The sequence below is a fragment of the Paraburkholderia polaris genome (genome assembly GCF_012927345.1).
GTDB classification, from domain to species: domain Bacteria; phylum Pseudomonadota; class Gammaproteobacteria; order Burkholderiales; family Burkholderiaceae; genus Paraburkholderia; species Paraburkholderia polaris.
Genome location: NZ_JABBGJ010000042.1, coordinates 57,672 through 98,118, shown reverse-complemented (window position 1 = coordinate 98,118; position 40,447 = coordinate 57,672). Strand labels below are relative to the sequence as shown.

Here is a 40,447-nt window from a genome sequence, read left to right as displayed (position 1 = left end):
ATGCAGGCGAGCCAGGTGTGGCGCTTCATTGCCGATCACCGGGTACCGTTCGACAACAACCAGGCCGAACGCGATATCCGCATGCCCAAGCTCAAACAGAAAATCTCAGGGTGTTTCCGTGCGGTATCAGGCATGGAAGCGTTCTGCACGATCCGCTCCTACCTTGCCAGTCTGCGCAAACAGAACCGTTCGCTGATCGATGCGCTGGCTTTGGGCTTCGCCGGATTCGTCGTTTCGCCGCTTCCGGCTGCTGAATAGTTACGCCGCCGCAAAGAAAGTAAGCAAAGAAAGCGGCTCAAGCCAATCCTGCTAAGCGGGTCCCCTGGCTTGGAGGGGGCAGTGGTGCATCTGGAATCTGTGTTCTCGCACATTCGGCGTGAGTGACAAGGGCGTCATACTTCCGGCGACGCTGCGCGCGCCGAAGCGTACTTCACAAACCCACCACCAGGTTTTGGCTCTCGCGTTTTGTCACGGAACCGTGGCCCGCGGTCGCATCAACTGTAGACAGCAGCACTTGACTCAACAGACAGTGTCAGTTCATTTCGTCATTCCCGACCTGATAGCTGCCTTTCCGGGGCGAGGAAAAGATCAAGCCCGGAGCCGCGAAGCGGTGCGCCAGAGGCGCAGGCATGAGGTTCGACTCGCCCCGGAGAATCATTCCCATAGGCGGGAGTGGACGATATCTCCGCTGACATTGGCTGACCGGTCGAGTACCAGCTAATACACATCAACTCTGCCACGGCCACGGCCACGGCCATTGCCATTGCCATTGCCGTTGCCGTTGCCGTTGCGACTGTGACTGTGACTGCGACTGCGACTGCGACTGCGACTGCGACACACCGACATTTCATTCAAGGTGTGGGTTCCCCATGAAGTACGGAGTTGCCTCGCCGAGGCGAAGCCGATCGCGCTGCAGATCTGAACTGGAGCTCTTGGTTTCCCATGCAGACCCATCCGCGACGCACGTAGTGCGGAGTGGGAGCTGATGAGCCCCTAGTCACTCCGGGTGGAGCTTGTGGGGGCCCGGATTCCACGGAGCCACTATCCGTTCCAGGCAACGGTGCCCACTTAGAATTAGCGGTTTGAGCCGCTTTCTCTTGCTTACTTCTCTTTGCGGCGGCAAAGAGAAGTAAGTGCCTGCCCCGCACAGGGGCGAACGCTAATAGACCACTAACAAATCAAGGAAAGGCCAACACCATAAAAGCACAGAAAAAAGCGCCACGCAGGCAACCAAACCAAGCAAAGCCCAACGCCGTAGGCATACAGAAAACAAAGCACCGCACAGACACAGACATCAAATAAACCCCATGCCGCCGCCAAAGGCAAAACCCCGCCCCTTATTTAACCCCCAAAATCCAACGAGCAAACCTCTCCGCGTCAGCGTCAGAAATCGCATTGGCCGGCATCTGTGCCCCGGTATTCCACTTCCCTGAGCTCCCTTCCAACATACTCTTCTTAAGCTTCGCGACCGCATCCGAATCTCCCCGATACCGCTCGGCGATAGCCCTGAACGGCGGCCCGACCTTGGTCGTATCCAGAGTATGACAAGCGCGACAAGTCTGCTCGCTAGCAGAAATGCCACCAGCGGTAGCAATGCCACCCCCCGGCGCCGCAGCAAAAGAACTCCCGCACAACCCCCCAGCCAGCGCAGCAAATAAAACGATCCCTCTCACAATTCCACCCCAATAAAAAACAAAAAACCCCACCGACAAAAACCGCCGGCGGGGCAAAGCGCTCAACAATCAAAAACAAACATGAAGAATGAAGAAATCCAATCGCGTTACCGCGGCGGCCACGGCTTGGCCGGAGCACCAATCACCGGCTTGCCCAACAGCGGCGTCGACAACGCATAAGCCCCATTCTCAGTAAAGGCCCAAATGATGTTGCGGTCGTACTCGGTATAAATCGCCAGCACGCCTTTGCCGAGGGTATAACTCGGCAGCTCGCTCTCGTCCGCCAGCGCCGGAACGAAATACCCAGCGATGGTCGGCTTCTCCGGATTGCGCACGTCGAAAATCTGCACGCCGGCGTTATAGAACGAATACGGAATCACGCCCTGACGCGAGCCCCCCGGCTGACCAATCGCGTTCGAACGCTTCGGACCGAAGTTGCCGCCGCGCTGGCAGAAACTCGTGAACGGCGCGCCTTCTGGCGCTGTCGGCTGTGGCAGCTTGCCCGCGACCTTCAGATGCGACGGATCGCGCGCGTCGACAACGAAAATGTCCTTGTACGGCTCATAGCAATCACGGTTCATCGGGTAGCCGCTTGTCAGCACGAAACCCGTGCGTTCGTACTGGCTGACGTCGGCGTTGTCGTACTCGGTGCCGGCAAAGCTCGGCGCGGTATTCACATTGCCGAGCACTTTCGGCTTCGCCGGGTTGGACAGGTCGAACGAATAAAGACCCAGGCCGCCCATTGCGCCGAAGCCGATCTTGCCGCCTTGTTCCAACGGCTTTGGCAAGAAGATCGGAATACGCGAGCCCATCCACGAGGTGCGGTTGCCGGCACGCGGATTGGTCAGATAAGCCTGTTCGTCGGCTTCATTGCCGAGTTTTTGCCCGGGCACCGAGATCTGCGAGACGAACTTCGGATTCGCGGGATCCGACATGTCCCAGACCTGATAACCCGGTGAATACAGGTAGTTCGGGTATTCAGTCAGAGCGTAGCTGTCGTCCGGTGCGGCCGACAGGATCATGTACTTGCCACCGTAATATTCGGGTGCGTCGAGCGATCCCGAACCCTGCTGCTGACCGATCGGCGCATCGGGATGCTTATAGTCAGTCGTACGCGTTGCGATCAGCTTCCATTGGCTCGGCAGGGGGCCGTCCATTTCGAAGACCTTGAAGCCCTTGAGCGAGTTGTAGTGGCGCTGTGCTTCGACCTTGTCAGGCTGCTCGCTCTTGTCGGTCATCAGGCCGTAGCGGCCGATTTCGAATGAGGCGACCAACACCGGCTTGCCAAGCTTCTTGCTCCACACGATGGTGGCGCCGCCGAGATAGTCTTGCACATTGTTCGGGTCGAACTTCTCGGTCGGTCCCTTCGGTCCCCACGTGCCACCCTGCGAAAAAACGACCTTGCCGTTGGCGGGATCGGTGACGTCCATGATCCGCAAATAGTCGCGGTCGTGGATATAGAGGTAACGGCGCCCGTCGAAGTCGGCAATATTGTTCCAGGCGTGGAAGGGCGAATCGACGAGGGGATAGAAGGCCAGAACCTTCACGTCCTTGGCATAGCTCTTTTTGTCCCACGTGGTCATTTCACCCGGGAAGTGCTGGCCCTGGTGCACTTCGGGGGTAGCCTTCGGCCACACGAACTGGCCGGTTGCCGGGTCCATGCCATAGTCGACACCCGGCTTGAGCGGGACAGGCCGGCGGTCGGGCGTGAGGCGCAGCCACTGGGCGAGGTAGGGATCCTTAACATTCGGCGTGCCGGGCGTAACCTGTGCAGCGGAGGCTGCACTGTCCGATGCGGCTGCAGCCGGCGCACCTTCCGTGGCAGCACAAGCCGCTGCGGACACGAAAGTCAACAGGACGCCTGTTGCGAGAGTGGATTTCAGATTGCGTTTGCGAAGCATTGGCTTCCTCCTTTTTATATTAGAACGCGTGACGAATCCCGAACTGGAAGCCGCTCGGATTCTGTCCACCGTTCGGATACTCCTGGAACGTGACCGGATAGGGGATCGGCACGTCGTGCTGATGCTGAACGTGCGCGAAGGTCGCATACAGGTCGGTCCGTTTCGATAAACCGTAGATGTAGCCGATCACTTCGCCGGTCGCGCTGGCAATGCTGGTGTTGTTGTCGTCGTGACGATGCACCACGCTGAGGTACAGGCGATTGCGTCCATCAATATTCCAGCGTGCGCCGACCTGCACGTCCCATCCCTGCGAATTGAACGCGACGTACGGCGGATACGCGTAGTAGCCGTTGTACGTGTGATAGATCAGCGTCGGCTCGAAACCGCCGAACCTGTAGACGGCAGAGAAATAGTTGTCGCGCGACGAGAGGATCTGTGACGGCTTGAAGATATTGCGCGTGTACTGCAACTCGCTCACAGCGCCGGCGAAAATCGGCCCCTGCCGATATTCGATACTGGTGCTCAGGAAACGCCCCGCGCGGGTGCTGTCGCCCACGCCGGTCGTCGCCATGATCCGGCCGGTGAAGCCGTAGAAAGTCGGCGTCTTGTACTGGATCGCGTTATCCACGCGATACGACGCGTAGAAGAACTCCATGTTGTTGACCATACTGAAGTCGGCAGCCCAGCTCGGATCGGCGTAGCCCGCAATCCAGTACGACGGCGTGAATTGCCGCCCCATCGTCACTTCGCCCCAGTTGCCTTTCAGGCCCACGAACGACTGGCGGAACTGCGTCGACTGCACGCCGGTATTCGCGGAGAACATCGGTTCGACGGTGAATACGGCCTTATTGCCGCCGCCCAGATCTTCGACGCCACTCAAGTTGAAGCGGGAGTTGTTCAGACCGCCGCTCGACATGCGAGTCATGTTTCCGCCGGAGCCGGAAGAAATCAGATGTTCGATGTTCAGGTCGACATATCCCGACAGCCAGACGCTCGACTGAGCGTGTGCCCCGGCGCATGCAAGCATGACGGCGCCTGACACGAGTGCTTTCCTTTTCATTCAATCTCCAAACAGATCGTTGTTCTTTTCGTGTGGTAGAGAGTGCTGTCGTCGCGCGCGACAGCCGCGGTTACGTCCTTTTTCTGTCGTGTATACACAAACCGTGAAAAATTATACCCACGGCAAAATTTGGATTCCGAGCTTTATTTTTTTATACAAAACAGCGGTTTAGTTATAGCGGGTTGACCCGGATGGCATCGCGCGTCAAAACAGATGCCGGATTCCGGCTGCATACGTCATCGCGGTGGCAGAGCCGGATAGCTTGTCGTAGACGCTCAGCAGGTACAGATCGGTGCGTTTGGACAGGAAGTAGTCGAGGCCCGCGGAGCCGGTATTGCGGCCAGTCACGGCGTTTTTCGACGCGCTGCGGCGCGTGTACGCCCATTCGCCGAGTGCGCTGAGTTGCGATGTCAGCGGTACCGAGAGGCCGGCTTCGTAGGTGTGCGCGCCAATGTCGGTCGAATCGGTACGCAGGCCTTGCAATGCGCCATACAGCTTGAAGAGCGAAAAATCATAGGCAGCGCCGACGATGTACGCGTTCTGTGTCGGCGACGCCACACCGGCGACTACGCGTGTGCGTTGTACGGTCGCGACAGCAGTGAGCGAACCGCCCGCATAGAGCGTCGAGAGTGCGGCGTTGTAAGTGCCGTCCGCGCCCGCGAAACCGCCCGGCGCATACACCGCGGTGGTGGTCAGTCCGTTCAGATTGGGGCTGGTGTACTGGATGCCGTTGTTCCAGACGGTATCGCCTGCAATGCTGCCGCCGTACGGCGCGGTGAAGGTCTGCATGACCAGTGGTGAGAATAGGATCGACGCCTGAAACGGATTGACCGCCTGCTCGGCGAGGTAGAGCAGATTGGTATGCCGGCCGAGCGTCACGCGTCCAAACGGCCCGGCGATACCGACGTACGAATTGCGTCCCCAGAACGGATCGGCGGCGGTGCGGCCGATGCCGCCGTTGGTGGGCTGAAAGAAGCTCTCGAGCACGGCGATCGCGCGATAGCCGGCGCCGAGTTCCTCATTGACACGGATACCCCAGTAAGGCGCCGTCAATCCCGGACTCTGTTCGGCGATGGCGGCGGGCGGCCCGTTGCTCCGTTTGGTGCTGGCGATATCGAGCCCGACGAGCCCATACAGCGTGACAGACGTTTGCGCTTTAACGGCGTGGGACGCGAGTCCCCATGCGGCGGCGCAACTGAGCGCGAGCGCGCCCAACGATCGAACGTTCATGGCGGATCCTCTTGTGCAGTTGGGAACAACGAGGGAACAGCAAGACATCAGTGGGACATCAGCAAGGCGGCAACGAGGGCGACAACGAGGCGACAACGAGGCGACAACGAGGCGGCAACGAGACAGCAACGAGACAGCAACGAGACAGCAATGAAGCGTCAGGTGGCGGCGCGAAGCTGCGCCGCCACGTTTCAGGCAGCGCGCACCGCGAATTCGATGGGTGTGTGCGCGAAGTGCTGGGCCAGACTGGCGAGCAATGCGTCTCGCTGCGCGATCATGGAAGCGGGCGAGCGGCCCGCGATGTGCGGGGTGATGAGCACGTCGGGATGATCGAGCAGGGCGGCCGGGACCTCGGGTTCGTCTTCGATCACGTCGAGTCCGGCGCCGGCGATCGCGGCGTGAGCGAGGGCGTCGATCAACGCCTGCGTGTCGAGCACGGATCCACGCGACACATTCACCACGTAGCCATTCGGCCCCAGCGCTTGCAGCACCTCGCGATTGACCAGATGCTTCGTGGCGGCGCCGCCGTTGCAGGCGATCACAAGAAAATCACTGTCGGCGGCCAGCTCGGTGAGATCCGCGTAGTAGCGGCCTGGCGCATCGGCATGCGGCTGCCGTCCGTGATAACCAAGCGTCATATCGAAACCCTGCGCGCGTGCCGCAATCAGCCTGCCGATGCGTCCCATCCCAAGCAGCCCCAGGCGTGCCCCCGTCAGCGTGGGCCGCTCGGCGCGTGAGGCGCGCCAACGGCCGGCGCGCACTGCCTCGGTAAGTGGCGCATAGCCGCGTGCGAGCGCGAGCAGCAGGCCGATGGCGTGATCGGCGACGGTCGCCGCATTCGCGCCGGGCGCATGGGTCACCACGATGCCGCGCCGGGTGGCGGCGGCCATGTCGACGTTCTCGTAGCCCGCACCGAACGCGCTGACGATCTCCAGCGCGGGCAGCGCGGCCATCTGCGCGCCGGACAAACCGGTCGAGCCGTTGGTCACCGCCGCGCGCACGTTCACTGGATCGACGCCGGCTGACAAGGCCTCGCCCCAACCATCGGGATGATAGTGAAGCGTGTAGCCGCGCCGCAGCGCATCGAGTGTCGCGTCGGGCAGCGCGATCAGCGCCAGCACATGCTTGCCGTCCGTGTTTGCGCTCAGGGCCGCGCTCATGATTGTGGATCGGCGGCTTGCGCGGCAGGCGCCACTTCCTTCACCGCGCCTTTCCAGCCGTTTTCGGTGATATCGAACACGGTGCCGTCGGGCATCCGGTACTTCACTTCGTAGAACACGTTCGGATCTTTTTCGTGGCGTCCCGTCAGATAGGTGCCGCCCGCCGCGACCACGCGCGCCGCGGTGTCTTCGACGCTGTCCACCCACATGCCGAAGTGGATCACGCCACGCACGTCCTTCAGGCCGGCGTAACCGGGGACGGTCTCGTCCTTGAAGTTGAGGAGCGCCACGTTCATCGTGCCGTCCGTCATATAGATGCCGCGCATCGCGTTGCCCGCGCGGCGCATGCCGAATGCCTGCTCGAAAAATTGCGCGGCGGCTTCGGGATCGTCGACCGAAAGCGCGATGTGGCGGAGCTTGTCCATGAGATGTCCTTGGGTTGTCCCGGGGGCTACCCGGGATTGAGCTGCAAGTGAATCGCCTGTCGGCGTAGAGAGGGTTGTCGTGACTGTGAATCAAGTGTGTCCGCAACTTCACCAGGTATACTACGGATACGAAATGTATACACAAAATCAAATTGATATACCAGAATGGTTCTCATACGCCGGTCGCCGCCGCTAGCGCCGACTCGCTGCACTGTATGAGGACCACCGATGCGCACCTTGCAGGAACCGTTGGGTAGTCTTTCCGCCACGCTCAGGCAGCGCTTTGCGCAGATCGGGCCGGTCTGGGGGCGCGATATCAATACGCATCGCGATCTGGTGATCGACGCGTATTCCCCTTTGGTAGCTGCCGCACGGGACGTAGGGGAGTCGTTCGAGGTGGCGCGCGATGTCGCGTACGGCAGCCATGAGCGGCAGCGTCTGGATGTGTTTGCTTCTGCGCAAACGAGGCAGAAGGGCGACGCCGATGTCGTGCTGTTCGTCCACGGCGGTGCGTTTTTACGCGGCACCAAGAGCTTCAACGGACTCATCTACGACAACGTGTCGCGCTGGTTCGCACGGCAGGGCTGCGTCGCGCTGAACGTCGAATACCGGCTCGCGCCTGAAGCGCCGTATCCCGCCGGCGCAGACGACGTCGCTGCTGCTTTGGCGTGGGCACTGAAACATGCCGCCGAATTCGGCGGCAATCCGCAGCGGATCTTTCTGGTTGGGCATTCGGCGGGCGGCGCGCATGTCGCCACGTATCTGTGCGATCCATTGTTTGCCGGATCGCGTGAAAGCGCTTCGGCCGTTGCCGGTGCGGTACTGATCAGCGCACGGCTCGCGGCCGACGTGCTTCCCGACAACCCGAACGCAGCAGGCGTGCGCGCCTATTTCGGCACGGACGAAACACGCTACGCCGCGCGTTCGCCGCTGACCCATGCGGCGCATTTCGACGCGCCGCTGATGGTGGTCGTCGCCGAATACGAAAACCCTTATCTGGACGTCTACGGCGCGGCTTTCTTCGAGCGCGTACTGCAAGCGCGTCAACGCGCCGGTGATGCTGCGCCGAAACGCGCACCGCGCTTCATGCAGATGCTGCGGCACAACCACACGTCCGTCGTCGCGCATTTCGATTCGGGCGAGACGCTGTTAGGCGACGCGATGCTCGACTTTTTCAGCGCGTGATCGTCCACGTCTATTTGTCCAGTCAATCAGGAGATCCGCATGTCCATCAGCTATCCGTCTGCTTTTGCAAAGCCGCGTGTATTCGCGCCGGTTGTTACGCCGTTCACCGGCGGGCTGGGTATCGATGCGCCGCGTTTCGTCGCGTTCTGCCAGTGGCTCGTCGGGCAGGGCGCCGGGCTCGCGCTGTTCGGCACGAATAGCGAAGCCAACTCGCTGAGTCTTGCCGAACGTCACGCGTTGCTGGATCAGGTGCTCGAAGCCGGCATTGACCCCGCACAGATGTTGCCGGGCACTGGCGCATGCGCATTGCCCGACGCGATCGCGTTGACGCGTCACGCCACCGAAGCGGGTTGCGCAGGCGCGTTGATGCTGCCGCCGTTCTTCTATAAAGGCGTTAGCGACGACGGTCTGTTCGCGTACTACTCCGACGTGATCCAGGCAGTCGGCTCAGATCAGTTGCGCGTACTGCTGTATCACATCCCGCAGTTCACCGGCGTGCCGATCACGCACACGCTGATCGAACGCCTGGTCGCGGCGTATCCGCAAACGGCGGTAGGCATCAAGGATAGTTCAGGCGACTGGGCTAACACCGCGGCGATGCTGGAGAAGTTTCCCGGTTTCGCGGTGTTTCCCGCTTCTGAGGCCTTGCTCGGCAAAGCGCTGCCGCTGGGCGCGGCCGGCTGCATTTCGGCGACGGCGAATATTCAGCCGCATGCCATTGCGAGTCTGCTGAACGCGGCGACGCTGGAAGAAAGGGCGGTGTGGGAGGGCAAGGTCGCGACGGTTCGCCTGGCTGTGCAAGCGCAACCGATGATCCCTGCTTTGAAAAGCATTGTCGCGCACTTCGCGAACGATCCCGAATGGGCTCACGTGCGCCCGCCGCTCACGCCGATGAATCCGGCGCAGTCCGGCGCGCTGTTGCAGCAGCTTCAGGCGTTGGATTTTTCGATGCCGTCGATGGCATCGCTTGCAGGGGTGACCGCGTGAGTATGCTGCGATCGCAGCGACACAGCGCGCGCAACGACTCAGGCGTTCTCGCGCTCGGTACGCTGGCGCTTGAGCCGGCCGAGCACGACGATCGACAGGCGTGCCGTGTGGTCGCGCATTGCGTTGTACGCACGTTCCGGTTCGGAGTTGAGGATCGCGGAGACGATCTCGCGATGCTCGTCGGTTGCTGCTTCGAAGCGCGACGGCGAAGCCGGCTGCGCGGCGCGAAAGCCCGCCAGACGCTGCCGCTGTACGGACATGATCGACGCCAGCGATTTGCTTTGCGCGCCCTTGCAGATCAGTTCGTGGAATTCGCGATTGAGCTGGAAGTACTCCGTTTCATCGCCGCGCGCGATCGCGGCGTTCATTTCGGTCTGGAGCTCTTCGAGCTGTTTCTTCTCGACGAGGCTCATACGCTGCGCGCTCAACCGGCAGCACAGGGCTTCGAGTTCGCACATCGCTTCGAGCATGTCAGCCAGTTCGTCGATGCTGAACTGAGCGACCACCACGCCCTTGCGCGGGGTCAGCTCGACCATGCCGCGCGCAGCGAGTTCGCGCAGTGCTTCGCGGATCGGTGTGCGCGAGGCGTTGAAGCGTTCGGCGAGCGCGGCTTCTTCGAGCTTCTGGCCCGGTTCAAGCGTGCCGTCGATGATCTCGTCGCACAGCAGTCGGTAGATCTTGGAGGAGAGCGTCGTCATCGTCATGGTGGTGGGTTGAGCGAAACCGTGAGCAAGCGGCCCCATTATGCGCCAGCGGCCCAACCGCCTCAATCGCCACCGCGCATATCTGGCCTTTGCAGGCCCATGCAGTGTACGCGCGAACGTGTTCACGCCCTGATTGGTGTATACGAGGATTTTAATAAAAATACACAGATTACTTAATGTATACGAATTACTAAATCCTCGACAGCAGCTAACTAACCCCCTACAAACACAAAAAGCGAGGCAATACGTGACCTGGTTTGGTATCGCAACTTATGAATTGAATGGCCGCACGGCCACCGGCCTGGCGGTCGGCGGCACGCTGTACGACGCACAAGCGGCGTTGAAGCAAACCGCTTCAGCGGCGCCGCTTGCCGATGTCGGCACGTTGATTGCCGGTTGGGAGGCCGGCGGCGCGGCCACGGTCGAACGGCTCGAAGCCGCGGCGCGCGCGATCGAGGCGGGCACGCTCGACGTCGCGCCGCTCGCCGGCCACACGCTGTGTGTGCCGTACCAGCCGCGGCGTATTTTCGCGGCGGCGTCGAACTACTACGAACACGCGCAGGAGATGGGCACCGAACTGGCGCCGCGTGAGGAAAGCACGCCGTACATGTTCATGAAGGCCGAAACGAGCGTAGTGCCGACCCTTGCCAACGTGGTGATTCCGCCGCACGCGGAGCGGGTCGACTGGGAAGTGGAACTGGCCGTGGTGATCGGCAGGACCGGCCGCCACATCGCCAAAGAAGACGCTTACGACTACATCGCCGGCTATACGATTCTCAACGACGTCAGCGCGCGCGACCTGAATCGCCGCACCGACTATCCGTTCAAACACGACTGGTTTCGCGGCAAGAGTTTCGATACCTTTGGTCCGCTCGGCCCCTGGTTCGTGCCGCGTGCGTGCATCGCCGAGCCGCAGAATCTGCGCATGCGTCTCGCGGTGAACGGCGAAATGATGCAGGACGGCAACACGTCCGGGATGATTTTCAACATCGCCGAGCAGATCGAATATTTATCGACGATCCTCACGCTGCAGCCGGGCGATCTGATCGCGACGGGCACACCGACCGGCGTCGGCATGGGGCGCGGCATTTATCTGAAGGCGGGCGACGTGATGGTCGCTTCGATCGACGGGATCGGCTCGATCGAGAATCCGCTGGTCGCCGGCTGAGCGGAAGCACGCTCGCCGCGCCATCCACTCATTCCACTCATAGACGGGAAACACGACATGTTGCAGCGGATACGGCGCGCGGTACGACGGCTGGTTCAGCCACTGAAGCAGCAGGCTGCGTTGAGCGCGGTTGCCTTGGCCGCCACGGCGCTTTTCACGAGCGCGCACGCGGCCGATACGGTGCGCGTCAATCTGGCGTGGCTGCCGCAGGGCAGCACCGGTGGCATCCTGCTGGCGCAGGCGAAGGGTTACTACCGTGACGCGGGTCTCGACGTCAGCGTGATGCGTGGCTACGGCGGGCAGCGCACCGTCAATGAAGTGGATGAGGGCCTGTTCGAGTTCGGTTACGGTGACCCTGTCAGCGTGATGCTGAACCGCGCGCATGGCGGCCATGCGATGATGGTCGGCGCGATCAATACGCGCTGGCCGGGGGCGATGTGCTATCTCGAGCGGCCCGGCTTCAAGGTGAACACACTGAAGGATTTGTCGGGGATGACGCTCGGCGGCGGTGGGGCCTCGCCGGTGCAGAACATTATGCCCGCATGGCTCAAGCAGAACGGCATGGCGCCCGATGCGATCAAGACCGTGCGCCTCGATCCGGCCGTGATCAATACCGCGCTGCTGCAAAAGCGCATCGACCTGTCCGAGTGCTGGGAAGGCGCGAGCCTGCCGGTGCAGGCTGCGTTGGCGAAGCGGGCCGGGCAGCAGCTCGGCAAAGTCTACTACCGGGACTTTGGTCTGGATATGATGGGCAACGGCATCGTGACCACCGATACATTCGTTGCTCAGCATCCCGACGTGGTCAAACGTTTTGTCACCGCGACATATCGTGGCTATGCGTTGATGCGCGAGCATCCGCAGGAAGCCGCCGATGCGATTGGTGGGCTCTATCCGGTGCTCGACAAGGCGATCCTGTTGCAGCAGATCGTCGAAACCAACGGCCTGATTACCGACGATCCCGCGCAACACAAGACCGGCTGGCTGCGTCCCGCTCGCATGGATGCGACCGCTGCGTTCGTGTCGCGTGCGTTCGGCACCGGTGCGAAGGTGAAGGCGGCCGATCTCTATACGAATAAGTTTGTCGAATAAACCCCGTTCGGGAGTGAGCGCATCGTTTAAACAATGCGTTCGTTCCAACCAGCCCGCGCGGGGCGTGGGCGCAACGCCACTACGTGGCATGGGACCAGAGTAAGTGCTTTGCATGGGACTAGAGTAAGCGCTGAAGCGCCAACTCTAGTCGACAGCTAAAGCGCTAACTCCGGTCGACAACTTTGTATGGGACCAGAGTAAGTGCTTTGCATGGGACTAGAGTAAGCGCTAAAGCGCCAACTCTAGTCGACAGCTAAAGCGCTAACTCTGGTCGACAACTTTGTATGGGACCAGAGTAAGCGCTAAAGCGCTAACTCTGGTCGACACAGGAGACAGGCAATGAACAGTTTGCGTCCGAAGCGGCTTGGACACATGGTGCTGATGGTGCGCGACATCAAGAAATCCGCGCAGTTTTATACCGACGTGCTAGGCCTCAAAGTATCGGACTGGATCGGCGACCAGATGGTGTTTCTGCGCGCCGGCAGCGATCACCACGATCTCGCGCTCGCGCAACTGCCGAAAGATTCCGCCGACTTCAACGATCTGCCGCGCTATTCGCGCCCCGGCCTCGAGCACTTTTCGTATCTGATCGACAGCTACGAGGAGATGGAACGCTCGGTGAAGGTATTGCAGGAGCATGGCGTCGAGATCGTGCGTGGCATTGGCCGGCACGGTCCGGGCAACAATCTGTTTCTGGTCTTCAAGGACCCGGATGGCAATAACGTCGAGGTGTACTGCGAGATGACACAGATCGGCGAACGCGACGCACACGAGCCGCAGGTGTGGGAGCGCACGATCGAATCGTTCGACCAGTACCGCTTCGAACGTTTTGTCGTGCCGCCGCCACCGCATCTGGTGGCACAAAAAACGGCGCAGGCAGCGGCGCAGAATACGGCGTCGAGCGCTCCGCAAGATTCAGCGAAAGCCGATTCATCCGATCAAGAATAATTCGGAACCCTCATGAAGCGATTGATCGAAACCGTCTCGTTCTGGATCGTGATTGGCTTGATCTGGGAATTCGGCGTGCGTTGGACGGGCACGCGCGAATATGTGTTGCCGGCGCTATCGCAGGTCTTTGCGGCCGGTTGGGAAATGCGCGGGCAGTTGCTGTCCGATACATTGGCGACCGCGTGGGAAGTGTTCGCCGGTTTCGCGCTGGCGCTGATCGGCGGTCTGGCGATCGGTTTGCTGGCGAGCATGTCGAGCATCGCGCGGCGCACGCTGTTTCCGCTCGTCACCGCGTTGCAAAGCATGCCGAAGATCGCGCTCGCGCCGTTGCTGATCGTGTGGTTCGGCTATGGCTTTGCCTCGAAGCTGGCGGCGGCCGTGCTGTTCGCGTTCTTCCCGATCGTGATCGCGACGATGGGTGGCCTGGCCGGCGTGCCGCGCAATCTGGATGAGCATTTTCGGGCGCTCGGTGCGTCGCAGGCGAAGACCTTCTGGCACTTGCGTTTGCCCGCCGCGTTGCCGGCATTGATCGACGGTTTGAAGATCGCGATGCCATTGGCGGTAATCGGCGCGATTGTGGGTGAGTTCATCGGTTCCGAGTCGGGGTTGGGGCATCTGATCGTGTTCGCGACATCGAACGCACAGACTGCGTTGTCGTTCGCGGCGATCCTGATGGTGACGGTACTGGCGATGCTGTTTTACTGGGCCGTCGAACTGGTTTCGCGCGGTGTCTGGTGGAGAGGAGTGACGGTCTGATGGCATTAGTCGACAAGTTGCGTATCGTGCAGCGCGCCGCGGCAACCGGCGCACAGGTTCACCCCTTGCATCGCGACGAAGCGGCGCCCGCGCTGATTTCCGTCGAGAAGGTCGGCAAGCGATTCGCCGCGCGGGGCGGGGCGGGGGCGTTCAGCGCGCTCGACGATGTCTCGATGCAGATTCGCCAGGGCGAGTTCGTCTCGATTCTCGGGCCGAGCGGTTGCGGCAAGAGCACCTTGCTGCGGATGGTGGCGGGACTTGTGCCATGCGATGGCGGGCGGATTCTGCTGGGTGCCGAGCCCATTTCCGCGCCGGTGCCGGACATTGGCGTGGTGTTTCAGACGAGCAATATGCTGCCCTGGCTGACCGTTGGCGCGAATATCCGGTTAGGCGCGAAGTTGAGGAATCTGCCGAAGGCGCAGGTGGAGCAGCGGCTTCCTGCGTTGCTCGAGACCTTGGGGTTGACGGCATTTGCCGACCGGTACCCGCATGAACTGTCCGGCGGGATGAGGCAGCGTGCCGCAATTGGGCAGATTCTGTTGCTCGAGCCGCGGGTGATGTTGATGGATGAGCCGTTTGGGGCGCTGGATGCGTTGACGCGGGATCGGTTGAATGTTGAGCTTTTGCGGATCTGGCAGCAGAGCACCCTGACGGTTTTGCTTGTTACTCATAGCATTCACGAAGCGGTGTTCTTGTCGGATCGGGTGTTAGTGATGTCTGAGCGGCCGGGGAGGGTGGTTCACGATATGAAGATCGATTTGCCGCGGCCGCGGGAGCCTGATCAGGTTAAGAGTGATCCCCTGTACGGGGAGTATGTTTCGGCGCTGTCCAGGTTGATGGGGGTGTTTTAGGTGGCGTTTTTTGCCTTGGGCGGCGGCTTTTTTTGTTCGCTTATGGCGTTGGCCTTTCCTTGATCTGTTATTGGTCTATTCAAGGAAAAGCCAACACCAGAAGAGCCCAGACAACCGCCGAAGACAAACCGGAAACTTGGACTTTCGCCATGCGCTAACGTTTGCGCCTTCCATCGATCCGCACGCAAACGATCAATACGCATTACATAGAAATCAGGCGCAGGGTATTCGCGAGACCGCCAGGCCGGCCATACAGCGGCTCATATCTGCGCGCGAAGCCAGTGATAAACCAGCGGCCCGCACAATACGCCCCACGTCACCGCGCAGATCAGCAGCGCCATCGTCACCGCCGCACTGCCGCAGTCCTTGGCACGCTTCGACAACGCGTGCCGTTCGAGCGAAATACGATCGATCGCGGCCTCGATGCTCGAATTCAACAACTCCACCAGCAGTACCAGCAGCACGGAAACGATCAGCAATACCCGCTCGATCGCGCTAACTGGCAGCAATAGCGCGCAAGGAAGCAAGATCGCCGCCAGCGCAACCTCCTGGCGAAACGCGCTTTCCTCGCGTAACGTCGCAATCATGCCGTCGCACGAGTGCCGCAGCGCAAACAGCGCCCGTAAAGGACCGCTGCGTTTGGCAGGCAACGGTGTAGAGGTCTGGGCCGCTGCACAAGCCTCTGAGGGGGCAGAAGAAGATCGGGTCGGATTACTCATGATTTGCATCGGGTCAAGATGGCCGCAGCATGCCTCAAATGTCACAAATTGTCACAGAGTTGTGATATCTTTGCGCCCGCCCAACGGCACCGGTACACCTGAGCGACAGGCCACGGAAAATAAGCGAAGAGCAGGCATCCGGCACGCCATGCCGGACACGCTCCATGTGTTGGACGCGCCCGTCGTGTCGCTCGTCATTCAAGGTTTCGCCGGATCGTCCGTATACAAGCGTAGAGGACCGCATTGCGGTCATGCCGCATTCCGTTTTTCACGTTTCCCCGCAAACTTCTGCGGCAGGCCGAATTCGCAAGGATGTCCCGCGCAGTCATGGGGCGGATGGCCGATGTCCAACAAGCTGATCTGTCCATGAAACCTGTCGTTTCGTTTTGCCTGTCGCTGACGGCGCTCGTCGGCGCTCTGTATGCCGCTACGCTAGCCGCCGCGCCTTCCGGACTTCCCGCGCCTTCCGCGCGCGTTCTGTCGTCCGCGGCCGTCGCTGCACTGCCGTCGCCCGCTTCGCCGGGCGCCGCTGCTGACGGCGTGCATGTAACGAACGCGCAGAACGCAACGAACGCGCCGAACGCAATGAAGGCGTCCATCGCCGCGAGCAGCGTCGCCGGTTCGGTCACCGTGCACATGCCGTTCTCCGCATTGGGCGCCTATCAGCCGCTGAATCTGCGCGGTCTCGAGGACGTGCGCGTCGTCAACGTCGGCGTGCGGCTCGATCATGTGGTGACCGCGGCGCGGCTGCGCTTGCGCTACACGTATTCGCCGGCGCTGGTGTTCCCGATCTCGCACTTCAAGGTGTCGATCAACAATGAAGTGGTGGCGACCGTGCCGTTCGATCGTGAGCATGCCGGGCAGATCGTCACGCAGGACATCCCGCTCGATCCGCGTTTCCTGACGGATTACAACCAGCTTGGCCTTCGGCTCATCGCGCACTACACCCTCGAGCATTGCGAAGACCCGGAGAACTCGGCGTTGTGGGCCGACGTGAGTCCGACGAGCGAGATCATTCTCGACACGTCGCCGATTCGCTTGCCAAACGATCTTGCGTTGCTGCCGGCGCCGTTTTTCGACCGGCGCGATGTGAGCCGCCTGCGTCTGCCGTTCGTGCTGCCGGCAGCCGCCGACAACGCGACGCTGCGCAGCGCCGGGGTGCTTGCGTCGTGGTTCGGCGCGCTCGCCGACTATCGTCAGGCGCGTTTTCCGGCCTCGTCCACCTTGCCATCCGACGATCAGGCCGTGGTGGTGGCGCGCAGCGCGCAATTGCCCGCGGCGCTGAAGCTGCCGCCGGTCAATGGGCCGATGCTGATCGTCACCGACAATCCCGCCGCCGTCGACAAGAAGCTGCTGATCGTGACGGGCCGCACCGCCGTTGAAGTCGATCAGGCGGCCGCCGCGCTCGTGCTCGGCAGGACGGCGATGGCGGGTCCCGCCGTGCAGGTCGCGCAGATCGACATCGGCGCGCCGCGCAAGCCCTATGACGCGCCGCGCTGGTTGCCGGTCGATCGTCCGGTCGCCTTCAAGGAACTGATCGACGATCCGAATCAGCTGCAGGTGCGCGGCAGTTCGCCGGACGCGATCCGTCTGAACCTGCGCGTGCCCGCCGATCTGTTCTCATGGAACGGCTCAGGCGTGCCGCTGAATCTGAAGTACCGCTACACGGCGCCGACGGTGCAGAACAACTCGATCCTCGCCGTGCAGATCAACGATCAACTGGTCAAGTCGTACCGGCTCGCGCCCGCCAGTGCCGACGATGCGCAGGGGCGCCTGCAATTGCCGGTGCTGTCGGCGAGCGGCAACCGTTCGAGCAGCGCGCTCGATATTCCGGCGTTCCGCGTCGGCAGCTCGAACCAGTTGCAGTTGCGCTTCAATCTCGATTCGCAAAAGACGGGGCTGTGTCAGGGCGTCGCGTCGAATCCCGTGCAGGCAGCGGTCGACCCGGATTCGACAATCGACTTCTCCAGCTTCGCTCACTACGCGCAGATGCCGAATCTCGCGTACTTCGCAAATAGCGGCTTCCCGTTCACGCGGTATGCCGATCTGGCGCAGACGGCCGTGGTGATTCCCGCGCATCCCGCACCGGAAGAACTCGAAGCATTGCTGACGATGTTCGGCCACATGGGGCAATGGACCGGCTATCCGGCGCTGCGCGTGCAGATCGCGCGGCCGGCTGACGTCGCGCAACTGGCGGGCAAGGATCTGCTGGTGATCGGCGGCAATGGATCGGCGTCGTTGCCTGATCGTTGGCATCAGGCGCTACCGCTGACCATCGGCGGGCGCTCGAACGACGGTGCAGAGGGTGTCGAAGGCGGCGCGGTCACGCGCGCCACGTTTTCGGTGCAGGAGCAGTGGCGCAATGGCGCGCATCTGCCGGACGGCAGCGCGCATCTCGAACGCGACGGCTCGCTGGCCGCGTTGATGGGCTTCGAATTGCCTGGTAGCAAGGGACGCAGTGTTGTCGCACTGACGGCCACCGATCAGCGTCAGCTGATCCAGTTGCTCGACGTGCTGGAAAAACCCGACCGGGTCGCGCAGCTGCAGGGCGACGTCGCGCTGGTGCGCGGCGGCGAAGTCGATAGCATGCGCGTCGGCGAACCGTATCTGGTCGGTTATGTGCCCTGGTATGCGCGGTTCTGGAGCAAGGCGATCCAGCATCCGATCCTACTGGGCGTGCTCGGCGCGATCGCCGGGCTGCTGCTGGCGGTCGGCGCGTTCACCGCGCTGCAGGAACTGGCCGCGCGCCGCCGGGGAGTCTGACCGATGCTGCCGGTGAAGTGGAAAGCGTCGCTGCGGCGGGCGTCGGGCGCGGTACTGACGGGTGCGCGCACGCGCCTGGCGTCGGTGGCTGGCGCGACGGGTGTCACCCGCTTGTGTCGCCGCTTGTCTACCCGCGTGGTGACTCGCGCGTTGACCAGTGTGGCGGCCACGCTCGCGAGCGGCGCGTTCGCCGCGAGCCTGCCGCTGCCCGTCACCGCGACAGTCGCCGCGACAGCGACAGCGACCGCGACGGCCACGGCCACGGCCACGGCCACGGCCACGGCCACGGCCACGGCCGCCGCCACCGTAGCCACCGTAGCCACCGTAGCCACCGTACCCACCGTACCCACCGTAGCCACCGTACCCACCGCAGCCACCACTGCCTCCGCCACCGTTCTCGCCAGTCCTGCACCAAGCAGTTGCGCAGCGCCCGCATGGCCGCGCTGGCAGCAGTTCAAGCGCGATTTCATCTCGCCCGAAGGGCGCGTGATCGACGTCGGCTCGACCGATTCGCGCACGGTATCCGAAGGACAGTCGTACGGACTGTTCTTCGCTCTCGTCGCCGATGACCGCACGGCTTTCGATTCGATCCTCAACTGGACCGAGGCGCATCTCGCGCAAGGCGACCTGACCGCGCATCTGCCGGCCTGGTTGTGGGGTCGCTCGGACAGCGGGCAATGGGGCGTGCTGGATGCAAATGCTTCGTCCGATGCCGATCTGTGGATCGCCTATGCGCTGCTCGAAGCCGGCCGCGTGTGGCAGGAACGCAGCTATACAGCGCGTGGCGCGGTACTCGCGAAGCGTGTGCTCGACGAGGAAACAGCCAACGTTCCCGGTCTCGGGTTGACGCTGTTGCCAGGACCGGTAGGCTTTCATCCCGCGCCGGACGTGTGGCGCGTCAATCCGAGTTATTCGCCGCCGCAGGTGGTCCGCGGCATCGGCACGCGGCTGCCGGACGACGCCCGCTGGACCCGCCTTCTCGACAGCACCGGCCGGGTTCTGCTCGACACCGCACCGCACGGCTTTTCACCTGACTGGGCGTTGTACCTCGCCAGGCATGGTTTCGCGCCGGATGCGCAAACCCAGGCCGAAAGCGCCTACAACGCGATTCGCGTCTATCTGTGGGCCGGCATGCTCGATCCGCGCGATCCGCTCGCGCAACCGCTGCTCGCGCGCCTTGCACCGTTCGCCGGCTTTATCGTCGCGCACGGTGCGCCGCCGGAAAAGGTCGACACGACGAACGGCAGCGTCGGCGCGAACATGGGTAACGCCGGCTTCTCGGCGGCGGCCGTGCCGTTTCTCGACGCGCGCGGCCAGCGCGCGCTCGGCGATGCACAGATCGCGCGCATGGAACAACTCGGTCGCGATACGCCGGCCGGCTATTACACCAGCGTGCTGAGTCTGTTTGGGCTGGGCTGGCGCGATGGCCGCTATCGCTTTGCCGCCGACGGCACCCTCAACCTGCGCTGGAGTTCGCCGTGTCGCGTCGCTTCCCGGTAACGTGCGCGGCGCTGTTGCTCGGCCTCGCGGCGCAGGTGGCGCCGGTAGCCGCATGGGCAGGCGCGCAAGCAAGCACGCAGGCAAGCGCACAGACAAGCACACAGCCAAGCACGCAGCCAAGCACGACCGTGCCGTCGCAAAACGCCGCAGCGCAACGCCTGTTCGCGACGGCCCGCATGTGGTCGACCAAGCATCGCGACGATCTCGCGTTGCAGTCGATCCAGAAGGCGTTGCTGATCGCGCCGGACGATCCCGCGTTGCTGGCCCAGCAGGTGCGCATCCAGTTGCGTCTCGGCCAGGCACAGGCCGCGCAGACGACGCTGGCGCGGCTGCGGACCAAGGCCCCTGGAACGCCGGCCACGCAGCAGATCGAAGACGAGTTCCGCGTCGCCACCAATGGCCGCGAGGAACTGGCGACGATCCGGCTGATGGCGCGCAGCGGCCAGTCCGCCGAGGCGACGCGGCGGCTGGTCGTGCTGTTTCCGCACGGCGCGCCGTCGGGGTCGCTCGGCGCCGAGTACTACCAGATCATCGCGGGCACGCCTGAGGGCCGCGTGCAGGCGGTCGGCGCATTGCGTCAGCGGATCGCCGCCGATCCGTCGGATGTCGATTCGGCGCTGGTGCTCGCCAATCTGTTGAATGCACGCGGCGAGACGCGTGCCGAGGCCAACCGCATCGCGTGGAATCTCGCCACGCGGCCGGATTCGGATCGCTCGGCATCGCTGGACGCGTGGCGTCACGTGCTGCAATCCGCCGGCGCGGACCCGGCGTATCTGGCCGCGCTGCGCGCCTATCTGCAACTCGTGCCGGACGATACCGAATTCAAGGATCGGGTCGGCGTGATCGAGGCGCAGCTGGAGGCGCAGCGGCAACTCGAACGCAATCCCGACTACATCGCGCAGCAACGCGGCCTGCAGGCACTCGCGCGCAACGATCTGACGACAGCCGAACCGCTGCTCGCGCGGGCCGCACAAGCCCGGGCCAACGACGCCGAGGCTGTCGGCGGCCTCGGTCTGATCCGCATGCGCGAAGGGCGGCGTGACGAAGCCCGCACATTGTTTCTGCGTGCGGCTGCGCTCGCGCCGGACAATCGCGGGAAATGGGAAAGCCTCGCGCGTTCCGCGCAGTTCTGGGGCACGCTGGCGCAGGGCCGCGAGGCCGCCGCAGCCGGACGGCCGCAAGACGCCGAGCGGGCCGCACGCGCCGCGCTCGCGATCGAGCCGGCCAACGCCGACGCCAAACTGATGCTCGCCGACGCGCTGCTCGCGCAGCACAACTGGAGCGCCGCGGAACCGTTGCTGCGTGACCTGCTGGCGGCGCGCGAACCGAATCTGTCGGCGGTGCGCAGCACTCAAACGCTGTTCGAGAACACCGGCCGCGCGGCTCAGGTCGCGCCTCTGCTCGACGCATTGCAAAGCCGTTTCACTGCCGCAGACGATCGCCAGGGTCTCGCGCAATTGCGCGCCGACATCCTGGGCGGACAGGCGGAAAAATTGCTGGCGGCGGGTCAGCGCGGCCCGGCCGCGCAGCGCTACGAAGCGGCGTTGCGGCTCGCGCCCGATGCCCCGTGGACGCGCTTTGCGCTCGCGCGCCTGTATCGTGATCTGGGCCTGCCGCAACTTGGGCGGGTAGTGATGGACGACGGCCTCGCCGTGTCGGCGTCGCCCGAAATGCGTTATGCGAGCGCGCTCTATCGCAACTCGCTCGACGACCTCGACGGTGCGCAAGCCGTGCTCGCGCCGATCGCCGACAAGGACCGCACGGACGGCATGCGTGCGCTCGAGCGCAACCTGCAAGCACAGCAGTGGCTCGCGAAGGCACGCGCCGCATTCGCGCAGGACGACCGTGCGGGCGCGGCACACGCCCTCGACCAGGCATGCTCGCTGGCCGGCGACGATCCGAACCTGCTGGCCGCGGTCGGCTCGATGTGGATCGATCAGGGCGAAGCCGAGCGCGGTCTCGCGTTGCTGCAGAACTGGATCGACACGCATCCGCAGCAGACCGACGCCGACGTGCGTCTGCGTTACGGCGATCTGCTCGGCAGCGCGAAACGCAATGACGAACTGGACGCGTGGCTGACGACGCTGCGCAGCGATGCACAGCTGAGTCCCGCGCAAAGCGCGCGTCTCGAAGACCAGGCGCTGCGCTCGATCCTGCGGCAGACCGACGAAGCGCTCGATCGCCAGGACTATGTCGCGGCGCGGCAGTTGCTCGCCCGCGTCAGCCCGGCCGGCCGCAGCGACAAACGGTATGCGTTCGAAGTCGCCGATCTCGAGCGGTTGCAGGGGCACTATGCGGCCGCGCGCGCCGCGCTGGCCCCGGTGCTGGCCGCGACGCCGAACGATCCGGAGGCCCAATTGGCGCTCGCCCGTGTGCTGGAGCAAAGCGGCGAACGCCGCTCGGCGCTCGATCTCGTGCGCACGGTGATCGACGGCGCGGCACCCGACGACGTCGATACACGGCTGTCCGCGGCTCGCCGTCTGGCGGCATTGCGCCGCCCGCAAGAGGCGGCGCAGATCACCTCGGCCTTGCGGGTCGCGTATCCGGCGCGGTCGGACGTGACGGTGCAAAGCGGACGCATCGCCCAGGATCTGGGACAGTATGAGGACGCTGAAGCGCTGTACCGTCTGTCGCTTACCCAGGAACGCGCGATGGGTGTGACGGCCGGCCCCGACGGCACGCCCGCGCAAGCCGCGCTGGCCGATCTGCAGCAACGCCGCAATCCGGAGATCGAGACAGCGTGGATCCCCGCCTATAAATCGGGCGACGCCGGTATTTCGCAGTTCCGTGCGTGGCAAGCGCCCGTGTACCTGCAGATTCCGTATCGCTACGACGGCCACTTTTTCCTCCACGCCGACACGGTTCATATCGATGCCGGCACGCTCGACGTTAGCGACGCGAATTCGTTTACACGCGACACGTTCGGCACGCTCGGCGCCGCCGATAAGCTCGCACAGTCGCAAAACGTGTCGGCACAGACCGTGGCCGACTACGCCGCGACGTTGCCGTACCTGCATCAGTCGGCCACCGGCGTCGCGCTCGGCGCGGGCTATACGTCCGATGCATGGCGCTTCGACTTGGGCACCACACCGCTCGGCTTTCCCGTGCATTACATGGTCGGCGGCGTGCGCTATCAGTTCGATGCGGGACCGGCGAGCTTTTCGGTCAGCGGCTCGCGCCGTCCGGAGACGAGCAGCCTGCTGTCGTACGCGGGCATGCACGATCCGCTGACCGGCGCCGTGTGGGGCGGGGTGCGCCGCGACGGCATCGACTTCCACTCGGCAGTCGATATCGGCACGACCAGCGTGTTCACCGATGTCGGCGCGGGGATGCTGACCGGCCGCAATGTGGCGAGCAACCAGGAAGTCACCCTGCGCACCGGCTTCACGCTGCCGCTCTACCAGCGCCTCAACACGCTGGTGAGCACGGGTCTGGTCGGCAACGTCTGGCACTACACCAATAATCAGCGTTTCTATTCGTTCGGACAGGGCGGCTATTACAGCCCGCAACGCTATCTGTCGCTCGGCGTGCCGATCGAATGGGCGGGCCGGCGCGATGCGCTGAACTGGGACCTGACGGCCACCGTCGGCGTGTCGAATTCGTATGAGAAGGACTCACCGTATTACCCGAATGGTTTGCCCCCCCTGAACAGTGCATCGGCCGCGATCAACAGCCTGTGGAAGACCGCCAGTTCGGCACCGGGCTTCAGCAACCTGGTCAACACGGCCAGCTCGACGCGCGGCGTCGCGTTCTCGTATGGCTTGAGCGGCATCGTGCAGTACCGTTTCAACCGTTATCTGGTGGCGGGCGCGCAACTGAGCATCGACCGTTCGCATGACTACGCACCGAGTTCCGCGCTGCTGTACATGCGCTACACCTTCGACGGACGCAAGCAGGACAACAGTCTGTCGCCGAGACCCGTGCGCCTTTACTCCAGCTTTTGAACGGCGCTACAACGAGATCAGGGAAGCCACGCGTGAGCATCGTTTCGAATTCACTCAAGCCGACGCCGGCTCGCGCCTTGGTGCGACGCCTGCTGCAGGCTGTCCGCCGGGCGGGATCGGATCGCGGCGCGCGGCCGCTCGGCCAGTTGGCGATCGATGCGCTTCCCGACGAATGGGCCGCGCTCGAAGCCGGCAAGCTCTACGCGGTCTACGCGGCGGCACGCACGCCGGGTGCCGACGCGTTGTTGTGGGAAAGTGCGCGTCAGGCGCAGGCGCGCGACGTCACGGTGGTGCTGGCGCGCGCTCGTGCACAGGTCGCCACGCGCCTGCGCGAACTCGGTTTCAGCGCCAACGCGCCGGCCTCCGGCTGGCCGCGCAACCTGAGCGTCCTCGCGATGCCGCCGGCCGGTCCCGCCGACGCAGGCGCCCACAGTGTCCCGCCGGTCGCGCTTGCCAAGGTGTTTGGCGGCCTGCGCGCGCTCAAGCGCTTTGGCTTCCGTTCGCGCTCGCTGTACTTCGTCGAGGGCGCCGAGCGCTGGTTCAACTGGGCCGATCCGGCAGCACTCGCGCGGGAAGGCCGAATGCTCGCGAACTGGTGCGCGGTGCGCAACATCACGCTGGTGCTGCTGCTAGGTTCGCAAGCGGACGCCGATGCCGATGCCGACGCCGACGCCGGTTCGCTGTTCCTCGAGCCCGCGCTCGACGACGCAGCGGCGCAGCATGGCCGCAACGAATTTCACGCGGCCTGCGCGGGCGTCGCGCGGATGGAGCGCACTCACGGGGAGTTGTTGTGGCACGTGGATTTCTGGCGCTCGGACCGCACGCTGGTTACCGGCGAAGTCGGCTCGCTGCGCTTCACCGACAGCGGCCGGCTGAGCGTCGCGCCTGATGCACTCGGCAATGGCGCCGCGCGAGGCGATGGACTGCTGGCGCGCGACGAACAGCGGGTGGTGGTCAGCCGCGCGGTGGTGCGCGGACACGAGGAGTGGGTGCCGTCGAACTGGGAGGTGCTGGCCGATCAGAAGGCCGTGCTCGCGGCGTGCGTTGACGCGCAGGCGGCGACCGTGGTGCTCGATTACGCCGGCGGCGCGCAGCTCGATGCGCTGTGCGGGGCGATTCATGCGTTGCGCCGCCAGGCCGGACGCGCGTTGAAGATCGTCGTCGCCGAACGGGGTGAAGTGCTGCGCCATCAATACGAACTGCTGGTGCTGACGCTCGGCGCCAACCTGGTTCTGGGCCGCGATCTGCCGTTTTCGCGGATGCAGTCGCTGCTGCAATCGTTGCAGGGACAACTGCACACGCGGCCGATCGCCACCGACTATCGAACCGCGCTCAGCGCCGCGCTGAGCGAAGACGTACTTGGCTATCTGCCGGCCGGCACGTTCTGCGAGCGGGTGCGCGCGGTGCTCGAACGCAGTGCCGTGCTGCAACTGCCGCATGTGCTCGTCAAGCTGACGCTGTTGCCGCAATGCGCGCACATCGAAGCGCTGAAAAGCTGCGTGCCGCGCCGTGCGGGGGACGTCTTCACGGCCGATGCCTCGCACCTGTACGTGTTTCTGTTCGCGTGCCGGCTGGCCGACGCGGACGCCGCGCTGGCCCGCATCTTCAACGTGCCGGTCGAGCGGATCGCGGGTGACATCGTGCATCTGGCGGAGCAGAGCATAGGCGATGAATTGAATGCGCTCGCCACGGCGAGCCGGCGCACGCCGATCGCCGACTACAGCGATCTGTTCGCCATGCCGTTGCGTAATCAAACCGCTGCGCCGGCCACAGTCGCGCATGCCGGCACGGTCTTGCCGGCCGCAGAGGGGATGTCCACGGTCGAACAGATCGCCGCGGTGGAGCAGGCGCTCGGAGCCGCGCGCGCGGAAGCGACGCAGCGGCCCGCGCCCCTCGCGGCTCCGCCACAGCGCCGTGCCGAGCCGTATGCGATGCCGCTACGCAAGAACGGGAGCGAGTAATGGGATTTCTGTTGATCTGTTTTGTCGCGGGTCTGATTCTCGCGATCCCGGTGTGGATCGTGTGGCAGCGCGCCAGCTCGCGTCGCGGTCTCGCGGCGATGCGCCATTTCGATCCGCGCGACGCGGTGCCCTGCGAAATTGAGCCAGTCGCATTACGTGCGCGCCTGTTGCCTGACGCCGAGCGCGCCGCTGAGGTCACGTCATGAAGACGATTGCTGTCGTCTCCACCGCCGGCGGCACAGGCCGCACGACTTTGAGCGCTGCGCTCGCCGTGCTGCTCGCGCGCCGCGGACGCCCGGTGGTCGCGCTCGATTTCGATCCGCAGAATATGCTCGGCGCGCACCTCGGCCTCGATTGCCTCGCACCGGCCGGCCTCGCGCAAGCCATGCTCGACGAAAGCGCAGCATGGCACGCGCACACGTGGCGCAATAGCGAGGGCGTGTTGTTCGTTCCGTACGGCGCGGTGTCGCTCGAACAAAGTGCGCGCTGCGATGCGCGCCTGGCCGCCGAACCGCAGTGGCTCGCGAACGCGCTCGCGCAACTCGATTTGCCGCGCGATGGCGTCGTGCTGATTGACACCGCCCGCTATCCGTCGCAGCAAGGTGAGCAGGCCGTGCAGAGTGCCGATCTCGTGCTGTGCGTGACGCCGCCCGAACCGGCCGCCTGCACGAGCCTGGTCGCGCGGCTCGACGCGTTGCGGCGCGGCTGCGCGAACCTGCGGATCATCGTCAATCGGCTGAATCCGGCGCGCGACATGCAACGCGACGCGCTGGCGATGCTGGGCACCGCGCTCGGCGACGGGCTGCCGCTTGCGCAGCGCGTGCATCTGGATGCGGCCTTGCCCGAATCGTTCGCACGCGGCACGTGGCTGTTCGACGACGCACCGCATTCGCAGGCGTCGCACGATCTGCAGGGCCTCGCGAACTGGCTGCATGCGTGGCTCGCCACGGCGCTTCCTGACGGGTCGGCGGCAAACACGCGCCGGGCGGGTGGGTGGCCATGAACGGACCCGCATCCGCCGGTCGCAGCGAGCGCACGCTACGCCAGCGCGCGCTGGACTGGCTCGCGCGCGGCCTCGGACTGCCCGCCGAGCGCACGGCGCTCGACTGGTTCGTGCGCGTGTTCTTCCAGCCGCCGGCAGCCGGCAAGGCGGATGTCGCGCGCCTGTGGATTCGTGCCGCCGTGCTGCATCAGGCCGCGCAGTGGGGCGTGCTCGAACCGCATCGCCTGCGTGCTTGGTTGTGGCGCGCGTTCATCCGGGCGCCGAAGCCGCACGCCCAGACGGGCGCGGTCAAAGTGCGCGCGGTGCTCGCGTGGATCGACCGCTGGCTGGTGCCGGTGCTGCTGCGCTGGCGGCGCGTGCGCCGGCGCATCGAAGCGATGCTGCCGAGTCTGCCGTGGCAACGCTGGGGCATGCGGCTCGAAGCCGGCACCCAGCGCATTGGCCACATTCGCTGGCTCCTGCCGCTCATCGTGGTGGCGGGCGCTGCGTTGTGGACCATGATCGGCACCTCGCCGCTGGCGACGGAAGGCCAGTTCGAATTCTTCGCGGTGCTGGTAGTCGCGGCGTTGGTGGTGCGCCGTTTCCCCGGCCGCATGCCCGTGCTGATCCTGACGACCCTGGCCTTGCTCGCGATGGTGCGCTACGTCTGGTGGCGCGTCACCCAGACACTGTCGTTCCAGACGCCGGGCGAGGCGATTCTCGGCTATCTGCTGTTCGGCGCCGAAGCGTACACCTGGATCATTCTGCTGCTCGGTTTCGTGCAGACCGCATGGCCGCTCAACCGTACGGTTGCCGAGCTGCCCGCCGATACCTCGAGCTGGCCGAGCGTCGACATCTATATCCCGACCTACAACGAACCGTTGACGGTGGTGCGGCCGACCGTGTTCGCCGCTCAGGGCATCGACTGGCCCGCGGACAAGCTGCGGGTCTATCTGCTCGACGACGGTCATCGCGAGGAATTCAGGAATTTTGCGCGCGATGCCGGCATCGGCTACATCACGCGCGACGACAACCAGCATGCGAAAGCGGGCAACATTAACCGCGCGCTCGAAAAAACGAACGCCGAGTACATTGTGATCTTCGATTGCGATCACGTGCCGACCCGCTCGTTTCTGCAAACCACGATGGGCACATTCCTGCGCGACGCCCGCTGCGCGATGGTGCAGACGCCACATCATTTCTTCTCGCCCGATCCGTTCGAGCGCAATCTTGGCACCTTCCGCCGCGTGCCTAACGAAGGCAATCTGTTCTACGGGCTCGTGCAGTCCGGCAACGACCTGTGGAACGCGTCGTTCTTCTGTGGCTCGTGCGCGGTCATCAAGCGCACTGCGCTCGTCGAAGTCGGCGGCGTGGCGGTCGAAACGGTCACGGAAGACGCGCACACCGCACTCAAACTGCACCGGCGCGGCTATACGACCGCGTATCTGCCGACCGTGCAGGCAGCCGGTCTCGCCACCGAAAGTCTCGCCAGCCACATCAAGCAACGCACCCGGTGGGCGCGCGGCATGGCGCAGATTTTCCGCATCGACAATCCGTTTTTCGGCCGCGGTCTGGGTTTCTTCCAGCGCCTGTGCTACGGCAACGCGATGCTGCATTTCTTCTACGGCGTGCCGCGGCTCATCTTCCTGACCATGCCGATGGCGTACCTGTTCTTCCAGATGTATTTCATCAACGCGTCCGCGACCACCATCGCGAGCTTCGTGCTGCCCTATATCGTGCTCGCCAACATCGCGAACTCGCGGATGCAGGGCAAATTCCGCCACTCGTTCTGGGCCGAAGTCTACGAATCGGTGCTCGCGTGGTACATCGCGCTGCCGACCACGATCGCGTTTTTTAGCCCGAAACACGGCAAGTTCAATGTGACCGACAAGGGCGGGCGCATCGACGAAGGCTACTTCGACTGGGCGGTGTCGAAACCCTATCTGGTGCTGCTGGCGCTGAACGGTTGCGCGCTGACGGCGGGCGTGGTCCGGCTGACGTTCGGGCCGGGCGGTGAAACCGCGACGATCCTGATGAACGTATTCTGGACGCTCTACAACCTCGTGATGCTCGGTGCGGCAGCGAGCGTGGCGCGCGAGGCGAAGCAGGTGCGCGTCACCCACCGTATCGCGATGCGAGCCGCGGCGACGCTGCTGCTCGTGGACGGCACGACGGTGGCGTGCACCACCAGTGACTATTCGACCGGCGGTCTCGGTCTCGAAGTCGATCCGGCGTTGAAACTTGCGCTCGGCGACAGCCTCGGCGTGTGCCTGAGCCGTGGCGACCGGCAATTCCATTTTCCGGTGCACGTGAGCCGCTTTGTGGGCTCGCACCTCGGCGTGCGCTTCGATGGCCTGACGCTCGAACAGGAGCGGCAGATGGTGCAATGTACGTTCGGCCGCGCCGACGCCTGGCTCAACTGGGACGAACAGACCATCGAGGACGCGCCGCTGCGCGGCCTGAAGGAAGTGCTGACGATGGGCATCGAAGGTTATTCGCGGCTATTGAGCGGCGCGTTGCGCGCTGTTCAGTCGCTGCTCGCGCTGGACCGTACACGCTATTAATGCCGGTGGCGCGTGCGCCCGGCCAATGAGAGAACTCCGTAAATGACGCTGTGGAACCTGTATTTCATCATCAAGCTGTACCTGTTCGCGGGCGGCCATCTACAGCCGGTGTGGATCGCCAACATCGGCTTCGCACTGGCGCTGGCGGCGAGCGCGACGCTGCGCCATCGCGGGTGGCGCGTCCTGCGCAACCTGCTCGGTCTCGCGATCGGCATCCCGCTGATGTACCACGAAGCCAATGTGCCGCCGTTCTCGCGCCTGACCGAAGAATTCGGCAACCTCACCACCTTCAGTTTTGGCTACTGGCTCGAACTCGCGCAGCGTTTCTTGCCGCCGATGCTGCTGCTCACTGCGCTCGGCGGCCTGGTTGGCTATCTGATCGTCAACCGCTGGCTGCGCGTGGCGACTTTCGTGCTGATCGCGCTGGTCGCGATCCCGCTATGGCAACAGGGCAACGCGGTGTACGCGCGGCTGCAGATCGGACCGGCTACGCCCGCATCCAGCAATGCGCTTGCCGCGCAGCCGCTCGACCATAACGCGGCGCTGTCGGCCTTCCGCACGCAGGAATCACAACGGCAAGTCACCTTCGGCCATCTCGGCGCCGATGCGAACACGCAGTTTGACGTGATCGTGCTGCATATCTGTTCGTTGTCGTGGGACGACCTCGACGCGGTGAAGGCACGCAATCACCCGATGCTGAGCCACTTCGACTATCTGTTCAGCAACTTCAGCACAGCCGCCAGCTACAGCGGCCCGGCCGCGATTCGCGTGCTGCGGGCGAGCTGCGGACAGGAAGCGCACGCGGATCTCTACAAGGATGCGCCGCAGCAATGCCACCTGCTGGCCGACCTCGCGCAGGCCGGCTACACGCCGCAGACGATGCTGAATCACGACGGCCACTTCGACAACTTCCTGGAACTGGTGCATGACAACGCCGGCGTGCCGAACGTGCCGATGATCTCGAACACGAGCGTGCCGGTCGCGATGCATGCCTTCGACGGTTCGGCCATTCGCGACGATTACGCGACGCTCGCCAACTGGTATGCGCAACGCGCAAATACGCCCGGCCCGGTGGCGCTGTACTACAACACGATCAGCCTGCACGACGGCAACCGTTTGCCGAACAGCAATCTGTCGAGTATCGACTCGTACCCGCAGCGCGTGAACAAGCTGATGAGCGACTTCGACCGCTTTGCTGATCTGATCGCGGCCTCGGGGCGGCGCGCGGTGATCGTGTTCGTGCCGGAGCATGGCGCGGCGCTGCGTGGGGATCAAAATCAGGTGGCCGGGCTGCGCGAGATTCCGACGCCGCGGGTGGTCCACGGTCCGGCCGGTGTGCGGCTGGTCGGCTTCCAGGGCAACCACGGACCGACCACGGTGATCGACAATCCGACGAGCTTTCTCGCGATCGCTCAATTGCTGTCGAATCTGGTTTCGAACAGTCCGTTCAAGCCGGGTGTGACCTTGTCGCAATACGCAGCCAACCTGCCGCAAACGCAGATGGTTGGCGAGAACGAGGGAACTGTGACGATGAAGACGGCGTCCGGCTACGTGGTCAAGACGCCGGATGGCGTATGGGTGGACGGCAAATGACAGTAGCCAATCCTGAAGTAAAGGCGCAGCCGGGCGGCTGGCCGGTGAACGATATCACCGGCCTTGGGCGCCGATTGCCCGAAGTCGATCCGGCCAGGTACTTCGACGAACAGGCGCGGGAGTCGTATCAGCGGTCGCTTGTGAAGTGGCCGGTGCTCGCCCGGCTGATGAAGCTAGTGCCGCTCGACGAGGCCGCGGCGCCTGCGGTGCCTGCGGTGTCTGCGGTGCTTATGGAGCCCACCGTGTCCACCGCGTCAGTTATGCACGAATCCGTGCAAGCTGCGGCGGCCGATTAAGCGTTTGCGCGGTAGCGCGCCGGCTGGCGCGCTTCTTCAGGTGGTCTGCTCACCGCAACTGCGTCACCGCCAGCAGCAACACCATGCTGCCGATCGCGCCATCCAGCACGCGCCATGCGGTCGCCCTGCGAAACAGCGGCGCCAACGCACGGGCGCCGTAACCCAGACCGATAAACCAGACCCCGCTCACGGCCATCGCGCCGAGCGCGAACGCCACCCGTGCGCCCTCAGGTTCGCGTGCGCCGGCCGTGCCGATCAGCAGAAAGGTGTCGAGATAAACGTGCGGATTGAGCCACGTGAAGGCCAATGTCATCAGAATGATCGGCATCGCACGTTGCACGGGGGCCGCGCTCGCGCCCGGCGCCGCGCCGCTCCCATTGGCGTCCAGCACCGCATGGCCCGGCCGCACTGCACGGCGTAGCGCGTTGACACCGAACCATGCCAGATAGGCGAGCCCGACATACAGCATCGCGTGGACGAAGACCGGAAAGCGTTCCACCAGGACGGACGCACCACCGACACCGGCGCCGATCAGGATGAAGTCCGACAGCGCGCACAGCGCGACGATTTTGCCGACGTGCGAGCGCATGATGCCCTGACGGAGCACAAAGGCGTTCTGCGCGCCGATCGTCACGATCAGCGACGCACACAGGGCGGCACCATGGGAAAAAGACAGCCAGTTCATAATCGATCCAGTAGACGGGGGAAGCGAACGAGGCTAGTCTGCGGTTTTGCCGATCATAAGAGAAGCTAATTTAATTAATGCCGATTAAGGAACGCTAATGCTCGACTATGCGTTGCTCGACGCACTGGCCGCCGTCGTGCGGCACGGTTCGTTCGACCGTGCCGCCAGCGAACTGAATGTGACACCGTCAGCTGTCTCCCAGCGGGTCAAGCTGCTGGAGGAAAGGGTGGGGAGTGTGCTCGTGAAGCGCGGCCAGCCGTGTGTCGCGACCACCTCGGGTGCGCTGCTGTGCCGCCATACCGAACGCGTGCTGTTGCTGGAAGCAGAACTTACCGGCCGGCTGCCGGCGCTGCCCGGCGCGCTGGTGGAACCATGGCCGGCGCTGCGCGTGGCCGTCAACGACGACAGCGTGGGCACCTGGTTTATCGACGCCGTGGCGCAATTCTGTGTCGAGCGGGAGATGCTGCTCGATCTGGTGATCGACGATCAGGACCACACCGCGCAGCGGATTCGTGACGGCAGCGTGCAGGGCGCGGTCACCACGCAAGCCGAGCCGGTGCAGGGCTGCCGCTCCACACGGCTCGGGCGGATGCGCTATCTGGCGGTCTGCACACCGGCGTTTCGCGCGCGTCATTTTGCTGATGGTGTCACGCGCGAGTCGCTGCGGCGGGCGCCGTGCGTCGATTTCAATCCGAAGGATCAGTTGCAGAAGCGCTTCATGCGCCGCATCACGCGGGCGGAACTGGAGCCGCCCTTGCACTGGATTCCGCACGTTGCCGGCTTTTTGCGCGCCTGCGTGACCGGCCTCGGCTGGGGCATGTGCCCGGAACGCATGATCGCGCCGCATCTGGCAAGCGGCGAGTTGGTGGACATGGCGCCGGGCAAGCATATCGACGTCGATCTCTACTGGCAGAGCTGGCGATTGTCGATCGGCTGGCTCGACGATTTCGGCGCGGTGCTGCGCAAGCGGGCGACGGAGTTTCTCGATTGAGCGTCGCCCCCGCCGGCCTCAATCAGCGGCGCGCCGGCCACTGCTTGTACTCGACGCGCACGCCGCTAGCACCCGCCCGCGCCGCGTAACTGTCGACCACCTGGTGCACGTCGTGGTCGATATGATCGGCATGCGTCGCATCGAAAATCAAGGTCGCGCCCGACGGAATCTGCGCGAGATAGTGCTTGAGTTGCGGTGTGCAGAAGAAGGTCGCGCTCTTGCGCACGGTCAGCAGATAGTGGTCGCCGTCGCGTGTAAAACTCAACACGCGGCGGATGTTGCGCTCGACCACCAGCATGACGCTCAGCGCGAAGCCGATCGCTATGCCGATCAGGAGATCAGTCGCCAGCACGCCCGCGATCGTGCCGATGAACGGCACGAACTGCGCGAACCCCGCCTTACCCATCGACACGAACAATTGCGGCTTGGCGAGTTTGTAGCCGGTATGAATCAGGATCGCCGCGAGGCTTGCGAGCGGAATCATATTGATCACGCTGGTCAACGCGAGACAGGCGATCAGCAGCATGACGCCATGAGTCACGCACGACAGGCGGCCGCGCGCGCCTGCATGCACGTTGGCGGCGCTGCGCACCACCACGGCGGTGAGCGGCAAGGCGCCGAGCAGGCCGGCGAGCAGGTTGCCGACACCTTGGGCCTTCAGTTCGCGATCAGGCGCCGCTTTTTGATGGTCCGGGTCGATCTGTTCGAGTGCTTCGAGACTCAGCAAGGTCTCCAGACTCGCGACGATGGCGATCACCACGGCCACGCGCCATACATCGCGGCTGAGCCACTGCGCGAGATCCGGGAAGGTGAATGCCTGGCGCAGCGCATCCCACGAGCCGAGTGGCGGCATCGCGACGCGCTGTGTGGACGCGAGTGCCACGTCTGGCGCGAATGTGTCGATGAGCGCGGTCGCGGCAATGCCGAAAGACACGACGGCGAGCGGCGCGGGAATCGCGCGGACGAGGGCGAAGGCGCGCAATCGGGGCGTTTCCCACGCGAGGAGAATTGCCAGCGACGCGAGCGCCAGCAACGGCATCGCGACGGAAATGCCGCCATTGGCGATACCCACTGCCAGCGGCAGCTGGTTCATGATCAGCAGAATGCCGATCGCGGCGAGCATGCCGTTGATCACGGGCGTGGGCACGTAACTCGCCAGTTTGCCGGCGCGCAGGAAACCGAACATCAATTGCAAGGCGCCCGCGAGCACCAACGCGCTCAGAAACGCCGGGAAACTGCCCAGCGTGGCAAGCGCCTGCACGACGATCACCACCAGACCGGCTGCCGGGCCGCTTACGCTCAGCCGCGAACCGCTCAGCAGTGCTACCACGAGCCCGCCGATCACGCCGGCGAGAATGCCGGCGAACGGCGCCACGCCGGAGGCGGTCGCAATGCCCAGACACAGCGGCAGCGCGATCAGGAAGACGCTGATGCCGGCCAGCAGATCGGTGCGCCAGGCCGATGCCGGGCGAGCTTGGGGGGGAGAGGCATGAGGTGGGGTGGCGTGAGCTTGCGTCATCGTGAGACTTACCTCGAAGCTGGGGACGAACTGGGGGAGGAGAGCGGCGCTCGCAGAAGAAGCGGATCGCCGACTCGGACGTGGCGGGTTACGCGGTGATCGCGTTGCCGTTTCGCATGCGCCGGTACCAGGACGCGTGCGGCTCCGGCGGTTAGCCGACCGCCTCGTGGGCGTCGGCGGCGTCGCTGAGCGCCCACTGCGGGGCGGTCAGCGCCTTCAGGCGGCCGTCGTGCATTGAAAAAATCCAGCCGTGAATCTGCACGGGACGTTGTGCGCTTTGAATCAGCGGCATCGCGTGCAGGGCCTGTACCTGCGCCAGCACGTTGAGCTCGGCGAGCCGGTCGGCGCGTGCGTCGAAATCCTCCAGCAGACGGAGTTCAGTGGTATGCAGTGCGGCCAGGCGACGAATCGGCTCGATGCGGCGATTGACGTTAGGCAGCGCGGCCGCCGGCGGGCGCAACGCCGCCTGCACACCGCCGCAGCAATGATGGCCGCATACGATGATGTGCTGCACGCGCAGCACGACGATCGCATATTCGAGTACGCTCGCGAGACTGTCGTCGTGTTCGCCGACCAGATTCGCGATATTGCGGTGAACGAAGATCTCGCCGGGCATTGCGCGGGTAATGACTTCGGATACGCGGCTGTCAGAGCAGCCGAGCCACAACACGTTGGGCCGCTGGTCGCTGGCGAGGCGCTGGAAATAGGCCGGATCGCGGGTGCTGATTTCTTCGGACCAGGCGAGGTTTTCGACCAGCATGCGTTGAGGGTAGGTCATCGGTGGTGCTCCTTGTCGTTGCGTCCGCTTCAGTCCTTGCTGCTCCAGAAATTCTCGAAAATCTGGTTGCGGGCGCGGTTCGCGTCGATGGTGCGCTGGCTTGGCGGATAGTCGGCCTCAGTGGTCGGGATGGTTCCCGCACGGCGCGCGTCGATGAGCTCCTTGCGGACCTGTGCGCGTGTTTTTCCGAGTGGGTGCGCTCGCGCGGTAGATTCGTTTTTCGACGATGGCGGTGCGATCCGGTTCGATTCGCCCTGTGCGGAGACGCTGTCGCCGTTGTTCGCCAGCGCCGATGTGGACAGCGCGCTCATGAGAATGGTGGCTAGAATAATTCGTTTCGATTTCATCTATCTTTCCATGAATGATTTGCATACCGAAGTTGTATCCGGTATGACTCATTCTGCATGGGGAGGCATGAGGCGGCGGTGATCGCGAGATGACAATTACGTCATTTCCTCTTTTTTGCCGCGCCGTCTGCGAAGACTCCCGCGCTGGACTTTTGGCGTCTGCAGAGCCGCGGGCTGTTTCGGAAAGCGCAGGCTGAATGTGGTGTGCACGTGCGGGATACTTTCGACACTGCATTCGCCGTGGTGCTCGTTCATGATCGACTTGACGATGGCAAGACCGAGGCCGGTGCCACGCGCCGAGTTGTAGCGCGCCGGGTCGACGCGATAGAAGCGGTCGAAGATTCTTTCCAGATGCGGCTCGGCGATGCCGGCGCCGATGTCGGATACGGATAGTTGGGCATAGCGGAGCCGCTCGACGCAATGCAGTTCGACCGTGCTGCCGCGCGGCGCGTGCGCCAATGCATTGGAGACCAGATTGCTTAGCGCGCGCTGCACGAGCAGCACATCGCCATCGAAACTTGCATTGCCCGTCACAACGATCTCCACGCCTGCGTCCGCAGCCATGCTTTCGTAGTAGCCCGCGACCCGTAACGCTTCGCTGCGCGCGTCCACTTGCTGCAGCGACAAGCGGCGTTGCGCGCTATCCGCGCGGGCGAGGAACAGCATGCTGTCGATCAGGCGCGACAGGCGCTGGAATTCGTCCACGCTCGACTCGATCACCGCGCGGTAATCGTCGGCGGAACGGGGTTGCGAAAGTGCGACTTGCGCTTCGGCCAGCAAGTTGGTGAGCGGCGTGCGCATGTCGTGTGCAAGATCGGATGAGAACTGCGTGAGACGCGTGAAGGATTCGTCCAGCCGCGCCAGCATCCGGTTGAAGGCGTGGCTCAATTCCTTCAGCTCGCCCGGCATGTCACGCTCGGGCAACGGCTGCGCGAGGCGGCTGCTGGATATCTGCTCGGCGCGCGCGGTCAGGCGGGCCAGCGGGCGCAGCCCGAAACGCGCGATCCACCAGGCCAACAGTGCGTTCACCAGCGTGCCGATCACGCTGACGAACAACACGTTGAGCGCGTAGGCGCTTAGCAAGGCCCCCTCGGCGCTGGCGTCGTATTGCACGACCACGCGCACGCGCGCGCCGGATTGGCCGCCGAGCGGCGCCATCGCCACTAGAAAACGCATTGGCATGCCTGCTACCTTGACCTGTACGGGCGCAAGCCCGGCGCGCACCGCGAGCGATTCAGCATTCGGCGAGTAGCCGTTGGTGCGGTTGAGCGGCGCGCCACGCGCATCGAACAGTGCGATGTCGAGATTCTGATGGCCGTGTAGATGGTCGTACCAGATTTCACGATCGGCGCGGACCGCGTCCAATCCGGGCATGGTTTGCAGGCTCAGTTGCAAGGCGGTGAGGGTTGCCGTCATCTCGCGCGCCGAGGTCGAGTCGAGGCGCGTCTTCAGACCGTGATACAGCAACACGCCGTTGAATACGAGCAAACAGGAGGTCGATACCGCGAACAGGATCGAGAGCCGTGCCCTCAAGGTGTGCGGCATGAGCGGCGCGAGTGGCTTCAGAAGCCACCGCGCCACCGGCGCGAAGATAGAGCAGGGCAGGCGCCACTTCATCGTGACGCGCTGCTGCGTTCTTCGAGCACGTACCCCATGCCGCGTACCGTGTGGATCAGCTTGGGTTCATAGTTGTCGTCGACCTTCGCACGCACGCGCCGGATCGCGGCATCGACCACGTTGGTGTCGCTATCGAAATTCATGTCCCACACCTGCGAGGCGATCGTCGAGCGTGGCAGAATCTCGCCGTGGCGGCGCATCAGCAGCCACAGCAGCGCAAATTCCTTCGCGGTAAGCAGGATCGTATCGCCTTGCCGTGTGGCCTTGCGGCGCGTCAGGTCGAGCGCCAGATCCGCGACGTGCAGCGAGGCGGCGTCGCGCGCATGGCCACGCCGCAAGATCGAGCGAAGGCGCGCCAGTAATTCGGCAAAGTCGAAGGGCTTGACCAGATAATCGTCACCGCCCATTTCGAGGCCGCGCACTTTGTCGTCCAGGTCGTCGCGTGCGGTGAGCAACAATACCGGTGTGGAACGTGTGCGGCGCAGGTTTTTCAGTACGGTCCAGCCGTCTACACCGGGCAGCATCACGTCAAGGATGATCAGGTCGTAGTCCTCGGTCAGCGCCAGATGCTGACCGGTCACGCCGTCTTTCACCCAGTCGGCGACAAATCCCGCTTCTGTCAGACCCTTTCGGAGGTAGGTGCCGGTTTTCGCTTCGTCTTCGACGATCAGAATTCGCATGGTCTTTCTCCTGGTGACGCCCTCTGCGCCAAACCGCGCGAGCGGCGCGGCAAGCGGGGGCGAGGATAGGGGCCGCTCTTGACGCGGTGAGCACCGCTAAGCGTGAGCGGGTACGTGCACCCTTCGCGATGACGCACGGGCGTAAGCACAGGCGCCAACGAGTCGCATGCCTGGCTTGCCCCGAGAGAGGCAGCAGGGAGGCGCGATGTGGTTCGGGTTGAGGCGTGTGAGTCCGACTATCGGGACTGAATCTGCCGATGCGGTTGCGCGGATGCGGACGAGCGCGCCGTGGACTGCTGGCAGCGCGATCGACGAAAGACGGATCGCTTTGATGTTCTCTTTCATATCGTCAGGCATGCATCTGACCATACCGAAGCGGCGATTAATTTTGAGACGCGTGGTCGCCGAAATCGGGTAGGCACAGTTAGCATGGCCTCCTGAATGTATGTAGTACTTATACCATGGCGTGTTTCAAAATGGCTTTCATCCTTGCATGCCTTGCGTGAGTCGAAAGATGGCGGCGGGTCATCGGGCCGATCGTGCTGGCCTCGCGTGGGGCAGCCTGCTGAACCGTCAACGTGTCGTTGCGCGGTTGGTGCACGCGCTATGTGCGCGAACGAGGTGGGAAGCCGGCGAAGCTGTTGAAGAGGTCTTCCGTTCGCAGAGCAGGTTGGCGATCGTGTCGCGTTGGAGCATCAATCTTCGCGAGTCGCGCTGCATTGCGGAAAGCAGTTCAAGCGATAGCAATCCGTGCGTGAGCGGCGGACTTAAGCGATTCAGTGGCGCGTGGATCGCGGACGCAGAAGACTCTTCGGTTTTGGATGCGGAAGTCGGCGCGCCACCGTTGAACAGGTGAGCGGGCTGGTTTAGCCAGAACGCGAGCGAGCCGATTGCGATGGCCACCAGACTCGCCGCTAGGGAGAGCGTCTCGCCTTTGCAGCCGGGGAGCCGTCTTTTGAGATGCGACACGCATGCTCTTACGGTCGAAGCCCGTATCGCCACGCATCGCATTGGTTGGACTCGTCGCATGCGATTCCGGTTCGAAGTCGAGAGCGTCCATCGTATGAACGCTTCACCGATATCAAGATGAAAACAACGTGACATTTCCGTCATGCAGTCCTTCAGCGTTGCACCGATGGCGGCGCGGATGACCGATTTGTCATGTGGTGCTCACGTTTGTGCAGCAGGCCACGCTTAGCATCGGGACTCAGTCAAACGGAGAATCGATCATGCGGAACATGATGTGGTTGGCAGGATTCGCGCTGAGTTGCGCCTGTGTGAGTGCGGCGGTGGCCGTCGACACTATCCCGTTGAGCGAGCCCACGCCGGGGCCTCATGAGTTCTACAAATTTCACGAACGGGTGTTGCCGAAGCCGCAGGTAGAGAGCTTGCGCGGTGCCGCAGCACCGGGGCCTCAACAAGCTTCGCAAGTGAGGCAGGAGCCGCGAGTTCTGCAGGTGCCGCAGGTACCGCAAGTACCGCGGGGAAAGACCCGCGAAGAGGTAAAGCGTGAACTCGCTGCCGCGCGCGCGTCGGGCTGTATGGATGTGCCCGATAGCCAGTACCCGCAGCCGTGTCCGCCGGCGGGCGCCACCCGCTCGATAGCGGACGCTTTTCAGGCAGAGTAGCGCGACATACAGGCAGCGACGCGCACGCGCGGGACCCTTGACCGGGCTCCGCGCGTGCGCGCTTCGAAAGTTCTCAATGCAGTCGGATCACCGGATGCACACGTCTACGCAACCAGTGGCTCGCCGAATCGAGCGCCATGCGTGCGAAGCCGGTCAACGTCATCACGTGGCGGCGATAGATGAGCTTGTAGACGGCAGTCGCCAGCCAGCCGTCGACGAACACCGGCTGCGTCAGCAAGCTATTGCTCAGGCTGCCGATCGTGCCTTCGCGGCCGAAGCCGACCAACGTGCCGGCGTCGCGATAGACGAACTCCGGTAAGGGCTCTCCCGCTATCCTGCACTTCAGCGCACGCGCCAGAAACTGCGCCTGTTGGTGCGCGACCTGAGCGCGCGGCGCCAGAAACGCGTCCGCGTTCTCCGAAGAAGGGCAGGCCGCACAATCGCCGAGTCCAAAGATGTTCGCGTCGTTCGTGCATTGCAGCGTGCGGTTCACCTGCACCTGTGCGTTGCGATTCACCGCGATGCCGTCCAGCGTACGCAACACCGGTGGGCCCGCAATGCCGGCAGTCCAGATGGCGATGTCGCTGGCGAGCGGCGTGCCTTCATTCGTCAGCACGGCATCGGCGCGCACTTCGGTGACGCGCGTTGCGTTCAATACGTCGACACCAAGACTGCCGAGCATCTTTTGCGCGCGCGCCGAGATCGTTTCAGACAGTGCGGGCAACACGCGCTCGCTGCTTTCG

Annotated in this window: 34 protein-coding genes (1 of these 34 running past the window's edge); 19 read left to right on the top strand and 15 right to left on the bottom strand. The window is 63.9% G+C overall.

What is annotated here, in order from left to right; all coding sequences use genetic code 11:
• A partial coding sequence (locus tag HHL24_RS32765; RefSeq protein ID WP_169489448.1) for an IS66 family transposase occupies positions 1-258 on the top strand: 258 nt, incomplete at its 5' end.
• Positions 259-1,337: 1,079 nt separating this feature from the next.
• Here the strand turns inward: HHL24_RS32765 and HHL24_RS32760 are convergent.
• From HHL24_RS32760 to HHL24_RS32735, 6 genes are all read right to left on the bottom strand, one after another.
• Positions 1,338-1,673 carry a c-type cytochrome gene (locus tag HHL24_RS32760; protein WP_329606777.1) on the bottom strand — a complete coding sequence of 112 codons (336 nt, stop codon included), beginning with the start codon at positions 1,671-1,673 and terminating at the stop codon, positions 1,338-1,340.
• A 107-nt stretch (positions 1,674-1,780) separates the two neighbouring features.
• The gene (locus tag HHL24_RS32755) at positions 1,781-3,574 is read right to left on the bottom strand and encodes an LVIVD repeat-containing protein (RefSeq protein ID WP_169489447.1); all 1,794 of its coding nucleotides are present in this window, start codon (positions 3,572-3,574) and stop codon (positions 1,781-1,783) included.
• A 19-nt stretch (positions 3,575-3,593) separates the two neighbouring features.
• Positions 3,594-4,634: a porin gene (locus HHL24_RS32750; protein WP_169489446.1), complete on the bottom strand. Its 1,041-nt coding sequence runs from the start codon at positions 4,632-4,634 to the stop codon at positions 3,594-3,596.
• 204 nt (positions 4,635-4,838) lie between these two features.
• Positions 4,839-5,864 carry a porin gene (locus HHL24_RS32745; protein ID WP_169489445.1) on the bottom strand — a complete coding sequence of 342 codons (1,026 nt, stop codon included), beginning with the start codon at positions 5,862-5,864 and terminating at the stop codon, positions 4,839-4,841.
• A 191-nt stretch (positions 5,865-6,055) separates the two neighbouring features.
• Positions 6,056-7,024, bottom strand: a complete 969-nt coding sequence (locus HHL24_RS32740; RefSeq protein WP_169489444.1) for a 2-hydroxyacid dehydrogenase — start codon at positions 7,022-7,024, stop codon at positions 6,056-6,058.
• A complete protein-coding gene (locus HHL24_RS32735; RefSeq protein ID WP_169489443.1) occupies positions 7,021-7,449 on the bottom strand; it encodes a VOC family protein in 429 nt (142 codons plus the stop codon). The genes HHL24_RS32740 and HHL24_RS32735 overlap by 4 nt, the downstream gene beginning before the upstream one ends.
• A gap of 228 nt (positions 7,450-7,677) precedes the next feature.
• Here HHL24_RS32735 and HHL24_RS32730 point away from each other — a divergent pair, with 228 nt between their 5' ends.
• Positions 7,678-8,634, top strand: a complete 957-nt coding sequence (locus tag HHL24_RS32730) for an alpha/beta hydrolase (protein WP_169489442.1) — start codon at positions 7,678-7,680, stop codon at positions 8,632-8,634.
• 39 nt (positions 8,635-8,673) lie between these two features.
• Complete coding sequence (locus tag HHL24_RS32725; protein WP_169489441.1) at positions 8,674-9,621, top strand: dihydrodipicolinate synthase family protein; 948 nt, start codon at positions 8,674-8,676, stop codon at positions 9,619-9,621.
• Between the two features lie 38 nt (positions 9,622-9,659).
• Here the strand turns inward: HHL24_RS32725 and HHL24_RS32720 are convergent, their stop codons facing one another.
• On the bottom strand, positions 9,660-10,364 hold the full coding sequence (locus HHL24_RS32720; protein WP_230417654.1) for a GntR family transcriptional regulator: 705 nt from the start codon (positions 10,362-10,364) through the stop codon (positions 9,660-9,662).
• Positions 10,365-10,572: 208 nt separating this feature from the next.
• Between HHL24_RS32720 and HHL24_RS32715 the strand changes: the two genes are divergently transcribed.
• The 5 genes from HHL24_RS32715 (at position 10,573) to HHL24_RS32695 (ending at position 15,137) form a co-directional block, all read left to right on the top strand.
• Positions 10,573-11,493, top strand: a complete 921-nt coding sequence (locus tag HHL24_RS32715; RefSeq protein WP_169489440.1) for a fumarylacetoacetate hydrolase family protein — start codon at positions 10,573-10,575, stop codon at positions 11,491-11,493.
• 57 nt (positions 11,494-11,550) lie between these two features.
• Positions 11,551-12,582 carry an ABC transporter substrate-binding protein gene (locus HHL24_RS32710; protein ID WP_169489439.1) on the top strand — a complete coding sequence of 344 codons (1,032 nt, stop codon included), beginning with the start codon at positions 11,551-11,553 and terminating at the stop codon, positions 12,580-12,582.
• Between the two features lie 339 nt (positions 12,583-12,921).
• Positions 12,922-13,530 carry a VOC family protein gene (locus HHL24_RS32705; RefSeq protein ID WP_169489438.1) on the top strand — a complete coding sequence of 203 codons (609 nt, stop codon included), beginning with the start codon at positions 12,922-12,924 and terminating at the stop codon, positions 13,528-13,530.
• A gap of 12 nt (positions 13,531-13,542) precedes the next feature.
• A complete protein-coding gene (locus HHL24_RS32700; protein ID WP_169489437.1) occupies positions 13,543-14,286 on the top strand; it encodes an ABC transporter permease in 744 nt (247 codons plus the stop codon).
• Positions 14,287-14,351: 65 nt separating this feature from the next.
• On the top strand, positions 14,352-15,137 hold the full coding sequence (locus HHL24_RS32695; protein WP_230417653.1) for an ABC transporter ATP-binding protein: 786 nt from the start codon (positions 14,352-14,354) through the stop codon (positions 15,135-15,137).
• A gap of 260 nt (positions 15,138-15,397) precedes the next feature.
• Here the strand turns inward: HHL24_RS32695 and HHL24_RS32690 are convergent, their stop codons facing one another.
• Positions 15,398-15,865: a diacylglycerol kinase gene (locus HHL24_RS32690; RefSeq protein WP_230417652.1), complete on the bottom strand. Its 468-nt coding sequence runs from the start codon at positions 15,863-15,865 to the stop codon at positions 15,398-15,400.
• Between the two features lie 357 nt (positions 15,866-16,222).
• Between HHL24_RS32690 and bcsB the strand changes: the two genes are divergently transcribed.
• The 9 genes from bcsB to HHL24_RS45155 are packed head-to-tail and all read left to right on the top strand — an operon-like array spanning position 16,223 to position 31,459.
• Positions 16,223-18,619 carry a cellulose biosynthesis cyclic di-GMP-binding regulatory protein BcsB gene (bcsB, locus tag HHL24_RS32685; RefSeq protein WP_169489434.1) on the top strand — a complete coding sequence of 799 codons (2,397 nt, stop codon included), beginning with the start codon at positions 16,223-16,225 and terminating at the stop codon, positions 18,617-18,619.
• Between the two features lie 3 nt (positions 18,620-18,622).
• On the top strand, positions 18,623-20,119 hold the full coding sequence (gene bcsZ, locus HHL24_RS32680; RefSeq protein WP_206003117.1) for a cellulose synthase complex periplasmic endoglucanase BcsZ: 1,497 nt from the start codon (positions 18,623-18,625) through the stop codon (positions 20,117-20,119).
• The gene (locus HHL24_RS32675; protein ID WP_407947537.1) at positions 20,098-24,063 is read left to right on the top strand and encodes a cellulose synthase subunit BcsC-related outer membrane protein; all 3,966 of its coding nucleotides are present in this window, start codon (positions 20,098-20,100) and stop codon (positions 24,061-24,063) included. The genes bcsZ and HHL24_RS32675 overlap by 22 nt, the downstream gene beginning before the upstream one ends.
• Positions 24,064-24,095: 32 nt before the next feature.
• Entirely contained in the window at positions 24,096-26,024 is a 1,929-nt protein-coding gene (gene bcsE, locus HHL24_RS32670) for a cellulose biosynthesis protein BcsE (RefSeq protein ID WP_169489433.1), read from the top strand.
• Positions 26,024-26,230 carry a hypothetical protein gene (locus HHL24_RS32665; RefSeq protein WP_169489432.1) on the top strand — a complete coding sequence of 69 codons (207 nt, stop codon included), beginning with the start codon at positions 26,024-26,026 and terminating at the stop codon, positions 26,228-26,230. The genes bcsE and HHL24_RS32665 overlap by 1 nt, the downstream gene beginning before the upstream one ends.
• Entirely contained in the window at positions 26,227-27,027 is an 801-nt protein-coding gene (bcsQ, locus tag HHL24_RS32660; protein WP_169489431.1) for a cellulose biosynthesis protein BcsQ, read from the top strand. The genes HHL24_RS32665 and bcsQ overlap by 4 nt, the downstream gene beginning before the upstream one ends.
• Positions 27,024-29,570, top strand: a complete 2,547-nt coding sequence (gene bcsA / locus HHL24_RS32655) for a UDP-forming cellulose synthase catalytic subunit (RefSeq protein WP_169489430.1) — start codon at positions 27,024-27,026, stop codon at positions 29,568-29,570. The genes bcsQ and bcsA overlap by 4 nt, the downstream gene beginning before the upstream one ends.
• A gap of 42 nt (positions 29,571-29,612) precedes the next feature.
• A complete protein-coding gene (bcsG, locus tag HHL24_RS32650; protein WP_169489429.1) occupies positions 29,613-31,163 on the top strand; it encodes a cellulose biosynthesis protein BcsG in 1,551 nt (516 codons plus the stop codon).
• Positions 31,160-31,459, top strand: a complete 300-nt coding sequence (locus HHL24_RS45155; protein WP_230417651.1) for a hypothetical protein — start codon at positions 31,160-31,162, stop codon at positions 31,457-31,459. The genes bcsG and HHL24_RS45155 overlap by 4 nt, the downstream gene beginning before the upstream one ends.
• 49 nt (positions 31,460-31,508) lie before the next feature.
• On the opposite strand, the gene HHL24_RS32640 is transcribed toward HHL24_RS45155, so the two are convergent.
• Positions 31,509-32,144, bottom strand: coding sequence for a LysE/ArgO family amino acid transporter (locus HHL24_RS32640; protein ID WP_169489428.1), 636 nt, complete (start codon positions 32,142-32,144; stop codon positions 31,509-31,511).
• A gap of 97 nt (positions 32,145-32,241) precedes the next feature.
• On the opposite strand from HHL24_RS32640, the gene HHL24_RS32635 reads away from it, so the two are divergent.
• Positions 32,242-33,135, top strand: coding sequence for a LysR family transcriptional regulator ArgP (locus tag HHL24_RS32635; RefSeq protein WP_169489427.1), 894 nt, complete (start codon positions 32,242-32,244; stop codon positions 33,133-33,135).
• A gap of 22 nt (positions 33,136-33,157) precedes the next feature.
• Here the strand turns inward: HHL24_RS32635 and HHL24_RS32630 are convergent, their stop codons facing one another.
• From HHL24_RS32630 to irlR, 5 genes are all read right to left on the bottom strand, one after another.
• Positions 33,158-34,654, bottom strand: a complete 1,497-nt coding sequence (locus tag HHL24_RS32630) for a SulP family inorganic anion transporter (RefSeq protein ID WP_169489426.1) — start codon at positions 34,652-34,654, stop codon at positions 33,158-33,160.
• Between the two features lie 151 nt (positions 34,655-34,805).
• Positions 34,806-35,432 carry a carbonic anhydrase gene (locus tag HHL24_RS32625; protein WP_169489425.1) on the bottom strand — a complete coding sequence of 209 codons (627 nt, stop codon included), beginning with the start codon at positions 35,430-35,432 and terminating at the stop codon, positions 34,806-34,808.
• 29 nt (positions 35,433-35,461) lie between these two features.
• Entirely contained in the window at positions 35,462-35,779 is a 318-nt protein-coding gene (locus tag HHL24_RS32620; RefSeq protein ID WP_169489424.1) for a DUF4148 domain-containing protein, read from the bottom strand.
• Positions 35,780-35,875: 96 nt separating this feature from the next.
• Positions 35,876-37,324: a heavy metal sensor histidine kinase gene (locus HHL24_RS32615; protein WP_230417655.1), complete on the bottom strand. Its 1,449-nt coding sequence runs from the start codon at positions 37,322-37,324 to the stop codon at positions 35,876-35,878.
• A gap of 68 nt (positions 37,325-37,392) precedes the next feature.
• On the bottom strand, positions 37,393-38,076 hold the full coding sequence (gene irlR / locus HHL24_RS32610; protein ID WP_169489422.1) for a heavy metal response regulator transcription factor IrlR: 684 nt from the start codon (positions 38,074-38,076) through the stop codon (positions 37,393-37,395).
• A gap of 1,229 nt (positions 38,077-39,305) precedes the next feature.
• Between irlR and HHL24_RS32605 the strand changes: the two genes are divergently transcribed.
• Complete coding sequence (locus HHL24_RS32605) at positions 39,306-39,704, top strand: DUF4148 domain-containing protein (protein WP_169489421.1); 399 nt, start codon at positions 39,306-39,308, stop codon at positions 39,702-39,704.
• A gap of 73 nt (positions 39,705-39,777) precedes the next feature.
• Here the strand turns inward: HHL24_RS32605 and HHL24_RS32600 are convergent, their stop codons facing one another.
• A protein-coding gene (locus HHL24_RS32600) for an NAD(P)/FAD-dependent oxidoreductase (RefSeq protein WP_206003119.1) crosses the window boundary here: on the bottom strand, positions 39,778-40,447 show its end. Its footprint extends 674 nt past the window's final position; the window shows 670 of its 1,344 coding nt (coding positions 675-1,344); the start codon falls outside the window, past its right edge — the gene reads right to left on this strand; it ends in the stop codon at positions 39,778-39,780.

Bases quoted from the DNA above. Each gene is read 5' to 3' on its own strand.
- HHL24_RS32755 (WP_169489447.1), bottom strand. From the start codon at position 3,574: ATGCTTCGCAAACGCAATCTGAAATCCACTCTCGCAACAGGCGTCCTG.
- HHL24_RS32750 (WP_169489446.1), bottom strand. From the start codon at position 4,634: ATGAAAAGGAAAGCACTCGTGTCAGGCGCCGTCATGCTTGCATGCGCC.
- HHL24_RS32745 (WP_169489445.1), bottom strand. From the start codon at position 5,864: ATGAACGTTCGATCGTTGGGCGCGCTCGCGCTCAGTTGCGCCGCCGCA.
- HHL24_RS32740 (WP_169489444.1), bottom strand. From the start codon at position 7,024: ATGAGCGCGGCCCTGAGCGCAAACACGGACGGCAAGCATGTGCTGGCG.
- HHL24_RS32735 (WP_169489443.1), bottom strand. From the start codon at position 7,449: ATGGACAAGCTCCGCCACATCGCGCTTTCGGTCGACGATCCCGAAGCC.
- HHL24_RS32730 (WP_169489442.1), top strand. From the start codon at position 7,678: ATGCGCACCTTGCAGGAACCGTTGGGTAGTCTTTCCGCCACGCTCAGG.
- HHL24_RS32725 (WP_169489441.1), top strand. From the start codon at position 8,674: ATGTCCATCAGCTATCCGTCTGCTTTTGCAAAGCCGCGTGTATTCGCG.
- HHL24_RS32720 (WP_230417654.1), bottom strand. From the start codon at position 10,364: ATGGGGCCGCTTGCTCACGGTTTCGCTCAACCCACCACCATGACGATG.
- HHL24_RS32710 (WP_169489439.1), top strand. From the start codon at position 11,551: ATGTTGCAGCGGATACGGCGCGCGGTACGACGGCTGGTTCAGCCACTG.
- HHL24_RS32705 (WP_169489438.1), top strand. From the start codon at position 12,922: ATGAACAGTTTGCGTCCGAAGCGGCTTGGACACATGGTGCTGATGGTG.
- HHL24_RS32700 (WP_169489437.1), top strand. From the start codon at position 13,543: ATGAAGCGATTGATCGAAACCGTCTCGTTCTGGATCGTGATTGGCTTG.
- HHL24_RS32690 (WP_230417652.1), bottom strand. From the start codon at position 15,865: ATGCAAATCATGAGTAATCCGACCCGATCTTCTTCTGCCCCCTCAGAG.
- bcsB (WP_169489434.1), top strand. From the start codon at position 16,223: ATGAAACCTGTCGTTTCGTTTTGCCTGTCGCTGACGGCGCTCGTCGGC.
- bcsZ (WP_206003117.1), top strand. From the start codon at position 18,623: ATGCTGCCGGTGAAGTGGAAAGCGTCGCTGCGGCGGGCGTCGGGCGCG.
- HHL24_RS32665 (WP_169489432.1), top strand. From the start codon at position 26,024: ATGGGATTTCTGTTGATCTGTTTTGTCGCGGGTCTGATTCTCGCGATC.
- bcsQ (WP_169489431.1), top strand. From the start codon at position 26,227: ATGAAGACGATTGCTGTCGTCTCCACCGCCGGCGGCACAGGCCGCACG.
- bcsA (WP_169489430.1), top strand. From the start codon at position 27,024: ATGAACGGACCCGCATCCGCCGGTCGCAGCGAGCGCACGCTACGCCAG.
- bcsG (WP_169489429.1), top strand. From the start codon at position 29,613: ATGACGCTGTGGAACCTGTATTTCATCATCAAGCTGTACCTGTTCGCG.
- HHL24_RS45155 (WP_230417651.1), top strand. From the start codon at position 31,160: ATGACAGTAGCCAATCCTGAAGTAAAGGCGCAGCCGGGCGGCTGGCCG.
- HHL24_RS32640 (WP_169489428.1), bottom strand. From the start codon at position 32,144: ATGAACTGGCTGTCTTTTTCCCATGGTGCCGCCCTGTGTGCGTCGCTG.
- HHL24_RS32635 (WP_169489427.1), top strand. From the start codon at position 32,242: ATGCTCGACTATGCGTTGCTCGACGCACTGGCCGCCGTCGTGCGGCAC.
- HHL24_RS32630 (WP_169489426.1), bottom strand. From the start codon at position 34,654: ATGACGCAAGCTCACGCCACCCCACCTCATGCCTCTCCCCCCCAAGCT.
- HHL24_RS32625 (WP_169489425.1), bottom strand. From the start codon at position 35,432: ATGACCTACCCTCAACGCATGCTGGTCGAAAACCTCGCCTGGTCCGAA.
- HHL24_RS32620 (WP_169489424.1), bottom strand. From the start codon at position 35,779: ATGAAATCGAAACGAATTATTCTAGCCACCATTCTCATGAGCGCGCTG.
- HHL24_RS32615 (WP_230417655.1), bottom strand. From the start codon at position 37,324: ATGCCGCACACCTTGAGGGCACGGCTCTCGATCCTGTTCGCGGTATCG.
- irlR (WP_169489422.1), bottom strand. From the start codon at position 38,076: ATGCGAATTCTGATCGTCGAAGACGAAGCGAAAACCGGCACCTACCTC.
- HHL24_RS32605 (WP_169489421.1), top strand. From the start codon at position 39,306: ATGCGGAACATGATGTGGTTGGCAGGATTCGCGCTGAGTTGCGCCTGT.